Genomic DNA, 53,922 nt, shown 5'->3' with positions numbered 1-53,922 from the left:
CATGCCAGAGCGCCACGTTTTCCATCGCCGGGATCACAGCCGCACGTACCATGCGGGCCAGACCGGTCAGGTTTTCGGTCAGGACTGGGTTTTTCTTGTGCGGCATGGCCGACGAGCCTTTTTGACCCATCGAGAAGAATTCGGCCCCTTCCAGCACCTCGGTCCGCTGCATGTGGCGGATTTCGATGGCGATGTTTTCAATGCTGCTGGCGATAACGCCGAGAGTCGCAAAGAAGGCCGCGTGGCGGTCGCGCGGGATGACTTGTGTGCTGATCGGCTCGGGGACTAGACCTAGCTGATCGCAGACATGTTCTTCGACGCGGGGGTCGATGTTGGCGAACGTGCCTACCGCGCCGCTGATCGCACCGGTGGCGATTTCTGCACGGGCGTCGCGCATGCGGGACAGGTTGCGGTCCATCTCGGCGTAGAAACGGGCAAAGGTCAGGCCCATAGTGGTCGGTTCGGCATGGATGCCGTGGCTGCGGCCGATGCGGATTGTGTCCTTGTGTTCAATCGCGCGGCGCTTAAGGGCGGCCAGCAGACCTTCGAGGTCAGCGATCAGCAGGTCAGCGGCACGGGTCATCTGCACATTGAGGCAGGTATCCAGCACGTCCGAGCTGGTCATGCCTTGGTGAACAAACCGCGCCTCTTCGCTGCCGACATGTTCGGCGAGGTGTGTGAGGAAGGCGATAACGTCGTGCTTGGTAACAGCTTCGATCTCATCAATACGGGCCACGTCGAATTCCACGTCCTTGGCTTTCCACACAGCCTCGGCGTTTTCGCGCGGGATCACACCCAGATCGGCCATGGCGTCACAGGCATGGGCCTCGATCTCGTACCAGATGCGGAACTTGGTCTCGGGCGACCAGATGGCAACCATATCGGGGCGGGAGTAACGTGGAATCATTGGCGGCGAGACCTTTTTGTGTTTGGGATAGAGCGTTGGCGCGGGGTTTAAACCCAGCCGCACAAGGGAACAAGGCACGAGTGCAGGTATGAGACGGTTTGCCCTGATTTTGGCCCTTTGCCCCGGTATTTTGGCCGCGGATGAGTTCCGGACACTGACCGGAGACGAAATTCTGGCGGCTTTGACGGGCCAAAAGCTCGATTACGGGGGCGGCGTCTGGCAGACATTCGAGGATACGATGCTGACGCAGTATTACTCAGGTCGACCAAGTTCGGGTCGCTGGGCGGTGCGAGGGGATCAATATTGCTCGGTTTGGCCGCCTTCGGATCTGTGGGCCTGCTACGACGTTCAGCAAAAGGACGATGTGATCTGGTTCGTGGATGACAGCGGCGGCACCACAGACGGGACCTATGCCGAATGACTCTGCCGCGCAGCCTGTCCGAGTTCGAAGGTAGCTGGAGCTTGAGCCGAACCATTAACGACGCGCGGGCAGGGCAGGTCGTGCAGGCCGACGGTCAAGCGGTTCTGCGCCCGACAGAAGATGGGTTGATCTATGACGAAGAGGTTACACTGCGCGTCCCCGGACAGACCGAGATGAAAGGCACGCGGCGTTATCTATGGCAGGATGCAGGCGAAGAGATTGCGGTTCATTTCGAAGATGGGCGGTATTTCCATGCATTGAAGCTGGGGCATTTGCGGTTTAAGGATCATCATGATTGTCCGCCAGACAGCTATGATGCGGTTTATGATTTCTCAGGTTGGCCGAATTGGATCGTTCATTGGACTGTGTCCGGTCCGCGGAAAGCCTATGAAATGAAAACCGAATACCGCCCTCGATAGCGCAATCATCTTGAAGTCTCGATGTGAAATGGGCCATCCTGAGCCCAAATTTCCATCCGAACGTGGAGAATTGACAATGACTACAAATGTTCTGGCCGAAGCAATCGGTCCGCGCGAGGGTACCGCGCTGCGTGTAAAGCAAGTGGCGCTGGTTGCGCTGGGCATCGTGGCTCTGGCGATTGCTGCAAAGATCAAAGTGCCGATGTGGCCGGTGCCGATCACCATGGGCACCTTTGCCGTGCTGACCATCGGCACCGCCTATGGCGCGCGTCTGGGCCTGATCACAATGCTGGGCTATCTGCTGATCGGCGCGCTGGGCTTCGACGTATTCGCGGGCTCATCGGCTGAGAAATTTGGACTGACATACATGTTGGGCGGCACTGGCGGTTATCTGGTCGGCTACCTGCTGGCCACCGTTTTGTTGGGCGCACTGGCCGCACGCGGTTGGGACCGTTCAGTTGGAAAACTGGCGCTGGCGTTGGTGTTGGCCAATGTGCTGATCTACGTACCGGGCCTGCTGTGGCTGGGGCAACTCTATGGTTGGGACAAGCCGATTCTGGAATGGGGTCTGACGCCATTCCTGGTGGGAGATGTGATCAAACTGGTACTGGCAGCACTGCTGATCCCTGCTTTGTGGAAACTGGTTGGCGACGCTCGCAGCTGATTTCTGAATAACCGTATGAATGACACCGCGCTCTGAGCAATCCGGGCGCGGATTTTTTGTGGCTTATTTCATGAGATACTGGACAAAACATCTTGCTAGGGTCCAAGCTGCGTTCAACGAAAACATCAGGTTATTTAGAAATGAGAATTTTTTCTGGTTCGACTCTGGCCACCTGCGCCGCCCTTTGGATTGGGGTCGTGACACCGGTTTCTGCGGAAACTCCGATTACATACACCGACGCTGGGCGTGCGCTGTTCAGCTTTGCCGTGCCCGACTTTTGGGGGGTGCGCACCGGTGGCCCGCGTGAGATTGAGGATACCGAATTGGGTGACATACGCGGGGTTGCCCGCGTCATGGGGATCAAGCCCGTGACCGATGACAACGTCTGGATGGGGTTTGTCTCACCCGCAGGCGTGGCTTCGATCGACGATGGGCTGCGGTATCTTGATGATATCGACAAGTTCCTGGTTAAAGATCCGACTGTTACCAGCACCTCGGACACCCGTATCGGAGGACTACCAGCCCGTGTAATCCGCGGTACAGGCACCCGGGACGGGCGTGGCATCAACTTTACCGCAACCATCATCGACCTGCCAAAAGGTCGAGTTGCCGTAGTCGTTGCGATCCTGCGCGATGGTGCCGATCCGACCTATGTTGACGATCTGAACGCCGTTTTCGCGTCGTTCCGGTCCCTGCAGTAAGGAGGGGCGCAGATGACCAGCAACCGTATCAAACGTGCGATCTTTGCACTTGGGCTTGGGGCTGCCAGCTTTACTCTGTCTGCTTGTGACGGGGTCACAGTCGGAGTCGGCTATGGTTATGACCCGTTCTATGACTCGATGCTGTGGAATGACTATTATCACGACGTCGATGTCGACATTGATGTGGATCGCCCGCCGCGCCCGAGACCACCTGAAGGCAAACCACCAGCGCGGCCCAAACCGCCTGTTGGAAAACCTCCGGCACGGCCACGCCCACCGACGGCACGGCCGCCAGCGGCCAGACCACCCATTCACCGCCCGGCGCCGCGACCTCGCCGATAAGTTCAGAGGCTCAGGTCAGCAATTCTGTGGTGATCTGAGCTGATCCTTCCAGCGTTCTGTGAACAGGGCATTTGTCTGCAATTTCCAGCAGACGAGTGCGCTGTTCCTGATCCAGCGGTCCTTCCAGACGGATTTTGCGGCGGAACACGTCGATTTTGCCGTCTCCGGCCAGACCAGCATCTTGCCCGTGCACCTTGTTGTGGCAGACATCGACAGAGATACCTGTCAGCGGCCACCGTTTGCGCCGCGCGTACATGCGGATTGTCATCGACGTACAGGCACCCAGACCCGATGACACAAACCCATAGGGCGACATGCCCCGATCGGTGCCGCCATAGGATTCAGGTTCATCCGCGACGGCGTGATGCCGGGGGCCGGATTGAATGTCCTGCAGAAAGCCCGAAGAGTCGACCTCGGTCACCCGCACCACGCCTTCGGGGGCACCGGGTGGTGGTGCTGGCGGGCAAAGGGTGACGTATCGCCTGACCCACGCCGCGATTACATCCGCCGCGTATTCAGCATCGGCGGCGCGCGTGATCAGGTGATCGGCACCATCCAGGGTGACAAAGCTTTTGGGGTGTTTGGCAGCCATAAAGATGGTGCTGGCATTGTCGATGCTGACGGTTTCATCGCGCGGTGCGTGCAGGATCAGCAGGGCTGCTTTCAGATCGGCAATGGCCGGGGCCAGAGCGGTTTCCGAGATGTCATCGACAAATGCCTTACCGATGCGGAACGGGCGACCGCCTAGCATGACCTCGGCCGAACCTTCCTGTTCGATCTCTGGCAGGGCGGCCTCGAAATGGTGCGAGACATGTCCGGGATCGGCAGGCGCGCCCAGAGTGACCACCGCCTTGACGCTTGGAATACCGGCGCGGGCCCGCAGAACGGCAGCCCCACCCAAGGAATGACCGATCAACAGAGCAGGGGCCATGTTGCGCCCGGCTAGGTAATGCGCGGCAGCAATCAGGTCTTCGACATTCGAGGTAAAGGTGGTGTTCGCAAACTCTCCGCCAGAATGACCCAGCCCGGTGAAGTCAAAACGCAAAACGGCAATGCCCATGGCCGCCAGACGGGCGGCGATGCGGCGAGCGGCGGGAATGTCCTTGGAACAGGTAAAACAATGCGCAAACAATGCGGTCGCAAGCACCGGCCCATCTGGCAGGTCCAGGCGCGCAGCCAATTGGTTGCCGTCGTGACCGGCAAAAGTAATGCGTTCGGTGGGCATGACAATTCCTTACCTATCGGGATGGCCCAATACTGTGTGCTTCAGTCTGGTCACTCAACCCCATTGTAAGAAGCGTCACGGGAAGGTGAGGAGAAAACAGACATTTGGATCGGATCGCGGGGAAATCTTACTGTTCAATATATGTGATGTATAGGCCATCAAATATTCGTTTCAATAATTTCTCGCTAGCGCCCATCTTGCAGCTGTCACTTACTGTCAACCAAGGAGGCTCAAATGGCACATACTGCATCCGCCCCGCGTGGCGTTGTTGTTCGCCCCGTTCTTTTGATCATCATTGCCCTGACCGGAATTTTGGGGTTCTCACTGGGGCAAAACTGGCCGCCAGCGGCATCTACTACAACCGAGGCCGCCATCCCGTCCGAGGATTGGCACGGGAATGTCCGGCGCTCAACCTGGTCGGACTGAACCTTTAGGCCAGCCCCATAAGCTGAGGATCGAACGGGTATGTGGTGAGGTTTTCATACCCGTCCTCGGTGATCAGCACCTGATCTTCCAGTTTGACCGAAAAATCACCGCCGACCTCGCCAACAGCGGCTTCGACACACAGCACCATGCCGGGTTCAAGCGGGTAATTGAATGAGCCCGGCACTGCCTTGTCCGGGTGGGCGACCAGAGGCCACTCGTCACACAGGCCCACGCCATGCATCAGGCAACCGTATTTCTGGGCCTGAAACTTGTCGTCAAGCTTATGCGCCTTGGCGGTTAATTCAGGGATCATCACACCGGGTTTCAGCATCTCCATGTTGGTCATGATGTGCTCATGCGCGTGTTGCATGGTGTAAATCATGTCTGGGCGGGGTTTTTCATCCCCGATCCACCAAGTGCGCGAGATGTCGATGCAGATGCCATACGAGCCGATCAGATCGGTATCAAAGGCGATGATCTCATTCTTTTGGGTGATCCGGGGGCCGCATTCCTGAAACCAGGGGTTGGTGCGCTGCCCCGAGGCCAGCAAGCGGGTTTCGATCCATTCGCCGCCGCGCCGGATGTTTTCGGCATGTAGGATGGCCCAGATATCATCTTCCGAGGTTTTGCCGTCCCCCACATTGGCACGGGCGAACTTCTCCATCGCGGCCACGGCGGTTTCGCAGGCGTGGTTGGCGCAGCGCATGGCAAGGATTTCGTCCGGGCCTTTTACGGCACGGGTCTTTTCGGTGACCTCTTCGCCCTCCATGATCTCAAACCCTTGCGCTTCAAGCGCGCGCAATCCGTGCAGCATGATTTTGTCGACGGCCAGACGCTTGTTGCCACCGCCATGTTCGTCGATCAGCGTCCGTACTTCGTTCGAGAATACGTCAGCCTGAACGTCTACCTTGTCGCCCCGATCGAAATAAAACAGATCCGCGCCCGAGCGTTGTTCGCGCACCAGCGGGTTGAATTTCGACAAGAAGGGTGAATTCTTATAGTCCCAGATCACCATATAGCCATCGGCGCATACCAGCACGGCGCGAAACGGGTTATGGGTGTTCCACAGCTGCATATTGGTGCTGTCAGTGGCATAGCGGATGTTGAGTGGATCAAACATCAGCAGTCCGCCATAGCCACGATCCACGATGGCCTTGGTCAGGCGTTTCCAGCGGTATTCGCGCATCCGCGCCAGATCGGGCAGGGCAAGTCCGGCAGCTTCCCATTCGGCAAAGGCCAGCTGCGTTGGCCCGATCTCGATCCGGTCATTTTCGTTTGGGGTGCCATCGCCAAGGGTCGCACCCTTTGACGGGTCAATTTTGCGGGTGTCGCGATAGTGCTGGTTCATGGTGGGTCTCCCTGCCTTGTGTTGAGCGTGGAAGATCATTTCCGTCACGTCTTGATAGTTTGCGACGGCGCAACGGTCGCTTTTTGACCGACAGGCCAATGTACTGGTGCTAGGTCCATGTCATGACGATCCTTCAGACTTCGATCCCTTATGATCCGCTTGTTCCACGACCCTTGCCCGGAATCCAGCCGGGTCGGATGGATGACTGGCTGCATTGTGATGATGCTTTCGCCGCCCAGATGCAGCGGCGCGTGGCTCTGTTGGCAGAGAAAAGGGACGAGGTTTTGGCGCTTGACCCCAATGCCGAACCAGCCGCGCAAGAGCTGTTGAACCTTGTTTTGCGGTATGCTTATCCGGGATGTTCGGAACGTGTCACCCGCCCCGGTGGGCATGTTGTCGAAATCGACCGAACCCGCCCCTTGGAAACGCTGTGCCATCTTGTTCAGGAGGACTTTTGCATCCTTCAAAAGCAAGGGGATGAACACGTTCTGACCGGGGCCATTCTATGTTTTCCGGCCAGTTGGCGATTGTCTGAAAAATTCATGCGCCCCTTGATCGACATTCACGTGCCCGTTGCCAGCTATGATGAAAGTATCGCGCGGAGGGTTCAGCGCCTGTTCGACGGAATACGGCCTGAACATCCGCTGTGGCGGTTCAATGCCCTGTGGTATGAGGACGCTGAACTGCACCAACCCCGTAGTGCGAACGCGCCGCGCGAAAAAAAAGCTCCGGGGATCGCACCCTATATGCGCAGTGAACGACAGACACTTTTGCGTCTCCCTGAAACGCAGGCGGTGGTCTTTTCGATCCATACCTATGTGCTTGAGGCGCAGCACCTGCGTAAAATGGAAAACCCCGCCTAAGTGGCGGGGCCTCCAAGGAGGGTCTTCGGTGTAGTGCTACATGCCAATCGCGTTTGCGACACCGGCAATGGCTCCGCTTGTGCTGAGAGCGGAGATTGCAACGGAGTAGGCAAGTACCTGAGTATTTAGGCGAAAATCTTCGCCTCTAATCAGGTTCACAGCGGCCAGAGAGACCGCGATCGGAACTGACACGCTGGCCACGGCCCCGGTCAATCCCCAACTGGACAGTCGAAGGATATCACTGGGCTTGTCGTGGACGAGGGGGGGCGTGTCGTCGTCCCGATCCATAGGCTGCTCGATAGGTTCTGTCCGGAAAGCGATGCTGAGCAACTGCTCATCCGACAGCTGGATCGGCCGGGCTGCTGGTTTCAGCGCCTGTTTTTGGGGCTCATCCAGGTCTTCTGCTTCAGGAATGGCCAGCCCCGCGAACGGGCCTGTCACTGCCTCAAAGATCTGTTTTCTATTGCGTGATTTGGAGGGGGTTAGTGTATCGAACGCGCTCATGAACTGTTCGATTGTCAATACGGTGTTGGGCGACAGCCACTCGACACGCTGTGTCGAACAGATATCGACCATCCGGTACAGGATAACCACCAGCATAAGCTCGGATATTTCGCTGTCATCCAAAAGCGCCGATACCGGAGAGATGGTGATCGTCAAGCGATTCTTCGGAAGGGTAACAATCGGCCGATGGGCTGTCTTCAATCCGGCTGCCCGGTCCAGCCGCTCAAACCGGTCTTCTGTGCCAATCACATGAGTGTCCAGGGTCAGGCGCACGAGATACTGGCTGGAAACGACACTGGCTTCGGTGTCGCTGATCATGTTCTTGCGTTCGATCAGGTGGCCATAGTCTTCCAATGTCGTTGCAACAATGGTTCCAAAGCGCTCAATCGCGCCGTCGGTCTCACCGTCGAATTGAAGACCACCATGATAGCTGTGCTTCGGAGTCACTGCGCTGTCCCTTGTCGCGTCCTGTCTTAGCAAACAGGTTAACAACGGATATGGGGCAGATTTTGGCGAAAAATGGAAAAAAATCAAAAAACGGCTTGATTGATTACTCTATGGAAACCTAGACATTTTGGGGGCCACTTAATGTCTGTGGCAATAATGTGGCCGGATTGCGGTGTTCGGGCGCAAATTTGTGGCAGTTCTCAACCGTCGATTCGCGCCGCCATAATCGCGATAGATTGCTGATAGACCGAGGCGGCGTTCCACTGTTGAATCACTGCGAAATTGGGTTGACCCGGTTGATAGCCGCGCCCTGTTTTCCACCCTTTCTTGCGGAGAAAATTGGCGGTTGAGGCCAGCGCGTCGGTCATATTATAGAAATCAACCTGTCCATCGCCTGTCGCATCGACCCCATAGGTCAGTGCATTGCCCGGCAGGAATTGAGTATGCCCCAATTCGCCGTGTTTGGCCCCTTGCGTCCTTGTCGTAATGCTGCCTTGATCAACCAATTTCAGCGCACCGATGGCGTGGGGAATAAAAAAGTCAGAACGGCGACAATCATAGGCCAATGTTGTGATCGCGGACACGACCTGACTGTCTCCCATAAAATTTCCAAAGCCTGTTTCCATTCCGTGAATGGCGATCAGTACGCCGCTTGGGACACCGTATTGACGTTCCAGCGCGGCATAAAATTGCGGGTTGCGGGCTTTGCGTTTACGACCTTGCGAAACGATTGCGTCAGCGCCACGCACACGCATGAATTTGTCCAGCGAATATTTAAAACTTTTTTGGTTACGATCCGCCGCGATGGTGCGGGTGGCATATTGGCTTTGCGCCAGCGCCTGCAGTCCTTTCTTTTTTACGCCCGCGCGTTTGGCCTGTTTTGCAAAATCCTTCTTCCAAACCTCAAACCCGCTGCTGGTATTACCGCAGGGGGCAGGGGCCGCAATCGTGGGCACCGTTAGAGCAAGGGCCAGTAAGATCGCAAAGCGCTGCATGAAAAATGTCCTTCAATCAGGTCAACTCAATCTGTCTTAAACGGCCTTACAAACCACGCTGCAGATCCTCGGCGGTCAGGACGGGCTGAATTTCGATATTTGCGTCCAGCGCAGCAAACAGGGGCTCGTTGATTTTTGGCATACGGGCCTGGTCGGTTTCCTCAAAAATGACAATGCCCATGCGCTTTCCGTGTTCGAGCCCGAAATAGGCGGCCTCGGCATTAACCTCTTTTACCAGCGCCTCAATGGCCTTTCCCAGCGTACCGTCCCGTTCCGCCTGATTGCCTTTTTCAACTGGTATTGTGAATTTCAACATCAGGCGCATTGCTTCCTCCTAAAATTCTCTGGTCAATATCATAGGCAAAGGCTCGGACGTTCGAGTGTGTCAGTCAAGACGCGTTGTTCAGAACGGCAAAAGGGCGCCCGGTGGGGCGCCCTTCGTGTTTCAAAAGCTCAACCGCCGCTTAGCAGCTGTAGTACATGCCGTACTCAACCGGGTGCGGCGTGTGCTCGTATGTTTCGACTTCTTCCATCTTCAGTGCGATGTAGCCGTCGATCTGGTCTTTGGTGAATACGTCGCCCTGCAGCAGGAAGTCGTGATCGGATGCCAGAGCTTCCAGAGCCTCGCGTAGCGAACCGCAGACGGTCGGGATATCGGCCAGTTCTTCGGCGGGCAGATCGTACAGGTTCTTGTCCATGGCTTCGCCTGGATCGATCTTGTTCTTGATGCCGTCCAGACCGGCCATCAGCAGAGCGGCAAACGCCAGATAGGGGTTTGCAGCCGGATCGGGGAAACGAGCCTCGACACGCTTGGCTTTCGGGCTTTCAGTCCACGGGATACGGACACAACCCGAACGGTTACGGGCCGAGTAAGCGCGCAGAACGGGGGCTTCAAAACCGGGGATCAGACGCTTGTAGCTGTTGGTCGCCGGGTTGGTAAAGGCGTTCAGCGTTTTGGCGTGCTTCAGGATGCCGCCGATGAAGTACAGCGCTTCGTCAGACAGATCAGCATATTTGTCGCCAGCGAACAGCGGCTTGCCGTCTTTCCAGATCGACATGTTCACGTGCATACCGGTGCCGTTGTCACCTGCAATCGGCTTAGGCATGAAAGTGGCCGATTTACCGTAGGCGTGCGCAACGTTGTGGATGATGTACTTGTACTTCTGCAGCTCGTCGGCCTGTTTGGTCAGGCTGTCGAAGATCAGACCCAGTTCGTGCTGGCATGAGGCAACCTCGTGGTGGTGCTTGTCGACCTTCATGCCCAGACGCTTCATGGTCGACAGCATTTCCGAACGCAGGTCTTGCGCTTCGTCGATCGGGTTGACCGGGAAGTATCCGCCTTTGACACCCGGACGATGGCCCATGTTGCCCATCTCGTATTCGGTGTCGGTGTTCCACGACGCGTCGGTTGCATCAACTTCGTAGGATACCTTGTTGATGCTGTTCGAAAAACGGACGTCGTCGAACAGGAAGAATTCGGCTTCGGGGCCCATATAGGCAACATCACCGATACCCGATGCCTTCAGATAAGCTTCGGCTTTCTGCGCGGTGCCGCGCGGGTCACGCTCATAGGCTTCACCGGTGTCGGGCTCAACGACCGAGCAGTGCACACAGATGGTCTTTTCGGCATAGAACGGATCGACATAGGCGCTTTCGGTGTCGACCATCAGCTTCATGTCCGATGCTTCAATCGACTTCCAGCCCGCAATGGACGAACCGTCGAACATAAAGCCTTCTTCCAGGAAATCCTCGTCAACCTGATCGGCCATCAGGGTCACGTGCTGCAGCTTGCCGCGCGGGTCGGTAAAGCGAACATCGACGTATTCGGCGCCTTCGTCCTTGATCAGCTGAAGAACTGCGTCCTTGCTCATACTCTTATTCCTCTATTGAGTGTATTCGATTACAGGGCTTCCGAACCGGTCTCGCCGGTACGGATGCGAATGGCTTGTTCAACGGGCGAGACAAAGATTTTGCCGTCGCCGATCTTGTCGGTTTTCGCGGCGGACACGATGGCCTCGATGGCGGCGTCGACTTGATCGTCATCCAGAACGACCTCGATTTTCACCTTGGGCAGAAAGTCGACCACGTATTCAGCACCGCGATAGAGCTCGGTGTGGCCTTTCTGGCGACCGAACCCTTTGACTTCGATCACGCTGAGGCCCTGGACACCCACGTCCTGCAGCGCCTCTTTCACTTCGTCCAGTTTGAACGGTTTGATGATCGCTTCGATCTTCTTCATCCCGGGCTCCTATAACTCTTGTCAGACAGGCACTGATCACGTCTAAGATCGGTCGGCAATCTGATTGCGAAAATGGCTGAGCCCTTGTGGTGAGAAATTAGGCGGCGGGTGAAATTTTGATCGATTTGCACAAAAAGTAATCAGAATTGAATCGCCGGGGGAATTTGAGATGACGGAATTGCTGATTGCCGCGCAGATGCGGGCCATCGAAAAGGCCGCGATTGAGGCTGGTCAGGTGACAGGGCTGGAGTTGATGGAGCGGGCCGGGCGGGCCGTTGTCGAGGCGATTTTCGAAGAGTGGCCTGAATTGGCCAAGATCTCTGGCCGAGCCGTGGTTTTGTGCGGGCCGGGGAACAACGGCGGCGATGGTTTTGTCGTTGCCCGCTTGCTGAAAGAGTGGGGCTGGGACGTCGAAGTATTTCTTTACGGCGACCCGGACAAGCTGCCACCGCATGCCAAGACGAATTTCGAAACGTGGATTGCTTCTGACGTCGTCCATGAATGGGATGATAACGGCATCGAAGATGTTCTGGATGATCAGGAGCACGACCTTGTTGTAGATGCTCTTTTTGGAACAGGGATGAAAAGGTCGATGCCAGATGACACGGAGCGAACCTGGCATGGATTTGTTCCGACTGTTACGGACACTTCTCTGAAGGACCGGCGTCCTAAATACGTTGCTGTGGATTGTCCCAGTGGCCTTTGCTGCGACTCAGGTGTTAATTTCGGGGCATTTCCAGCGGATTTGACTGTTTCATTTCATTCTCCCAAGCTTGGGCACTATTTGTTGGGAGATGATCACTTTGGTGGAGGGCCAGGGCTTTCTAGCAAAGTTATCGTCGCTGACATTGGTCTAAAGCTAAGTAACGCCTCGGACGTCGTCCAATTGGTGTCCGACCCCGTACACAGTGGGTTTCATGGAAAATGGAACGATCGACACAAATACTCACATGGTCACGCCCTGATCCTTTCGGGTGGGGCGGGTAAAACCGGTGCTGCTCGGTTGGCGGCGCGTGGCGCCTTGCGGATTGGGGCGGGGCTCGTGACGTTGGGGGTGCCTCCGGCGGCTCAGATGGAAGTCGCAGCGCAGGTCACGGCCATTATGTTGCAGAGGATCAAGGGGGCAGAAGGTCTGACCAACGTGCTGCAAGATGAACGATTGAATGCCCTGTGCCTAGGACCAGGATTTGGACTGGAGCGTGCGCGGGAATTGGTGCCGGTTGCGCTGGCTGCTAATCGTGCAACGGTGTTGGATGCCGATGCCTTAACGGCCTTTGCGGATGATCCCTCAGCCTTGTTCGCTCAATTGCACGAAAACTGTGTTTTGACACCGCATGGGGGGGAATTTGCGCGGTTGTTTCCGGGTATTGCCGAAAAGTTATCGGCACCCGCAACTCAAGGACCGGCCTACTCCAAGGTTGATGCAACACGCGAGGCCGCCAAGCGGGCGGGGTGCGTGATCCTTTTCAAAGGGCCAGATACAGTGATTGCCGCGCCGAATGGGCGATGTTCGGTGAATGCGGCTGTGTATGAACGTGCAGCCCCCTGGTTGGCGACGGCCGGATCGGGGGATGTTTTGGCTGGCTTTGTCACCGGGTTACTGGCGCGTGGATTTGCCCCAATGCAGGCTGCAGAAACAGCGGCCTGGTTGCACGTGGAATGTGCACATATTTTTGGCCCGGGTCTGATCGCCGAAGATTTGCCCGAGCAGCTGCCCAAGGCTTTCAAACAACTTGATATATGATTTTTTAGGCAAGAATTAGCCGATCCACGTGACCTTCGGCGGCAATTGGCCGACCGGTCTGCGCTAGTGTCAAAGCGAGTGTTTGCCAGACGCATGGCCGAGCGTCAGAATTCCCTTGGAGTGAACCTCTGGCTGCGGCCTTTCTGCAGATAATACTTTGATTGAAATAGGAATTATTTCTGTCTTTCAAGCTCTGAGTAGCAAATATGCAATACTTTGAAAGTATCGGGGAGCGCTACTGGAGCCTTTGCGTCATGCGCGCGATTGATGAGCATCGAAAGCCGGAATTTTCAAGGTGAATGAAATGACCCAGAAACTAAAACTGTCCTCAATGGCTGCGGCGCTGGTTGCGACAACGGCAATTCCTGCAGCGGCCGAGTTGAAATATGAAAACAACAGTGGTGGGTACGTGCTGTTATACGGTCAGCTCGATCCAGTGATTGTGTCGGTCGATGATGGTGAGGAAACAGAAACGCGATTGCTGGACAATGATCTGTCCAACAGCCGCGTCGGTCTGCGGTTGATGCAGCCATATGGCAGCAACGAATTCATGTTTCGTTTTGAAACCGGGCTGGGCTTGCCAAGCACAGGATCGGCTAACCAGAACGGAACCAACAACGACGGCTGGTCCCGGGAAGATATCCGGCACGTCGATTTCTCGCTGAAGGGGGGGTACGGCAGGTTCTCGGCAGGGCAAGGCAGCATGGCCTCGGACGGGGCCGCTGAAGTCGATCTGTCATATGTCGGGACGGCTTTGTATTCTTTCACGAACGATGAAAACGGCGCGTTCTTTTATCGCGGAACAGATGGCGTGCTGAGCGGTATCACCGTAGGTGACTCTGCCAGCAACTTTGATGGCGCGCGCCGTGGACGCATTCGCTATGACACCCCCGATTTCAACGGGTTCTCGGCAGCGATTGCCTACGGTCAGAACATTCTGTCCAGCAGCGATGACGATGATTATTATGATATAGCCGTTTCTTACGGTAACACCTTCGCCAATGACGTAGAGTTTGCCGCCACTGTGGCCTACGCGGTGCGTGATTTCGACAACGGCTCGGGCGAGAGGAAAGACACGATTGCGTCCGCTTCGGTATTGCTGCCCAGCGGGTTTAGCTTTACCGCCGCTTTGGGAACGCGGGATGATACTGCCACGGGGGCGAGTGATCCGGATTATTGGTACACCAAGCTGGCTTATGAAGCGGACTGGGTGTCCTGGGGTAAAACTGGCGTCGGGATCGACTATTTCGATGGTTCGGATTTCGAAAACGCCGGGTCCAGCACCAAATCCTGGGGCGTTGCCGTTGTGCAGCGGATCGACAGCATCAACACCGATGCGTACCTGAAATATCGCAACCATGATTTCGATGACACGGTCGATTTTGACAAGAACGAAGCGTGGGTTCTGGGCGCGCTCTGGAAGTTCTGATCCCGGTATTCTGAGGAACAAGTGCCCCGGCCCAGTCCGGGGCATTTTTTTTGTTCAAATCGGCGGCAAAACAAGGCTGATCCGGGCATTGCCCCTTGCACGCGGGCGGCTGGGCAAATAGAAGGCGTCAAATTTGCCTGGCGCGCCCTTTTTGCGCGCCCCGAATCCTATGGGGACTACCATAATGCAGGTTACCGAGACGCTGAACGAAGGTCTGAAACGCGGCTACAACATCACCGTCACCGCGGCCGAGCTGAACGACAAGGTCAACGAAAAGCTGACCGAAGCGCGGCCCGAAGTCGAGATGAAGGGTTTCCGCAAAGGCAAAGTGCCGATGGCGCTGCTGAAAAAGCAGTTTGGTCAGCGCCTGATGGGTGAAGCGATGCAGGAAAGCATCGACGGTGCCATGAACAAGCACTTTGAAGACAGCGGTGAGCGCCCGGCGCTGCAGCCCGAAGTCAAGATGACCAACGAAGACTGGAAAGAAGGCGACGACGTTCACGTCGAGATGTCCTATGAGGCATTGCCGGCCATCCCTGAAGTTGATCTGAAATCGGTTGAACTGGAAAAGCTGGTTGTCAAAGCCGACGATGAAGCCGTCGAAGAAGCACTGAAAAGCCTGGCCGAAACCGCGCAGGATTTCAAAGCGCGTCGCAAGGGTTCCAAAGCCAAGGACGGCGATCAGGTCGTGATCGACTTCGTTGGTAAAGTTGACGGTGAAGCGTTTGAAGGTGGCTCGGCCGAAGAGTACCCGCTGGTTCTGGGATCCAACAGCTTTATCCCCGGCTTCGAAGAGCAGCTGGTCGGCGTGAAGGCCGAGGAAGAAAAAGACGTCAACGTCACCTTCCCCGAAGAATACGGCGCCGAGAATCTGGCCGGTAAAGACGCTATTTTCACCTGCACAGTGAAAGAAGTGAAAGAGCCGGTTGCGGCCGAGATCGATGATGATCTGGCTGCCAAGTTTGGTGCCGAAGATTTGGCTGGTCTGAAGTCTCAGATCTCCGAGCGTCTGGAAGCGGAATATTCCGGTGCGTCGCGCGCAGTGATGAAGCGCGGTCTGCTGGATGCGCTGGACAAGATCGTGTCGTTCGATCTGCCGCCGTCGCTGGTAGAAGCCGAAGCCAAGCAGATCGCTCACCAGCTGTGGCACGAGGAAAACCCGGAAGTGGAAGGCCACGACCACGCTGAGATCGAGCCTACTGACGAACACAACAAACTGGCCGAGCGCCGCGTGCGTCTGGGCCTGCTGCTGGCCGAGTTAGGCCAGAAGGCAGAAGTTGAAGTGACCGATGCCGAGATGACTCAGGCGATCATGAACCAGGCGCGTCAGTACCCGGGTCAGGAACGCCAGTTCTTTGAATTTGTGCAGCAGAACGCCCAGATGCAGCAGCAACTGCGCGCACCGATCTTTGAAGACAAAGTCATCGACTATATTTTTGAACTGGCTCAGGTTGCCGACAAAGAAGTTAGCAAAGACGACCTGCAGAGAGCCGTTGAGGCACTGGAAGAGGAGTAATCCTTTTCCAGCCCATCCCCACATGGGCACAAAAAAAGCGGAGCCGTCTGACTATCAGACGGCTCCGGTGGGTGGCTTTTGAACTTATGAGGTGAGGGGGTCAGGCCTCATGAGCAAAAGCACGGGGGGTACTCAGCAGAGCGATCTTCTGCTCTGGCGTAAAACGATCTGACAGTGCCTCGATCAGTTTTAGCACGTCTTTGACTTCGTCTTTCGTTCTTGCCGAATGCATCTGTTCGACGAAGTATTTCTCAAGCTCGGACAGTGGTTGGTGATCCACATTTGCGGGCTTTTCGGCCTTGTTGTGGGCGAAGAGCTTCAGCGCCTGTTCTTCGGTTAAAAAGACATCATGTTCGATGTCGGCATAGTCGCGAATGCCCGAAATTCGTTCATCCGAGCAGTCCATCAAAGCTGCCATCGCGACCACTTTGCCCATCGGTTTGGCAGCGCCGAGATAATCATAAGGGGCGTTGCCTGACCGTTGCAGAACACGGTTCATGACCGGATCAATCACCGCGATTGAATCCAGCACGCCAGCGGTCTTGGCGTATTCGAAAGAGCCGATCATAACTTCGCTGGTCACATAGGAAACCGAGTTTTTACCACGTCCCCGGCCAAGCCGTTTGGTGTCGACACAGAACCGGGTCGCTTCCCAGACCTGTGAACTGCGCAGGGGCGGTTCTCCGTCCAGAATCGAGTTGAAGACGTCCGAAAGCATGTGTGGACCTGTGGTCTGCAACAGGCGCATGCATCCAACGACTTCCCCCTCGTCGTCGATGCTGACCACATGTGCCGGATTCAGGTCGTCGAACATATCACGTTCGCGGCCGTCTACTATGTTGACCTCCCAGCCCAAACGATCTCCGAACACACGTGCTCGCAGTTTGAACATTTCGTCCAGGACATCACTAAACATATGCTGGTTGATACCATCGATTACGATGATCATTTCCATCCCCCTACAGTCTGGTTACCGTGAACACAGAGTTAACCAACTCGAGAGCGGAGACTATTGGGGGTTTCCCGTATATTTGCGATTTTTTGCTTATCCTGGGGCGATTAAGCCCAGACCAATCGCCCGGCCAATGGCCTGAGGCGTGGTTAATGCTCCCAGTTTTTCTCGGCCTGACCGCATGTGAACTTCGACGGTTCGGTGGGAAATCGACAAAATATCGCCGATATCCTGCTGCGATTTACCGATCGCAACCCATTGCAGGATTTCTTTTTCACGGGTCGAAAGGGCAGGCAGGTACAGTGCCTTGGCAAGGACGCCGGACTGCATGACTGTGTCATGGGCATGCACGGCGGCCATCTGCAGATCGCCCATCACTTCTTTTTTCAACGATTCCCACTCAGAATCCGTGCAATCGCGGGTTACGCTCAAGATTCCGCATTCGCCATAAGGGCCACGAACAGGAACGGTTAGACCACGCGGCGTGATGCCAAAATCATGGGCATCGCGGAACACGGCGTTGAACTTTTCGTCGTGGTTAAAACGGCCCCAATCGACCGGCGCGATGCTGAGAACTGATTGGTAAATAGTTGGGTCGAAATGGTGGTATCCATGGCTGCCATAATGGATTTTCCATTCGTCGGGGTAGTTCGCGTATCCCTGGACGTCGCCCTTCACAGGATTCAAAGTGGCGTAAGACGCATAGTCAAAGCCAAGTTCCTCGCAGACCGAGTTGATAATGTCTGCGGTCGACTTTTCCTGTTGGTCGAGCGCGGCCAAGTCTATGAGTTTCACCTGTCCAACCTTTACGTAACGCTTCTCACCCCCAAAAAGCGCTTAATCTGTCCGTATTCAAGCCTACGTTGCGTCAACCCGGGTATTAAGCGCAAGGGAATTGTTCATATCGCACAAGCTTAATGCGTACTTCAAGCAACAGATTCCCGTAATTTTGCTCAATATCGGCGGGATTTCACCGATTGTGTCACAACATGGCGGCGGTGAGCCGTAGATATTGCACAGGTTGAGTCAATTTCTATTCCTGGACAAGCCCGGTTTCGACCAACATGCCCCGTGCCTTGGCTTCTGGGTAGTAGCCTTTGGCGTATAGGAATATTGCCCGTTTCTGATCACCATCCGACAGCAGCCATGCACCACGTAAATACTTTCCGGCAAATTCCAGATTGGTATCGGCGTCCAGCAACCCCTGTGCATTTCCTGTGTACCCCATGGAGCGAGCAGTCGCGGGCAGGATTTGCAACAAACCATAATAGGGTCGATTGACAGCCCATGGACGGTGGGTGCTTTCCCGGATCGCCAGTTTATGCACTAGCTCGCGAGGGAGTTCATAGTGATCCGCCCATTTATTGATCGAAGCCCGCAATTCAGGTGTCTCGTTAGGAAAAAGGGGCGGATCGAATGCATCTTGCGTTGGCGTTTCTGGCCCGCCGCAGGCTGCGAAGGGGATTGTTAGCAACATGGCCAGAACGCTGCGGCGCAAGAAAGATGTCATCTGTGTACTCCGAATTTCAAGGCGCGATGATAGGAAGCGACGACCCTTCTGCAAGTATACGTTTGAGATGTGGCCGAAATTTGCCCGTTTCGCGTGTGCAATAAAAAAAGGCCGCACGAAACTGTGCGGCCTTTTCAAATTTCGTAGTGCCGGATCAGGCTTTGGCTTCGTCTTCTTCAGCCGGTGCTTCTTCAGCAACCAGATCATCGTCGTCAGATGCAGCGGAACCGATATCGTCGAACAGTTCGGCGATTTCGAACTCAGCAGCTGCTTCTTCTTCAGCAGCCAGTTCCTGGATCGATTTGCCCGACGCCTGCAGTTCGGCTTCTTCTTCCGAACGGGCGACGTTCATCTTGATTTGAACTTCGACCTCGGGATGCAGTTTGACTGCCAGCGAGTGCAGACCCAGTTCCTTGATCGGCGCGATCAGGGCAATCTGTTTCTTGTCGACGGTGAAGCCCGCTTCGGTCGCGGCGTCTGCGGCGTCACGCGGGGTGACCGAACCGTACAGAGCACCGGCATCCGATGCCGAGCGAATCACGATGAACTGCTGACCGTCCAGCTTTTCAGCCAGTGCTTCAGCTTCTTTCTTGGTTTCCAGGTTGCGTGCCTCAAGCTGCGCTTTCTGGGCTTCGAACGACGCGATGTTGGCGTTCGATGCGCTCAGAGCTTTGCCCTGGGGCAGCAGGAAGTTGCGGGCGTAGCCAGACTTGACGTCAACGACGTCGCCCATCTGACCCAGTTTCGCAACGCGTTCCAGTAGGATAACTTGCATATCAGTCTCTCCTTACTTCACGGCGTAGGGCAGCAGGGCGAGGAAGCGGGCGCGCTTGATAGCACGGGCCAGTTCACGCTGCTTTTTAGCCGAAACGGCGGTGATGCGCGAAGGAACGATCTTGCCACGCTCAGAGATATAGCGCTGCAGCAGACGGGTGTCTTTATAGTCGATCTTCGGCGCGTTGTCGCCCGAGAACGGGCAGACCTTGCGGCGGCGGAAAAATGGTTTTGCGGCCATGGTTTAGTGTCCTTTCTTCAGGCTTTGATCAACGGCGCTCGCGGCGGCCTTCGCGCTCATCGCGCTTCTGCATCTGGACCGAGGGGCCCTCGGCATGCTCGTCGACCTTGATGGTCAGAACGCGCATGACGTCATCATGCAGGCGCATCAGGCGCTCCATTTCCTGAACGGCGCCAGCGGGGGCGTCGGTCTTCAGGAAGGAATAGTGACCTTTGCGGTTCTTGTTGATCTTGTAGGCCATCGTCTTGACACCCCAGTACTCGCTGTCGACGACGTTGCCGCCGTTGTCCGCAAGGACGGTGCCGAAATGTTCGACAAGGCTTTCTGCCTGCGTGTTGGACAAGTCCTGACGCGCAATCATTACATGCTCATACAGTGGCATGTTCACTCCTGTTTATATCAAGGCGCATTTCATAGGCGGGGCCATTCGATCCTTCGCGACCCTGCCACGAGAGGCTGCGCGATTCATGTGATTTGCGAAGGATGGCCCCATATACACGTCTGAGCAGTAGGAGCAAGCCCCGCTTCAAACGCCTTGGCTCTGTCGTGCTATTAACATCCAATTAACATTGCACTGCCCAATTCCTGACGCTTTTCGGCTCAAAGTTGTTTTTCATACCGGGGACTATCCGGCCTGACCGGACCCAGAACGGAAACCTGAAAACAGGGTGAGAGAGATGACCGCGATGAACACGAATGCATTCGAAAAGTCCGCAACCTCGGCGAACTACGAAAAATCTGTACCAGTTCTGATCACCTTCGCACCAAACTGGAAGGTTCGTATGGTATTGGCCCGCCTCATGGGTGCCTTTCTAGTCGTGATGGCCTTTTCCATGTGGCTGGTGCCTGGCTCTGCAATGGCGACCGAAGTTTGGCCGATCAAGCTGGCGGCGTCGCTGATGTTTCTGCTGGTCGGTGTTAGCCTGCTGACAGTTCAGTTGCTGGATGCCCGTCCGGATGCTTATTTTGATCCGATCCGCCGCGAGGTCCGGGTTCTGCAAAAGAATGAAAACGGCCGCCCTCAGACCGTACTGCGCCGCAGCTATGACACGCTGGGTGGTGCTCGTTTTGCCGAGGATCAGGTCGAACTGTATGATGTTGACGGCAGCCTACTGATGAAACTGCCGCTGCAATCGGCGGATGTCAGCCGAGCGCTCAAGGGGCAACTCAGCGGAAGTGTAACTATCTTCGCTTAAATCTCGTTCTGTTCATCTAGGAACAGAAACTGTTGGAGAATATTACTTGTGTGCTGCCCAAGGGCAGCACATTTTCGTTATTCAGCAACCCATCCGGATTGCATCCTTAAATTTGCGGAGACTACCATGAAATCCACCCTTCTTGCTGCTGCACTTGCTTTGACGGCAACTTCGGCGTTTGCCAGCGCCGAGAAATACGTTTTGGACCCCAGCCACAGCCAGGTCGTTTTCAGCTATAACCATCTGGGTTATTCCACCACGACCGGCATGTTCTCGGGCTTTGAAGGCGAGATCATGTTTGATCAGGAAGACCCCGCGGCATCCAGTGTTTCTGTTTCGATGCCCGTGATTGAAATGATCACCGGTTGGAAACCACGCGAAGATCATTTCATGACCGAGGATTTCTTTGGTGCTGCCGAAGGTGATCTGGTTACCTTTACCTCTACTGGTATCGAAGTCACCGGCGAGGACACTGCCAATATCACCGGCGACCTGACCATGAACGGCGTGACTCAGTCAGTCGTTCTGGATGCCAAGCTCAACCAGGTTTCTGAACACCCGATGGCGAAAAAGCCGTGGGCGGGTTTTGATGCAACCTCCACGCTGGTGCGCAGCGATTTCGATCTGGGACAGTTCGCACCTTTTGTCGGTGATGAAGTCGAAATCCGCATCTCGATCGAAGCACTGAAGGCTGAATAAGTCGGTTCCGATCTTTTGAATTGAAACCGCCGGGGCACGTCACCCCGGCGGTTTTTCTTATTCGGCTCGTTGCGCGATCAAGTCCACTGAAACAGCAACGGCAAAGGCCAGAGAGTCCTCGCCAGACATTGATTTGCCTACGTCAAAGTCCAGGCGGTTTAGTTCCATAGCCCCGTTCATCGTGGCGGTGTTGTCCTGAAGATCAAGCGTGAAGGGCAGCACGACATCTACTGATTTGTCCCGAATGGTCAGCGGGCCGCGCGCCTCGTAGCCGGTATCGGTCTTGTAGAGGTCAGCCTTGAACTGGGCGGTGGGGAACTGGTTGCTGTCAAAGAAATCAGAGCCCATGGCCTGATCCGTTACCGTTCCGAGGCTTAGCGACGATATCGCGATTGTGACGTCCACCGTTCCGGCCAGGCCCGGCTCGGACGGGTCCTCAAAGGCAATCGCGGCAGTCCAGTCTGCGAACGTGCCGGTCACGGGGCTACCAAGTTGAGTGATGGTAATGGACAGGGTACCTTCCTGCACCTGCCAGTCTGATTGTACCTCAGCCAGTTCTGCCGTGTCTGATGCAGCGACGGAGTGATCCGAGAACACACCTGTGGACCAGCCGCCAAGCAAAACTGCACCCCAGATTGCCACCGCGGCAAAAGCAGGCAGGGCCGAGTGATGTTGGGCAGGTGGCTGCGGCGCGTCCGAACGGCCTGGCAGCATGCGGCGCAGGGTGCTGTCCTTGTCGACCACGTGGTGCTTAAGGGCGCCGGCGATATGCAGGATCAGTGATCCGGCCAGAACCAGGATGAACAGCCAGTGCAGCCCAGCCGTGACCTCGGCGACATAGGGAGACTTGGGTACGAAAGGCAGATTTTGTCCAAGGGGCCACAGGATCGGAGCGAACCCTTCTGCGGCTGCATGGTGCAACCAGCCGGTCAGAGGGACCAGCACCAGCGAGCCATATAGCAACCAGTGCACGACCTCGGCGGCAAAGGCCTCGGGTTTGTGATCTGCGTTCAGCAGGCCCGGTTTTGTCTGCGTCAGTGCCCAAAGGATGCGGGCCAGAGCAACAAAAAAGACGGTGACCCCGACCGTCTTATGGAGAGAGAACAACCGGACCGCCTGCACAAGATCGTCTTCGGTGGTGGGGATCGACGGATCATAGATCGCTTGGGCCAGATTATTGGCAAACCATCCCAGCGGCAGGGCAGTGAAGATAAGCAGGGCGGTTAACCAATGAAAGGTCTTGGTCACACTGCCATAGCTGGAGAAGGTATTTGTCGAGGGCATCGGTTGCTCCGTGCTGGGGTGATTGCGTTCAACCTAAAGCCATAAGATCAGGACGCAATAGCGAGGCCTGCACAGTCAAAGTGCCGGATTGCAGAGGTCAGGCAATGCTTGTGCCGCGCCCTCGCACGGTTTACACCCCGCCGCAACCTAACGTCATCCAAGAGGTCGCAATGACACGCGCATTCGTTTTTCCGGGGCAGGGTGCCCAAACCATCGGGATGGGCAAGGCTCTGGCCGAAGTCTATCCGGCTGCTCAGGCTGTGTTCGACGAGGTCGACGAGGCGCTGGGTGAAAAGCTGAGCAGTCTGATCTGGGAAGGTGATATTGCGGACCTCACACTGACGCAGAACGCGCAGCCAGCGCTGATGGCAACGTCTATGGCTGTGATGCGTGCGCTGGATGCCGAAGGTGTTTCAGTAACCGACGCGGCATTTGTCGCCGGTCATTCGCTGGGTGAATATTCCGCGTTGGCCGCCGCCGGGGCTTTGTCAGTAGCCGATACAGCCCGCCTACTGCGCACCCGTGGTAAGGCCATGCAAAGTGCCGTGCCAGTCGGCGAAGGTGCAATGGCTGCCATTCTGGGCCTGGATCTGGACGCCGTCCGCACTGTGGCCGAAGAAGCCGCACAGGGAGAGGTTTGTCAGGCCGCGAATGACAATGACCCAACGCAAGTAGTCGTGTCGGGTTCCAAAGCCGCCGTCGAGCGCGCGGCCGAGATTGCTAAGGAAAAAGGTGCCAAGCGCGCGGTGATGCTGCCCGTCAGCGCCCCGTTCCATTGTGCGCTGATGCAGCCTGCCGCCGATGTGATGGCTGAGGCACTGGCAGTGGTCGAGATCAAGGCACCGGCTGTACCACTGGTAGCCAATGTGCGGGCCGAGGCGGTCTCGGATCCTAGCCTGATCCGTCAGTTGCTGGTCGAGCAGATCACGGGCTCGGTCCGGTGGCGCGAAAGCGTGCAGTACATGGCGGCTCAAGGCGTGACCGAGACATGGGAGATCGGCGCAGGCAAGGCACTGTCGGGCATGGTCCGCAAGATCGACCGCGCCATCGCGGGCAAGGCCGTGAGCACACCGGAAGATGTGCAAAATGTCATGCAGGCCGAATCGTAAGCTAAATATCGTCGCAACGGACGCACCAAGAGGGAAACCGAATGTTTGATTTGACAGGTAAGAACGCGCTGATCACCGGCGCTTCGGGTGGTATCGGGGGCGATATCGCACGCGCCTTGCACAGCGCGGGCGCCACTGTCGGGTTGTCCGGCACGCGGGTCGAGCCGCTGCAGGCACTGGCGGATGAATTGGGTGAACGCGCGCATGTACTACCGTGTAACCTGAGCGATCCGGAATCTGTAGCGGCGTTGCCAAAACAGGCGGCTGATGCGATGGGGTCGGTTGACATTCTGGTGAACAACGCGGGCATCACGCGGGATAACCTGTTCATGCGGATGTCCGACGAAGAATGGCAAAGCGTTATTGATGTGAACCTGACTGCCACGGCAAAGCTGTGCAAAGGCGTATTGCGCGGCATGATGAAGGCGCGTTGGGGTCGGATCATCAACATCTCGTCCGTGGTCGGCGCGACCGGCAATCCGGGTCAGGTCAATTATGCAGCGTCCAAGGCCGGTATGGTCGGTATGACCAAGTCGCTGGCCTATGAGGTCGCAAGCCGCGGAATCACGGCAAATGCAGTGGCCCCGGGATTCATCACAACTGCGATGACGGACAAGCTGACCGATGATCAGAAGTCCGGAATTCTGGGCCAGGTTCCGGCTGGTCGCATGGGTGAGCCGTCGGAAATTGCTGCGGCAGTTCTGTATCTTGCCAGCCCCGAAGCGGGATATATCACAGGAACAACCTTGCATGTGAATGGTGGTATGGCCATGTTGTGAGCGCACACTGGCGCAGGCGCGAAAGCGTTTGCGTCGGGCGTTGTCTGTGCTATAGGCGGCGCATGTATGCAGGGGTCGGCCGATGGGTCGGCCTTCTACTTTCCCGGTAATCGGGAATCCAAACCGCCCGGACCGGGCAAATCAAGGCCAGCCTGAGCGGGCAAGGGCAGAACCGGGCACTACGCCCTGAAATGGAATGAGGAATAGACATGAGCGACGTCGCAGATCGCGTTAAAAAGATCGTTGTTGAGCACCTGGGTGTTGAAGAAGACAAAGTAGCAGAAAACGCTTCCTTCATCGACGATCTGGGCGCAGACAGCCTGGACACTGTTGAGCTGGTCATGGCCTTCGAAGAAGAGTTCGGCATCGAAATCCCGGATGACGCAGCCGAAACCATCCAGACCTTTGGCGACGCCGTCAAATTCATCTCTGAAGCGTCCTAAGCGTTTCAAATCCTTAAAAACGGCGCTTCCGGGCAACGGAGGCGCCGTTTTTTATGCCCGACGCAAATTCATCCTTGCTTGACGCTTTTTCGCTAAGCACTGTTAGGACTGAGGCAAATTTCTGAGCGGGCAGGGCATGATACGATCCACCCCGACGATCAACACGGCACGCTTGATGCTCTGCGCCATGCGTCCCGAAGATTTCAACCGGTTCGCCGAGATTTGGCGGAACCCGTGCATTGTACGCCATATCGGTGGCAAACCACGTTCGCGCGGTGAGGCGTGGGATTCATTTCTGCGCAATGCCGGGCACTGGCAGATGGCCGGGTTCGGGCAATGGGCGGTGTTACACCAATCGAATCGTCAGATGATTGGTCAGGCAGGATTTTTCTATGGCAACCGCGCGATGGGTGAGGATTTCGACAGTTACCCCGAGGCTGGGTGGATTCTTGTCCCCGAAGCGCAGGGTCAGGGATTGGGCATAGAAGCAGCCCAGGCGGCGCATGATTGGTTTGACCGAATTATGCCTGGGCCCTTGGTTGCAATGGTAAATTCGGCGAATGATGTCTCGCAGAAGCTGGCTAAAAAGCTGGGCTATATGACGATGCGCGAAAGTGAATACAACGGTTCAGAGGTTGTGTTGCTGCGCCGGAATGGGCCACCGAAACGTCTGTAATCCTGACTGCGGCGATGCCGCAAAAAGTCCTCAGTTTGCCGAAACTGATAAAATCCAACGCAAGTCTCATGTATATTCTACACAGGATTGCCATGTGATTGAGCGGAGGAATGGGCTCATGAGGATTTACCCCACTATGGAACTGCAGAACGGCCGGTGTGTGACGCTGGACAAAGGCCGTCTGGACAATGCCATGATTTGGCATGTGGACCCAGTTGAAACAGCACGCAGCTGGTCGGCAGCCGGTGCAGAATGGATGCAACTGACGGATTTCGATGCGATCGAAGGCCGCGACACCAACGCCGAACTGGTTGAGGAAATCATCCGCTCGGCCGAGATGCCGGTGCAACTGGCTGGTGGTATGCGCGCACGCGAACATGTCGAACATTGGATCGACAAGGGCGCGGGGCGGGTCGTTATCGGAACGCTCGCCGCACGGGATCCCATCTTGGTTAAGGAACTGGCCAAGTTTTACCCGGACCAAATTGTTCTGGCGGTCGACGTCTGGCAGGGTTTTGTCATGACCGAGGGGTGGCGCAGTCAAAGCGCCTTTACCCCCGAAGCCTTTATCGAAGCCTTCGCGGATACCCCGTTCGCGGGTATCGTAGTGACGGATATCGACAGCGATATGGAAGATGTCGAGGCGCAGCTGGGCCTGATCTCGGGTCTTGCGGAAAAATCGCGTACGCCGGTCATCGCCAGCGGTGTTGTGCGAACGGCGGACGATATCTCTCGCTTGGCTTATATCCATAATATTTCAGGTGCGATTGTTGGGCGCGCGCTGTTCCGCAAGTCACTGAGCCTGGGAGAGGCGCTGGATGTGGCCAAAACCGCCCATGAACCCGTAGCGCAATTCCAGTAACGGAAAAACTACGCGAAAACCGCCTTTTGTCTGTTCAGGCAGGGGGCGGTTTTTCAATTTAAAGTCTTTCAGGCGGTGGCAGACGGAATTTCTTTCGGTTTTGGCAGGATGAGGCCGGAAGGGATTGTGCCGTAGCCCTTGCCCCCGGACCCCGGGCCGGGGTATGAGCGGTTCTCAAACAGGAAGCAGGCAAGAGGCATTTCATGCGCAGAGTCGTTGTAACCGGTCTGGGATTGGTCACGCCGTTGGCCAGTGGGGTCGAGGAAAGCTGGTCACGGTTGCTGGACGGAGAATCCGGCGCGGGCCCGATCACGCAGTTTGATGCTGTGGCAAGCGGGGTCACCACGACCTATGCGTGCGAAGTGCCGCGTGGTGATGGCACCAACGGGACGTTCAACCCCGACGATTGGATGCCGCCAAAAGAGCAGCGCAAGATCGAAGACTTTATCCTGTACTCCATTGCGGCCGCTGAAATGGCCTGCAAGGATGCCGATTGGTTGCCCGAGGACGAAGAGGATCGCTTGCGCACCGGCGTTCTGATCGGTTCGGGTATCGGTGGTCTGGGTTCCATCGCGAACACAGCCAACCTGATCCGTGACAAGGGCCCGCGCCGCGTGTCGCCATTCTTTATCCCCGGTGCTCTGATCAACCTTGCCTCGGGCCAGGTGTCGATCCGTCATGGTTTCAAAGGTCCTAACCACTCGGTGGTGACCGCCTGTTCGACCGGTGCACATGCCATTGGTGATGCCAGCCGTATCATCCGTGCTGGTGACGCGGATGTCATGGTTGCAGGTGGCGGCGAGGGCTGCATCTGCGAGATCGGCATTGCGGGCTTTAACGCGTGCAAGGCACTGTCGACCAAATATGCAGACGATCCGAAGAAAGCCAGCCGCCCGTATGACATCGACCGCGATGGTTTCGTCATGGGCGAAGGCGCAGGCATCGTCGTGCTGGAAGAGTACGAACACGCCAAAGCGCGCGGTGCGAAAATTTATGCCGAGGTTCTGGGTTATGGCATGTCCGGTGACGCCTATCACATCACTGCACCGTCCGAGGATGGCGACGGGGCAGAGCGTTCCATGAAGGCCGCCCTGCGCAGTGCAGGGCTAGAGCCAAAGGACCTAGATTATATCAACGCGCATGGGACTTCGACCATGGCGGATACGATCGAACTGGGCGCGGTGGAACGTCTGTTGGGCGAACATGCTGACAAGGCGACCATGTCCTCTACTAAATCGGCCACCGGTCACCTACTGGGCGCGGCTGGCGCGATTGAGGCGATCTTCTCGATCCTTGCGATCCGCGATCAGGTCGCTCCACCTACGATCAATCTGGACAACCCGGCCGTTGAGACCCCGATTGATTTGGCACCAAATGCCAAACGCGAACGTGAGATCAACGTGGCGCTGTCGAACTCGTTCGGGTTTGGCGGCACCAATGCCAGCGTGATCTTCGGAAAGGCCAGCTAAATGTGGCGGGCTTTGGCATCGAACGCGCTGACCATACTGGTGGTCGGCCTGTTTTTGATCGGCGGTCTGATCCTTTGGGGGCAATCGCAGTACAAGTCCGAAGGCCCGCTGGAAACCGCCATGTGCCTGCAGGTGAAAAGCGGCTCGAACATGACCCGCGTCAGCCAGCAGTTGGAAGATGAAGGTGCCATCAGCAGCGCCATGATTTTCCGGATGGGCGCGGACTACACCGACAAGGCGCAGCAGCTGAAAGCGGGCAGTTTTCTGGTTCGCGAAGGCGCGTCGATGGCGCAGATCATCGATGATATCACCAGCAGCGGCGCCAGCACCTGCGGGTCCGAAATTGAATATCGGGTTGGTGTTACACGGGTGCAGACTCGAGTTCGTGAGTTGAACCCAGCCACTTTGGAATTTGTTGAGATTGCCAGTTTCGAGGCTGGTGAAGAAGAAACTCCTGCAGAATATGCTGAAAAGCGTCAGGACGCCGATACGCGGTATCGCGTCTCAGTCGCCGAGGGCGTGACCTCGTGGCAGGTGGTCGAGGCGCTTAAGGGTATTGACGCCCTGACCGGTGAGGTGTCCGAAGTTCCAGCCGAGGGCATGTTGGCCCCCGACAGCTATGAGCTGGCCCCGGGTGATGATCGGGCTACCGTGTTGCAGGACATGCAGGCGAAGCAACAGTTGCGGATCAACGCGGTTTGGGAAAGCCGGCAGGACGATTTGCCGATCAGCAGCCCCGAGGAGATGCTGATCCTTGCGTCGATTATCGAGAAAGAAACCGGTGTTCCACATGAGCGTGGGCAGGTGGCCAGTGTCTTTGTGAACCGGCTTGAGAAAGGCATGAAACTGCAGACAGACCCGACCGTGATCTATGGCGTCACCAAGGGGCAAGGCGTGCTGGGCCGCGGTCTGCGTCGTAGTGAGCTTCGTCGAGCAACCCCTTGGAACACCTATGTGATCGACGGTCTGCCACCGACACCCATTGCAAATCCTGGCCTCGCAAGCCTTGAGGCTGCCGTGGCCCCGGAGGAAACGAATTTCGTGTTCTTTGTGGCGGATGGCACAGGTGGGCATGCCTTTGCGGAAACTCTGGATGAGCACAACCGCAACGTCGCCAAATGGCGAGAGATTGAAGCCGAGAGAAACAGCTCGAGCAACTAAGAAAAGGGCCGCGTCAAAAACGCGGCCCTTTCTTTTTAAGCGGCGGGGCGTCTGCGTGGGCGGCGGCGTTTCGACGCTGCAGGTTTCGACGTCGAGTTTGCCCCTTGTGGTTTACGCCCCCGGAACCCACCACGATTGCGCGTTTTCTTGGGTTCGGCAAATTCGGGCATGGTGCCGCTGGCGACCGGAATTTCAATCTTCATCAGCTTTTGAATCTGACGCAGTTGATCCAACTCATCCGGCGCGCAGAAGGCAATGGCTTCGCCTTCACGACCAGCACGGGCTGTGCGGCCAATGCGGTGGACATAGTTGTCTGGCACCTCAGGCAGGTCGTAGTTGATCACATAGGCAACGCCGGGAATGTCGATGCCACGCGCGGCCACGTCAGTGGCGACAAGAACGTTGATCTCTCCGGCGCGAAATGCCTTGATTGCGCGGTCGCGCTGGCCCTGGCTTTTGTTTCCGTGGATCGAGGCCGCGTTGAACCCGTCGGCCACCAGGCCCTTCATCAGCTTTTCTGCACCGTGTTTGGTGCGGGCGAAAACCAGCGTCAGTGCCTCCATGTCAGCCGACAGAATTTCGCGCAGCTTTTGGGGCTTTTCGGCCCGGCTGAGGAAATGCACCGACTGTGTGATCTTGTCTGCCGCCTTGCCCGGAGGCGAGACCTGCACTCGCTGCGGGTTTGTCAGATAAGACTGGCTGAGCTCCTCCATCTGTTTCGGCATTGTGGCCGAGAACAACATGGTTTGGCGCGGTGTGCCGAGCGCGGGCGCGATTTTGCGCAGGGCGTGGATAAAGCCCATGTCCAGCATCTGGTCGGCCTCATCCAGTACCAGATGGCGCACCGAGCTGAGATCAACGGCCCTGCGTTCCATCAGATCGATCAGGCGGCCCGGCGTGGCGACCAGAATGTCACTGCCGCGCGACAGGAATGAGATTTGCTTGCCGATGGATTGGCCGCCAACCACGGTGCCCACGCGCAGTTTCGTCTTTTGTGTCAGGTTGCGCAGGCTTTCTGCGATCTGGTTCACCAATTCGCGGGTGGGGGCCAGTATCAAAGCCTTGACCGTTTTCGGTGCAGGTTTGCCTGGCTGTGCTAGCAGGTGGTCAATCAGCGGCAGGCCAAAGGCCAGCGTCTTGCCGGTGCCGGTCTGCGCCAGCCCCAGGATATCGTGACCTTGCAAGGCCAGCGGGATCGCCTGGTTCTGAATTGGGGTGGGTTGAGTGAAATTAGCGCGTTGCAACGCGTCATTTAGCGTAGGCGCTAGGCCCAGCATGTCAAAGTCGAACAAATAACTATCCTTTTCAGCCCCGGGTATTAGCCCAAGAGCAAGTCGTGACGGGCCGCATTTGCGACCGGCAGGGGTTGTACGAGACCTCGGGATATGCAGGCGGTTCCTGCACCATCTGGTCGTCGCATCAAGAACCCTGCGTGAAGGGGAACTGTTGGATGAATCGGGCGCTGTGGGGCTGTTTAATGGCCAGAATGCTCACGCGGCAGCGCTGTGTTTGGGTGCACATGGCGCTTGATCAGGGGAATGTCAAGCTTACAGGACGGTATGACGGGTTATCTGCCTTCTGTGTTGCACAACGAGCAGAATTGCGCCTTTGGCCCGTTTACAAGGGTAAGCCAACGGCCTGGTTGACCGTGAGACCTGTACTGACGGCCCTGTAGATCGGGAACGGCATCCGTACCGAGGTTTCAATTTCACGCTTGATCCAGTCGACATCCTCTAACTCATGCAGCGACGATGACAAAGCCCGATCCGTGATCGTCATCAGGTTTGATTTGAGCATTGAAAAGCGATGAGGGGTGCCGGTCAGCGCCAGTATTGGAACAGTCCATGTTTTGCGAAGCAGTTTGAATTTTGAATCATCTGGAACGGCAGCGACGATGGCTTTTGCTATCGCGGCAGCGTCGACCCCGGCAGGGGTTAACCGGAATTCGGGGCGTAATGGGTGTCCATGGCCCGGATTTCTTTCGATCAGTTTAAGTTGAATGAGATGGTCGAGACTTGCTGAAAACGCGGTTCTGCCCGCGCTGGTGGCCGCGAGCAAGGGCGCCTGACGGCCAGGAATGCCAGAATGTAGCAGGGCCAGAATGTTCAGTGACCAGGCACGGGAGGTCAACTTGACAAGAGTATTTATGTCCATAAAGTATAGTTACTATAAATTCAGTTATAGGGAAAGTTCAATGCCGGTTGTTTCATTGAAGAACACGATCACATTTGCGATTTCGGTGCGAGATCGGCATGTCAGTGCCGACTGGTACAATGCCATGCTTGGGTTTGAACTGGCCTGTCATATAGATGATGCCGGTTGGAGCGAGATGAATACAAATGTACTTGGTGTGACATTGGGGTTGGGTGAACAGACCCAGCCTACACCTGGCAATTGCGTTCCGGTCTTTGAGGTCGCTGACATTTCTAACGCGCGTGCAGCGTTAGAGGCTGCGGATGTGAAGTTCGATGGTCCTACTGAAACCATCGAAGGAATGGTCAGCACGGCCACTTTCTATGATCTAGATGGGAATGCACTGATGCTGGCGCAGGATTTAACGGGCAGCAGCTAGAACTTACCTACGTCGTGAACCAAAAGTTAATCTCCACCGTACGGTGCCCGTTGCGTGTGTGTTGCGTAACATATTGACTTTGCGAACTTATTTTCGTATAAGTTATGTCATGCTAGAAGAGGTGGGCAGCGGCCCCGGGGAAACTCGGTGGCCGTTTTTCGTTTCTCTCGTGCGGAGAAAACTCTCGCATGAGGTCACAGGCAAACATGACTTTGATTACCCCGGAAGAGCGGATGTCCCAGACGGCGGAACTTTTGCAGTCGCTTGAGATATCCATTCGCGGTTTGCGCCAGGCAGCGGAAGAACTGCGCAGGCAAATCGGAACCGGGGAGGATGCAGACCTGGCTGGCACAGCCAAACAACTTGGGCAGTTAGAGGGGCTGATCCGAAGTTGTCAGAAAGTGGAGACAAGCTTTGTCGAACAACATCACAGACAAGCCGGAATTGCCCAAGGAGGGTACGCACTCGACCTTGAGCGCGCTCGATTTGAAATCGGGTGCAGGTTGGCTCGCCTCCGCAGATGCTGCGGTTCGGGAGAGATTTCTGAATGAGTTCGGGGAGGGGGGGCTGTGCGCCCTCCCTTTCCTTTTTGAGTTTTGGGCGCTGCCGCATCAGTTGCCGCCAGAAGGTGATTGGCGGTCCTGGGTGATCATGGGGGGACGTGGGGCTGGCAAGACACGCGCCGGGTCCGAATGGGTGCGTTCGATGGTCGAAGGGGCGAAACCATTGGATAAGGGCGAAGCCAGCCGTGTTGCGCTGGTGGGAGAGACCTTTGATCAGGTGCGCGATGTGATGATCTTTGGTGATAGTGGGATTTTGCAATGTTCACCGCCAGATAGACGACCGCAGTGGAAAGCATCGGAACACAAGCTGATCTGGCCCAACGGGGCCGAGGCGCAGGCGTTTTCTGCGCATGATCCCGACGGGTTGCGGGGGCCACAGTTCGATGCAGCCTGGGTCGATGAGCTGGCCAAGTGGAAGAAGGCGGGCGAGACCTGGGACATGCTGCAATTTGCGCTGCGATTGGGTGAACGGCCTCGGGTCTGTGTGACGACCACCCCGCGCAATGTGAAGGTTTTGAAAGAGTTGCTGGCCTCTCCGTCCACCGTGCAAACCCATGCGCCGACCGAGGCGAACCGGGCCAATCTGGCGGCGTCGTTTCTGGACGAGGTGCGGGCACGTTATGCCGGTACACGGCTGGGGCGGCAGGAACTGGACGGTGTGTTGCTGTCAGATGCCGAAGGCGCGCTGTGGACCGGGTCGATGTTGGATGCGGCGCGATCTGCGCAGGTGCCCGAGGTGGATCGTATTATCGTAGCGCTGGACCCGGCGGTGACGTCCGGCTCAGGCGCGGATGCCTGCGGGATCGTGGTTGTTGGCGCGCAGATGCAGGGGTCGCCCGAAGAGTGGCGCGCCTATGTGCTGGCCGACAGGACGGTACAGGGCGTAGGCCCGTCGGGCTGGGCGCAGGCGGCGATTGACGCGATGGATGAATTCGGGGCCGAACGGCTGGTGGCCGAGGTCAATCAGGGTGGGCAACTGGTGGAAGAGGTCGTGCGGCAGGTGGACCCTCTGGTCCCGTTCCGGGCTGTGCGAGCGTCGCGTGGCAAGGTCGCGCGGGCCGAGCCTGTGGCAGCACTGTACGAGCAGGGGCGGGTGAGCCACGTGGCCGGGCTGGACGCGCTAGAGGAGCAGATGTGCCAGATGACCGCGCGCGGATTCGAGGGGCAGGGCTCGCCCGACCGGGTCGACGCGCTGGTCTGGGCGCTGCATGAATTGATCGTAGGACCTGCAGGGGTGTATCGGCGGCCTAGGGTGAGAACTCTTTGAGGCGGGGCCAGTCCTCAGCCGGAGGAAGACCATCCAACATACGGGTATAGCTTGCGGCGCAAACTAAATGGGATTCAGTTCTTCCGGCCAACGCCGGGGATGCTCTGAAATCATTAGCATGACATCCGCACCGGGTAGAGCCTGACGCGCATCCCGGATCATGCGCAGGTTCAAGCGGTCGACCTCCACTGCTGAAATCGGGCGATCAGGGTCATAGTAAACGGATACGAGGTAGGTTCGTCCTAACTTTGTAACCGACATATCCAGCAAGGTCCCGCCGTCTTCTGCGATTGCAGCGCGCAAAGACCGTCGGGCAGCTGCAAGTTTCGCTGGGCTTGCACTGATACCAGCCAATTCGCCCAATCCCCCACGGAATTCCCGGACGTACGATCCGATGGCCAGTAAACACAGCAGCATCACAATTATCGAGTCTCCAACCGGAGCAATGGATGCCAGGGGCCCGTCCTTGTACAGGTAAATTGCACCTAACCCTACGCCAGCAGCCGCGGTGACAATCCCGTCAAACATTGCGGCCTTGGCCTCAAGGCGCAGGATAGAACTGCATCGCCCGGTACGACGCCATGTGAAGTGGTGAAAACCCCAAAGAATTGCACATGTGACCCCGATAAGGGCAAAGTAAATCATCATCGGGCCAAAATACAGCGGCTCGGGCGTCAAGCCGTTGTAATAGCTGTAGATGTTCTTGAGCGCGTTTGCGACAGCGAACAAGATCAGGCCAAGCAGGGAAAGTGACCGGAAGGTCGCGAAGATGGCCTCGTCAGCGGCGTAACCAAAGGGCCGGAGGTTGTCAGGCCCCGCATCAATTCGAAGACTGATCCGTCGCCCGAGCAAGGCAGAGCCAAATCCGATCAGGGAAAACAGACCATCCATCATGATCGCATTGGAATTCGAAAGAATTCCGGCCAGTAACCCCGCCGCAGCCATAAACAAATTGCCCCACATGGCGACTAAAAGAGATCGGCTTTCCAAGTGCTTTCTGTCTTCGGGATTCTGAGGTGTCATACCGCTTAGCTCTGGAGTGATATCGAACAAGCCCACCAATAGCCATTCGCCAGAAAATGGCCACCCCTTAGTCGGAAGCAACAGAACCAGTGTGCAGTCGTTGCGAAAGCACTTTTTTGATTCATCTTGAGTGTTGCCCATGCCTCGTACGCTGCATTCCCAAGGCTTAAACTTCTTTCCGTCATAACTCCTTTCAACAAGCCGGGCAGAACGGCGGCAGAAAGGAGCACAGATGGTATTCGATTTCTTGCGTCGTGGAGCGGCAGAGGAAGCGCCCGAAGCAAAGGCAAGTGCAGCCGGCCCCGTAGTGGCCTGGCAAACCGGTGGGCGCGTGGCGTGGAGCCCACGGGATGCGGTATCGCTGACGCGGACGGGATTTTCGGGGAACCCGGTGGGGTTCCGCTCGGTCAAGCTGATTGCCGAGGCGGCGGCGGCGTTGCCTTTGGTGCTGCAGGACCGCGAACAGCGGTTTGAGACGCACCCGATGCTGACCCTCATGCGGCGTCCGAACGCAGCGCAGGGGCGGGCTGAGTTGATGGAAGCTGTGTTTGGCCAGCTGCTGCTGTCCGGCAACGCTTATATCGAGGCAGTGCAGGCCGAAGATGGACTGCCGGTTGAACTGCACGTCCTGCGCTCAGACCGGATGAGCGTGGTGCCGGGCGCGGATGGGTGGCCCAAGGCCTATGACTACAGCGTCAGTGGCAAGACGCACCGGTTTTCGGCGGAAGTCATCTGCCACATCAAGTCCTTTCACCCACAGGACGACCACTATGGGTTCTCGCCGATGCAGGCGGCGGCCATGGCGATCGACGTGCATAACAGTGCGTCGCGCTGGTCGAAATCGCTGTTGGACAATGCGGCGCGGCCATCGGGGGCGCTGGTGTGGAAGGGCGGCGATGGCCACGGGGTGATGGCCGAGGATCAATTCCGCCGTCTGAGTGACGAGATTGAGCAGAACTATCGCGGGGCGCGCAATGCGGGACGTCCGATGGTTCTGGAAGGGGGGCTGGACTGGAAACCGATGGGTTTCTCACCGTCCGACATGGAGTTTCAGAAGACCAAGGAAGCCGCCGCCCGCGAGATCGCGCTGGCCTTTGGGGTCCCGCCAATGTTGCTGGGGATTCAGGGCGACGCGACCTATTCGAACTATCAGGAGGCCAATCGGGCGTTTTATCGCCTGACCGTTCTGCCCCTGGTGACGCGGGTGGCGGCGGCGGTGTCAGAGTGGCTCTCGGGCTTTACCGGTGAAGATCTGCTGCTGAAACCAGATTTGGATCAGGTGCCCGCCCTGGCCACCGAACGTGATGCGCAATGGACCCGCGTCAGCCGAGCCGAATTCCTGACGGATGCCGAGAAACGATCTCTGCTGGGGCTGCCGGCGTTGGCGGAGGAAGCGGATGGCTGAAGGGTATCCGCCATTCGACTGCGCGCCGGGCCTGCGTTTGGCCGCGCATGAAAGGGTGGCTGAGATTCAGCACGCGCATCTGTGCAAACGGTTGGATCAGATCGAAGAGATGATGGAACGGCTAGAGCGCCGGTTGTGGCTGACAGTCTATGGGGTGGCCGCGGTGATCCTAGCGCAAGCGTTTCAGTCGTTTTTATCGGTAACACCATGATTTCAGATACTTATGAGGAGTAGTTCATGGATTTGGAGCGCAAGTTTGCAAGGTTCGGCGATGGGCTTTCCGTGTCCAAAGATGCGGTGATCGAGGGATACGCAAGCCTGTTCGGTCAGGTTGATCAGGGCCGTGACGTCGTGCAGAAAGGTGCCTATAGCGCATCGCTGGATGGGCTGGTGAGGGTCGGTCAGCGGGTCAAAATGCTGTGGCAACACGATCCGGCGCAACCTATCGGCGTCTGGGACGAGGTGCACGAGGATGACAGGGGCCTGTGGGTTAAGGGTCGCCTGCTTGAAAGCACGCAAAAGGGTCGCGAGGCGGCGGAACTGATCCGGGCCGGTGCCATGGATGGTCTATCGATTGGTTATCGCACAAAGCGAGCTGTGAAGAATGACAAGGGCCATCGGGTCCTGACGGAACTGGAGCTGTGGGAGGTGTCTCTTGTGACTTTCCCGATGCTGTCCAGTGCGCGGGTGGCGGCAAAGGGGGCGACCCTGGATGCCGAAATGACCCTGCGCAGTATCGCCGAGGTGTTCAATGACGCCCGGCAGGAGCTGGCGCGACCCTAGCGCGCCTCAAACCCACCCAAGAATGGAAGTGCTGATGAGCAAGACCGAAACCCCGGCCTTGACCGGAGAGGGTGCGCCCCTGGTTCAGGAGGTGAAGCAGGCAATGGCTGGCTTCGTGAATGAATTTAAGGGCCTGAAGGCTGAAGTGAAAACCAAACTGCAACAGACAGAAGAGCGACTGACCATGCTGGATCGTAAATCAACCATCGCGGCGCGCCCGCATCTTGCCGCCTCGATCGAAGAGGGCGCACCACACCAAAAAGCGTTCGACGCATATGTGCGTTCGGGCGATGATGACGGTCTGCGCGGACTGGATATTGAGTCCAAGTCGCTGTCGAGCGCTGTCAATAGCGACGGCGGCTACCTTCTTGATCCTCAAACGGCCGAGATTATCAAATCGGTGCTGAAATCCACGGCTTCGATCCGTTCGATTGCCTCGGTGGTGAATGTCGAAGCGAATTCATTTGATGTTCTGGTTGACCACACCGATGTGGGTGCGGGTTGGGCGGATGAGGCTTCGGCCGCGACCGAAACCGCAACGCCGTCGATTGACCGTATCTCAATCGCTCTGCACGAGCTGAGCGCGCTGCCTAAAGCGTCGCAACGCCTGCTGGATGACAGCGCGTTTGACGTCGAAGGCTGGCTGGCCGGTCGTATCGCTGACAAGTTTGCCCGCGCCGAGGCGTCGGCCTTTATCAGTGGCGACGGTGTCGACAAACCCAAAGGTATTCTGGATCACTCCAAGATCGATAATGACGTCTGGGATTGGGGCAATATCGGCTATGTGCCGACCGGCATTGATGGCGGTGTCGATGCGGATTCCATTGTGGATGTGGTTTATGCGCTGGGCGCGCAGTACCGGGTCAACGGTACTTTCGTGATGAATTCCAAAACTGCTGGCCTGATCCGCAAGCTGAAGGACAGTGATGGCCGCTTCTTGTGGTCGGACGGTCTGGCTGCCGGTGAGCCCGCGCGTCTGATGGGCTATCCGGTGCTGATCGCCGAGGATATGCCGGATGCGGCCTCCGACAGCTTCTCGATAGCGTTCGGTGATTTCCAGGCAGGTTACACCATTGCCGAGCGTCCCGATCTGCGGGTTCTGCGTGACCCGTTCAGTGCCAAGCCGCACGTTCTGTTCTACGCCACCAAACGCGTCGGCGGCGACGTGAGCGACTTTGCTGCGATCAAGCTGATGAAATTCGGCACCGTCTAAGCGATGGCGAATCCGGGGGGCTGGGGAACCGGCCCTTCGGACGGCGGGTACGGGCCGGGGTGAGATCCCCTGCGTTGTCTAGCTGCTCCCCTCCGTCCGAGCAACGTGGGGCGGCGCGTGCCTGCCAATTTCCTGAAGTGACGACCCCCGGAGGGGGCCGAGATTGCGGAGTGAATGGATGATGTTGATCGAAGAAACCGCCATCGCGGATGCGGCGCTGCCGGTGGATCAGTTCAAGGCGCATCTGCGGCTGGGAACCGGCTTTGCCGAGGGCAGCGTGCAGAACGAGGTGCTGAACGGGTTCCTGCGGGCGGCGATCGCAGCGATCGAGGCACGCACCGGTAAGGTGCTGATTGAACGTGAGTTTTCCTGGAGCCTGAGCGAATGGCGTGATGCCGCCGGCGAAGTGCTACCGGCGGCTCCGGTTACGGCTGTGGACGCCGTGACTGTTACCAACGCAGCGGGTGTGCAAAGCACAATCGCATCGGGTGATTACCGCCTGGAACAGGACAGTCAACGCCCAAGGCTGCGCCCTACGGGGCCGACTTTGCCGAATGTTACGACGGCTGGTTCGGTGAAGATCACTTTTACTGCAGGCATGTCGGCAGATTGGGGCGGGCTGCCTGCTGACCTGGGTCAGGCTGTACTGTTGCTGGCTGCTCACTACTACGAGTACCGGGATGAAACGGCTTTGGGCGCTGGTTGTATGCCCTTCGGCGTAACCAGTTTGATCCAGCGCTATCGCGCTGTGCGCTTTGGTGCAGGGGTGACGCAATGAAGATGCCGCTGTTGAACCGAAAGTTAGTGCTTGAAGCACCGGTCCGCACGGCCGATGGCGCGGGTGGATTTATTGAAACCTGGCAGGTGTTGGGCACGGTCTGGGCCGACGTCACTGCGCGCAGCGGGACCGAACGTCAGGTGGCCGGGGTGCCTGTGTCGCGCGTGGGTTATCGCATCGTCGTGCGAGGCGCGCCAGAAGGATCACTGATGCGCCCTTCGCCGGATCAGCGCTTTGTCGAAGGGGCGCGCCGCTTTGTTATTCGCGCGGTCGCCGAACGTGACCCGCGCGGTCAGTACCTGACCTGTTTCGCAGATGAAGAGGTAGCGGCATGAGCTATGGCGTATCAGCGGCCTTACAAGCGGCGGTCTATCAGCAGCTTTCAGGCGATGCGCAGGTCAGCACGCTGTCAGGGGGCGCGATCTATGACGCGGTGCCCGCAGGGGCGGTACCCCCGACCTATGTGTCATTGGGCCCGGAAGAGGTGCGGGACGCTTCGGACCGATCGGGCGCGGGTGCAATGCACCGGTTCACGGTGTCGGTGATGTCCGAGGCCTCTGGGTTCGGCGCTGCCAAGACGTTGGCCGGGGCTGTGTGCGATGCGCTTGAGGGTGCCGCGTTGGCCCTGGATCGTGGGCAACTGGTGGGGCTTTGGTTCGAACGCGCCTCGGCCCGCCGCACGGGAACTGGCGGAGCTGTCCGCCAGATCGACCTGAGATTCCGCGCACGTGTGGAAGACGACTAAGCAATCAACGGAGAGAGCATATGGCTGCCCAGAACGGAAAAGACCTGTTGGTCAAAGTGGATATGAACGGCTCGGGCCTGTTCGAGACCATCGCGGGGCTGCGGGCCACGCGGGTCAGTTTCAACGCGGAGAGTGTGGATGTCACCAGCCTGGAAAGTCAGGGTGGCTGGCGAGAGCTGTTGTCAGGGGCAGGGGTGAAGTCCGCTGCGATCTCGGGTTCGGGCGTATTCAAGGACGCGGGCACTGACGAGCGCGCGCGACAGCTGTTCTTTGACGGTGAGACACCAAATTTTCAGGTGATTATCCCCGATTTCGGCATCGTCGAAGGCGCGTTTCAGGTCACCGGCATCGAATATGCAGGCTCGCACAATGGTGAGGCGACATATGAGATGAGCCTGGCCAGCGCCGGTGCCTTGGCCTTCACGGCGCTGTAATTCGATGGCCAATCCGTGGACGGGCGAGGTGGCATTGACCATCGATGGAGAGCGGCGGGTGCTCAAGCTGACGCTGGGTGCTTTGGCGGAATTGGAACAGGAGCTGTGCACCGGTTCTTTGGTGGAGTTGGTGCAGCGGTTCGAAAGCGGGGCCTATTCGAGCGGTGATGTGCTGGCGTTGATTGTGGCCGGGCTGCGGGGTGGTGGGGCCGATATGGCCCGCACTGACCTGCTGCGCGCCGAGATTGAGGGCGGTCCGATGGCGGGTGCCAAGGCAGCGGCTGAACTGCTGGCGCGAGCCTTCATGGTGCCGGGTGGCGCATGAGCGGGTTTGACTGGCCCGTCCTGATGCGGGCCGGTTTCGTCGGCCTGCGTCTGACACCGGATCAGTTCTGGCGTCTGACCCCGGCCGAGCTGCGGTTGATGCTGGGGCAGGGGGCAGGGATGCCAGCGATGAACCGGGCGGGACTGGACGCCTTGCTGGCGGCCTATCCGGACAAGGAACAAGGAGAGCGTGATGACGGATCGTGACGGGTTGGATGACCTGCAGGAACGGGGCGAGGCGCTGGGCGACTCGTTGGGGGATGCAGCGTCGATGGCGGCTGCTTTCGACAGTCAGATGAAGCGGATCAGCGCGGCCTTTGAAGAGACCGGCAAGGACGTTGCCACCTTGGAGCGCGGCATGTCCGGCGGTTTGCGAAAGGCGTTTGATGGTGTGGTGCTGGACGGCATGAACCTGTCAGATGCGCTGGATGTGCTGAAGAACTCGATGATCCGAACGGCTTATTCGGCAGCGATAAAACCTGTGACGGATCATTTTGGCGGCATGTTGGCCAATACGGTCGGTGGTCTGGTGCAGGGGATTTTGCCCTTTGCCGATGGCGGCAGCTTCTCGCAAGGACGGGTAATGCCCTTTGCCAATGGCGGTGTGGTCAGTGGCCCCACGACCTTTCCGATGCGCGGTGGCACTGGACTGATGGGCGAGGCCGGCCCCGAGGCGATCATGCCTCTGGCGCGCGGGCCGGACGGCAAGCTGGGGGTGCGTACATCCGGCAGTGGGCGCGCGGTGAATGTGGTGATGAATATCACAACGCCGGACGTGCAGGGGTTCAGGCGCAGTCAGGGTCAGATTGCCGCCCAGATGAGCCGCGCCTTGGGGCGCGGCAATCGCAACAGGTAACACGAGGGAGCAGCTGATGAATTTCCACGAGGTAAGATTTCCCGCCAGCCTGAGCTTTGGCTCGGTCGGCGGCCCCGAGCGGCGCACTGATATCGTGACGTTGGCCAACGGGTTCGAAGAGCGCAACACGCCTTGGGCGCATTCGCGGCGCCGCTATGACGCCGGATTGGGTATGCGGTCGCTGGACGATATCGAGACGCTGGTTTCATTTTTCGAAGCCCGTCAGGGGCAGATGTTTGGTTTCCGATGGAAAGACTGGTCGGATTACAAATCCGGAACTGTGACGGCAAACGTGGCGCAAGCCGATCAGGTCATTGCGCGTGGTGACGGTAAAAAGACGGAGTTTCAGCTGGTCAAAACCTACAGCTCGGGTGGGTTCAGCTATGTTCGTCCGATCGTCAAACCCGTTTTAGGCACGGTCAAGATCGGGCTAGAGCAGGACCAGATGCGCGAAGGCGTCGACTTTGAAGTCGATTTGAATAGTGGTCTCATCACCTTTTCAGCGCCGCCGCCGGAAGAGGTGGAAATCACCGCCGGGTTTGAATTCGACGTGCCGGTTCGTTTTGACACCGACAAGATACAGACCAGTGTGGCCAGCTTCCAGGCAGGCGATGTACCCAATGTTCCGGTGGTCGAGGTGCGTGTCTGATGAGTGGCAATAAACAAGGGCTGTACGCCCATTTACAATCCGGGCTGACCACGACCTGCCGATGCTGGGCGATCCGGCGTGAGGACGGGCAGGAATACGGCTTTACCGATCATGATTTGGAACTGAACTTTGAAGGAATGACTTTCAAAGCAAGCACAGGATTGACGGCCACGGCGATCGAACAGGCTACTGGCCTGTCCATCGACAACTCTGAGGCTATGGGCGCTTTGTCAGATGCCGCTGTCTCGGAAGAAGACATCGAAGCTGGCCGGTTCGATAACGCGGAAGTCCGGGCCTGGCTGGTCAATTGGGCCCGGCCGGATCAACGCATGCTGCAATTCAAAGGCTCAATTGGGGAAATGCGCCGAGCGGGTGGAGCATTTCATGCCGAATTGCGCGGACTGACCGATCTGCTGAACCGCCCGATGGGAAGGATTTATCAGAAACCCTGTACCGCGGTTCTGGGAGATGGTGCTTGTAAATTCAATCTCAGCGCGCAGGGGTATCAGGCCGAAGCGAAAGTAGTTGCGGTGATCGCTGGCACTGTTTTGCAGTTGAAGGGCGCGCAGCCTCCGCATGCAGAATGGTTTAAGCGCGGCAGGTTGGATGTCGTGTCCGGGCGAGCGTCCGGGCTATGGGCGGCGATCAAAAGGGACGAACGGATTACGGGGGGGCGTAACATTACGCTTTGGTCCGGTATCAGCGGTGGCTTGGCTGTCGGAGATCAAGTCAAGCTTACCGCCGGATGTGATAAAAGCATGAGTACCTGTCGCAGAAAATTCAACAACATCATAAACTTTCAGGGATTTCCAGATCTTCCGGGCGAAGATTGGGTGATGGCCGTACCCAAGCAGGGAAATCCCAACACTGGGGGAAGTAGACGATGAACACCCGCAGGCAGGATATTGTGAATGAAACACGGAGCTGGCTGGGAACGCCGTATGTGCATCAGGCTTCGGTCAAAGGGGCAGGTGCAGATTGCCTGGGCCTTTTGCGCGGTGTGTGGCGTGCGCTTCTGGGACACGAGCCCGAAGCAGTTCCGATCTATAGCATGGACTGGTCCGAGCCACAGGGCGAGGAACGCATGTGGGACGCCGCGCGTCGCCATCTGATTGAAAAAAGCCCGGACACCGCAGAGGCAGGCGATGTCCTGTTGTTCCGCATGCGTGACGGGTGTGTCGCGAAACATGTGGGCGTCGTCAGCGAAACCGGGCCGGTGCCACGGTTCATTCATGCCTATTCCGGCCACGGCGTTGTCGAAAATACGCTGAGTGACCCCTGGCGACGCCGGGTGGTCGCCTGTTTTGAATTTCCGCTGGAGGACATCTGAATGGCTACAATAATTCTGTCTGCGGCAGGGGCTGCAGTTGGTGGCGCAATTGGCGGTACCGTTGCGGGGTTGTCGACAGCGGTAATCGGTCGCGCCGTTGGCGCAACGCTGGGGCGGGTCATTGACCAGCGGTTGATGAGCCAGTCGGTCATGGGCGGCGGCAGCGAAGTGGTCGAAACTGGACGGTTGGATCGATTCCGCCTGACAGAAACCGGAGAAGGTGCGCCGGTCACCACGGTTTACGGGCGTATGCGGGTAGGTGGACAAGTCATATGGGCATCCGATTTTCTGGAAACGAAAAGCACAAGCACGACCACCCAAGGCGGCGGGGGCGGTGGAAAAGGTTCTCCTAAATCGCCCGAGGTCACAACGACCACACATAGCTATAGCTATTCGATTTCGATGGCCATCGCGGTAGGGGCCGGACGGATTTCCGACGTCCCGCGCATTTGGGCGGACGGAGAGGAACTGGAGCGTGCCGGGCTGAACATGCGCATTTATCGAGGGGATAACCAGCAGCTACCGGATCCCTTGATCGAAGCGATCGAAGAATCCGGCAATGTCCCGGCCTATCGCGGCACGGCCTATGTGGTGATTGAAGGGCTGCAGCTTGCGGCGTTCGGAAACAGGGTGCCGCAGTTTTCATTCGAAGTCGTGCGGCAAGAGCAGCCAGGTCTGCCAGATACTCCGGATGCCCTGTTCAAATCCATCCGAGGCGTTGCCCTGATGCCTGGTACCGGTGAATATGCGCTAGCCAGCGAGCAGATCAATTATACCAAGGGGCGGGGACAGAGTTGGGCGGCGAATGTGAACTCTGCGTCGGGGGTGGCGGATCTGGTGACCTCGACCCGGGCGCTGCAACGCGAATTACCAACCTGCGATGCTGCATCGTTGATCGTGTCGTGGTTTGGGGATGATCTGCGGTGCGGTCAATGTCAGATTCAACCGAAGGTTTTGCACAAGGATATCGAAGGCGAATCCATGCCTTGGCAGGTGACAGGTGTAGATCGCCAGGCTGCCCAGATTGTTAAGCATGAAGACGATCGGCCTTTATACGGTGCAACGCCTGCGGATCAATCTGTGATTCAGGCGATCCAGCATTTGAAAAGCATTGGCAAGCGGGTGATGTTTTACCCGTTTATTTTGATGGATCAGTTGCAGGGCAACGGTTTGCCCGATCCGTGGTCGGATGCGGGTAACCAGCCGCACCTTCCCTGGCGGGGGCGGATCACGCTCAGCACCGCACCCGGTCGGGATGGATCGCCGGACAAGACTGCAACGGCCGACGCGCAGGTGGCTGCGTTCTTTGGAACCGCAAGTGCCGGTGACTTTGTTGTCGGTGGTGGGGACGTGACCTATAGCGGCCCCCAGGAATGGGGCCTGCGCCGGTTCATTCTGCATTACGCGGCGCTGTGCAAAGCTGCCGGAGGGGTGGAGTCGTTCTGCATCAGCTCTGAAATGCGTGGGCTGACGCAAATCCGCGGTCTAGCCGGGTTTCCTGCCGTGTCACAAATGCAGGCGCTGGCCGCCGAAGTGCGCGAGATATTGGGGTCCGACACGAAAATCGGGTATGCGGCGGATTGGAGTGAGTACTTCGGTTATCAACCCAAAGACGGGACGGGAGATCGGTATTTCCACCTTGATCCTCTGTGGGCTGACGAAAACATCGATTTCGTCGGTATCGACAATTACATGCCTCTGTCTGATTGGCGGGATGGTGGAGATCATCTGGACCGGAAAGCCGGCGCTGATGCGATTTATGATCTCGACTACCTTCGCGGCAATATCGAAGGTGGTGAGGGTTATGATTGGTACTATGCATCACCGGAAGAGGCCGAAGCGCAGATACGGACGCCGATCACTGACGAGGACCATGGCGAAGCGTGGGTCTGGCGGTACAAGGACTTGCGTAACTGGTGGGTGAACAGGCACCACGAACGCATTGGTGGCGTCCGGCAGGCGGATCCGACGGACTGGGTGCCTGGCTCAAAACCGATCTGGTTTACGGAACTGGGGTGCGCAGCCATCGACAAGGGGACCAACCAGCCCAACAAGTTTCTTGATCCCAAATCCTCGGAATCCAGCCTGCCGCGCTACTCTTCCGGTCGGCGCGACGACTTCATGCAGCTTCAGTACCTGAAGGCGATGCATGGGTATTGGTCTGATCCGGCGATCAATCCGCTTTCAGACCAATATGCTGGTCGGATGGTGGATATGGCGAACGCCTATGTCTGGGCTTGGGACGCACGTCCTTTCCCAACTTTTCCAAACCTGCGCAGCCAGTGGAGTGATGGGGCGAACTATCCTCGGGGGCACTGGCTGAATGGGCGGTCCGGGACACGGTCTCTGGCCTCTGTGGTCACTGAAATCTGCCATGGTGCAGGGGTAACGGATATCGACGTATCGCGTCTTTATGGCGTTGTCCGGGGGTATGTTGTTGAAGATGTATCCAGTGCGCGCGCTGCATTACAGCCTTTGATGTTACGTTACGGGTTCGACGCAATTGAACGGGATGGTGTGTTGCTGTTTCAAATGCGTGACGGCAGCAAAGCTATTGAGTTGAATACCGATATTCTCGCGGACAGTTCTGATGTCGAAGGCCGCCTAGAATACCGTAGGGAGGCCGAGGCCGAAATGACCGGCCGCGTTCGGTTGCGGTTTGTGCAATCTGATGCCGACCATGATGTCGCATCCGAAGAGGCTATCCTGCCGGATACCCGCACACACTCGGTTTCGGTAAATGAAATGCCTCTGTCGCTGACACGCGCCGAAGGCCGCCAGACCGCCGAACGCTGGTTAAGTGAGGCGCGGGTCTCGCGCGAGACTGCGCGCTTTGCCTTGCCGCCGTCGATGTTGCATCTGGGTGCAGGTGATGTGGTCAGCCTGCCCAAAGAAGGGCAGAGCGCGCGCTATCGCATCGACCGACTTGAGCAAGCAGACTTGCAATTGGCCGAAGCGGTTCGGATCGAGCCAAGTGTCTATGCGCCCTCTGACCTGCCCGACGACGAAGTGTCGATCAAACCTTTTGTGGCACCGGTTCCCGTTTTGCCCGTGTTCATGGATCTGCCGCTGCTGACTGGATCTGAAGCACCACATGCCCCTTACCTTGCTACGTCGGCCAATCCATGGCCCGGCAGTGTAGCCGTCTACTCGGCCGCCAGCGACGAAGATTATGCGCTGCAAGAGGTGATCTCGGGGCAGGCAGTTATTGGCTTTACCGAAACTCCGTTGTGGCGGGCCAGTGCGGGTGTCTGGGATGAAGGCTCGCCGCTGCGGGTCAATCTGGTGGATGGCCTGCTGGAATCGCGCCCTCGGGATGCGCTGTTGAACGGGGCCAATCTGGCGGCGATCGGGGACGGGACGCCAGGCAATTGGGAGTTGTTTCAATTCGCCGACGCTACTCTGCAAGACACGGGCATCTATACATTGTCCGGCCGGTTACGCGGCCAGTTAGGAACGGATGCGCTCATGCCTGATGTCTGGCCGGATGGTTCGATGTTCGTCCTGCTGGATCAGCGCGTCTATCAGACCAGTCTGTTGCGCTCTGAACGGCGGGTGACCAAACACTACCGCATCGGTCCCGCGACACGCGGATACGATGACCCGTCTTATGTTCATCTAACCGAGGCGTTCGACGGCAACGGATTGCGCCCATATGCACCCGTGCACCTAAAAGCAAAGAGAACACCCGCGGGCGATGAACTTTCGTGGGTACGCCGGACCCGGCAGGATGGCGACGATTGGGCAGGGATTGAGGTGCCGTTGGCCGAGGAAAGTGAAACCTATCTTTTGCAGATACTGGCAGACGGGAGCCCGAAACAGGAGCAGATCGTAAGCGAACCGCGCTGGACCTACACTCCTGCTATGAAAGCTGCAGACGGTGTCAGTGGCCTGTATGAGGTCCGCGTAGCGCAGGTGTCGGCCAACTATGGGCCAGGATTATCTGCCTTTAAAACAGTCGGGTAAGTTACGGTATGCGTCCTGTCCTGCACGGAGACGTCAGTGCGGCAGCGCGGGCCTTGCTGGCCGCGCTGCCGCAGAATCGCGACCGCTTGTGTATTCGCATGATCCACGAAGCCGAACTGGCCGACAAACATGTTGGCCAAACGGGTAAGCTTCACCCGGTATTCGGTAATGGCTCGTTAATGGCCACAGCACGTAATAGGCAATTGGCGGATGAGCCCGGTTTTGATGATGTGCAATATTGTCGCTGTTTCGAGATTGTTCTGCGTCATTTAATCCGGTTTCAGATCAGCCGGACGCGCAACTGACGCATTTCGTGGCGGCGAGGTCCAGATTTAATCGACCTATAGGAATCTCATCGCTGCAATCCTCGCAATACCCGAATTCGCCGTCGCGAATACGGTCCAGCGCGGCCTGCAACCGCCGCGCCTCGATATCCCGGTTGGCCTGCTGTGCTTTGGCCATTGCCTGATTCTGCAGCGCGTCCATTCTGCTTAGACGTCCGATAGCCTGCTGATCCAGTTCTACAATAGCCTGAGCCGGCCTTTCGGCGTTTGAATGATCCGCAATTTCAGCCAATCGTGCCTGAATTTTCGTTTCAAACTCTGCCAAATCAGTTTCATTCATTTTCGTTACTCTGCAGATCACGGGTTTGCGTTTGGCGTTTTTACAACTAAATGGCATTCTAGGCGCAGCAAAGGATCAAAAGCCATGTTGGAAAAGCGCAGTCAGGTAACGCCTGTCGACCCAGTTTGGAACCGCATCACGACCGAAGCCCATGCGGCGGTCGAAAGCGAACCATTGATGGGGGGGCTGGTTCACGCCTGCATCCTGCACCACCGAAGCCTTGAGCGGGCTCTATCTTATCGCGTGTCGGCCAAGCTGTGTTCGAATGAAATGTCGATGATGGTGCTGCGCGAAATCGTGGACGAAGCCTATGCCGATGACGCCTTGCTGCTTGAAGCGGCGCGCGCCGACCTGATGGCTGTGTATGAGCGTGACCCGGCGTGCCACCGTCTGTTGCAGCCGATCCTTTATTTCAAAGGCTATCAGGCGATGCAGGCTTATCGCGTGGCGCATTGGCTTTGGAATAAGGGACGTCACGATTTGGCGTATTTTTTCCAGATGCGTTCGTCCGAGATTTTCGGGATCGACATTCATCCGGCGGCGAAAATCGGCAAAGGTATCATGATCGACCACGCCCATTCGATCGTCATCGGGGAAACCGCAATTGTCGGCGACAACGTCTCGATGCTGCACTCAGTGACGCTGGGTGGCACCGGAAAAGAAGAAGAGCAGCGCCATCCGACCATCGGTAACGGCGTGCTGATCGGGGCCGGTGCCAAGGTGCTGGGGAATATCGTGGTCGGTCATTGCAGCCGCATCGCGGCAGGGTCTGTGGTGCTGCAAGAGGTTCCCGCCTGCAAAACCGTTGCAGGTATCCCCGCGAAGATCGTCGGAGAGGCCGGATGCGATCAGCCCTCGATTTCGATGGATCATATGCTGGGCAAAGACCAGTAAAACGACCTTAGTTCGAGCGGTTCTTTCTGTTTAACCGCTCGAGCCGCTTTTCCTCGCGGCGTTTTTTGCGCGCTTCGATGCGTTTGGCGCGGTCTGCCTTGCGCTTGGCCTCTTCGACAGGATCAGGGTTGTAGGTCGAATTCTCGCCCGGGTAGCCGTTGGGCTTAGCAATAGCGGCGGCGGATAAAGTTGTCGCCAATAAGGACACCACCAAAAAGCACTTTGCCAATTTCACGAGGGTCATAGGGCACCTTTGCATCAGAACTATCCGTGCAATCAAGGTGGTCTGCTGAGTGTGATTGAGCAACTATTTCAATGATCACGCCTGCTCACATCATGGCGGTGATCTGAGAGGCCACGCCGGTGAATAGCCCGGCGTGGCCTGAGTTCATAAGCTCTTAGGCCAGCATAACCATAGGGTTTTCAAGGTTTTCGACGATCGCCTGCAGCAACTCTGCGCCCAACGCGCCGTCAATAACCCTGTGGTCCACCGACATGGTGACTGACATGACCGTGGCAACGGTCAGTTCGCCATCGTCACCGACAACCGGCTTCTTGACCCCCGAACCTACGGCCAGAATGCCAGCATGGGGCGGGTTCACGATGGCGTCGAAATTGTCGATGCCAAACATACCCAGGTTCGAAATGGCAAAGGTGCCGCCCTGATATTCATGCGGTGCCAGTTTGCGTTCACGTGCTCGACCTGCAAGGTCTTTCATCTCGGTCGACAAGGCCGACAGGGATTTGGTGTCAGCATCCTGCAGAACCGGAGTGAACAAGCCACCTTCGATGGCGACCGCAACGGCCACATCCGAAGGTTTCAGTTGCAGAACACGATCTTCAGCCCAGACGGCGTTGCATTGCGGCACTTGCTGCAGTGCGTTGGCGACAGCCTTGATGATGAAGTCGTTCACGCTGAGCTTTACACTACGGCCTTCCAGCTGCTTGTTCAGCTGTGCGCGGAACTTGAGCAGCGCGTCCAGTTTGATATCGCGGCGCAGGTAGAAATGCGGGATGGTCTGCTTGGCCTCGGACAGACGCGCAGCGATGGTCTTGCGCATACCGTCCAGTTTGACCTCTTCGTACTCCCGACCTTCGTACATGCGCGCCACCGCATCTGCCGAGGGGCCAGCTGGAGCCGCAGCGGGTGCTGCCGCCGCCGCTGCCGCAGGAGCCGGAGCGGTTGCCGCAGCCGGTGCAGCCGTGGCGCTTTCGACATCCGCCTTGACGATACGGCCATGTGGGCCGGACCCTGCGATCTGCGCCAGATCCAGACCCTTTTGGGCCGCAATTCGGCGGGCCAATGGAGACGCAAAGATACGACCACCATCCGCCTTGGCCGGAGCAGCCGGGGCAGGGGCGGGCGCCTCGGACGCCGCTGGCGCGGCGGCCTCGTTGCCCGCGGCGGCTGCGGGGGCAGCCGCGGGGGCTGTGGTAGGCGTGGCCGCGATATCATCGGCGCTTTCGCCATCTTCCAGCAGAACTGCGATGGCAGTGTTGACCTTGACCCCCTCGGTGCCTTCCGGGATCAGGATCTTGCCAACGGTGCCTTCGTCGACGGCTTCGAACTCCATCGTGGCCTTGTCGGTTTCGATCTCGGCCAGCAGGTCACCGGAGGAGACGGTATCGCCTTCCTTGACCAGCCATTTGGCAAGCGTGCCTTCCTCCATAGTCGGTGAAAGGGCGGGCATCAGAATTTCTGTAGGCATCTGTGTCGCTCCTTACCGATAGGTCACTTGTTTAACGGCGGCGATCACTTCATCCGTGGTCACCAGCGCCAGCTTTTCCAGGTTCGCGGCGTAGGGCATCGGAACATCCTTGCCGGTGCAGTTGATGACTGGTGCGTCGAGATAGTCGAACGCTTCCTGCATCACCACGGAGGAGATGTAGCTGCCGACCGAACCTTGTGGCCAACCTTCTTCGACCGTCACCAGACGGTTGGTTTTCATCACAGAATTGATGATCGCACCGGTATCCATCGGGCGGATGGTGCGCAGGTCGATCACTTCGGCGCTGATGCCTTCCTCGGCCAGTTTGTCAGCGGCTTCCAATGCGAATTGCATGCCAATGCCAAAGCTGACGATGGTCACATCCGAGCCTTCGCGCCAGATACGCGCCTTGCCCAGCGGGATGGTCAGGTCATCAACCTGCGGTACGTCGAAAGAGCGACCGTAGAGGATTTCGTTTTCCAGGAAGACCACCGGGTTAGGGTCACGGATCGCCGATTTCAGCAGGCCTTTGGCATCTGCCGCCGAGTAGGGCATCACGACTTTCAGGCCTGGGACCTGCATGTACCATGCGGCGTAGTCCTGAGAGTGCTGCGCGGCCACGCGGGCAGCGGCACCGTTGGGACCACGGAACACGATGGGGCAGCCCATCTGACCACCGGACATGTAAAGTGTCTTGGCGGCCGAGTTGATGATCTGATCCATCGCCTGCATAGCGAAGTTGAAGGTCATGAATTCAACAATCGGTTTCAGCCCGCCAAAGGCAGAACCAACCGCGATACCGGCAAAGCCATGCTCGGTAATCGGTGTGTCGATCACACGCTTGGAGCCGAATTCGTCCAACAGGCCTTGGGAGATCTTGTACGCGCCCTGATATTCGGCGACTTCTTCACCCATCAGATAAACATCTTCGTCGCCGCGCATTTCTTCGGCCATAGCGTCGCGCAGAGCTTCGCGGACTGTTTCAGATTTCATCTCGGCGTCGGCCGGCCAATCAGGTGACAAGTCAACGACCGGAGCTGCCGGGGCTGCGGCAGGAGCGGGGGCCTCAACCGCCGCTGGGGCGGCCTCAGCCACCGCTGCGGCTGCAGGTGCAGCCGCGGGCAGGGCCGAGGCGTCTTCGCCCTCTTCGACCAGCACCGCGATGGGGGTGTTGACCTTGACCCCTTCGGTGCCTTCACCGATTAGGATTTTGCCGACGATGCCTTCATCGACAGCTTCGAATTCCATCGTCGCTTTGTCGGTTTCAATTTCGGCCATGATGTCACCGGAAGAAACGGTATCGCCTTCCTTGACCAGCCACTTGGCCAATGTGCCCTCTTCCATTGTAGGCGAGAGTGCGGGCATGAGAATTTCGGTTGCCATGTCTTATTCGTCCTCTCAGGCGTAAATATCGGTCCAGAGCTCATCCAGCGAAGGCTCGGGGCTTTCTTTCGAGAATTCGGCGGCCTGGTTGACGATCTCTTTGATCTCTTTATCGATCGCTTTCAGATCATCCTCGGTCGCGTGTTTTCCGGTCAGCAGCAGATCGCGCACATGTTCAATCGGGTCGCTTTGTTCGCGGACCTTCTGAACTTCTTCACGGGTACGGTATTTGGCCGGATCGGACATCGAGTGGCCGCGATAGCGGTAGGTCTTGATTTCCAGAATGTAGGGGCCTTTGCCTGCACGGCAGTGGGCCACAGCCTTTTCACTGGCCGCCTTCACCGCAAGCACATCCATACCATCTACGATTTCACCGGGGATGCCGAAGGCCTCACCACGGTGATAAATATCTTTGGTCGAGGTCGACCGTTCCTGTGAGGTGCCCATGGCGTATTGGTTGTTTTCGATAACGAAAATAACTGGCAGGCTCCAGATAGCGGCCATGTTGAAGGTCTCATAGACCTGACCCTGGTTCGCCGCACCATCACCGAAATAGGTGAAGGTAACACCGCCGTTTTCCTTGTACTTGTCTGCAAAGGCCAGACCTGCACCTAGCGGCACCTGCGCGCCGACGATGCCGTGACCGCCGTAGAAGTGTTTCTCTTTCGAGAACATGTGCATCGAGCCGCCTTTGCCTTTGGACAACCCACCTTCACGCCCGGTCAATTCGGCCATCACGCCACCCGGCTCCATTCCACAGGCCAACATGTGACCGTGGTCGCGATACGAGGTGATACGCTTGTCACCATCTCTGGCTGCGGCCTCAAGGCCCACAACAACGGCTTCCTGCCCGATATAAAGGTGGCAGAACCCACCGATCAGACCCATGCCATAAAGCTGGCCCGCCTTTTCTTCGAATCGGCGGATCAAAAGCATTTCGCGGTAGTAAGTTTTTAGCTCTTCCGCAGAAACATTTGGTTTCTTTGTGGTTTTTCGCGCAGCCATTGTGGCGATCTCCCCCTTTCGGACAGATAGTTTAGCGTTAAACTATCTCTTAAAGCATTTCCTGCTTTCTGGCGAGGGTAAATATGACGCATTGCGGTTTCGCGCGATTTCAGGCCGCGGCGAACTGTTAGAAGATGCAGATTTTTGATGAAGTGTATCTGCTGGGTCAGCGGATGACGATTTCGTCCGAACGGATCATTCCCAGAACCGAACGGGCCTGCTGATCCAGCAGATCAAGATCCAGATAGGTGTCCGATAAACGACGGGTCAGGTTTTCCATTTCGGCGATCTCGGCCTCGAGCTTGGCCAGATCCTGCGACAGGGCGTCCCGTTCCGCTGCAATCTCGACCCGCCGGAACAGGCCATAGTCGCCCTGCACGGCAGCGAAGGTGAAATACACACCTAGCATAAATGCCACCATGAAGAAAACGACTGCGCCCAAACCGGGCCGATGGGAACGGGACACTCTGTTTACCGCCGTATGAAATTTGCCTCAATAACGTGCCCTTTGCGAGCATCTGTTCGTACTATGTCACAGGTGATTCGGGTTGTGAATCCCTTGGCTCGCACTTTTTTACGAATTGCTGGATTTCGTTCCTCAGCGCCATGCCTCAAGCGATTGATTGCGTGTCAGGGTTTGCTGTTCCATACAGGCCCAATAGAACATCGGTGCCGCACTGCCATCGCTTGCCAACTCTGGGTCGCAGGTGGCATTGCGCGCTTTCAGCCAGGCGCGTTGTTCCGTCAACAGGGTTTGACCGTCTCCGCGTGCATCGGCCAGTGGCTTGATCTCAGCCCAAATCCGGTTCAGCTCGTGATCCGCAATTTCCCACTTTTCCTTGGCGCAGAAATTGGCGTCGAGTTGCGTTTTCCCGCCACAGCTGGATTGTGCTGCGGCATAGGCAGGGATCAATGTTACGATCAGACAGGCAAGGACCCTCATGGCAAGATCTCCAACTCTATAACGAGAGTTTACCATGAGGCCCGAAATGCGACCAATTTGACGTTACGCCTGACCTTCCAGAGCGGCGACGCCGGGCAGGGTCTTACCTTC

64 protein-coding genes (2 of these 64 only partly in view) are annotated in these 53,922 nt (G+C 57.4%); 38 read left to right on the top strand and 26 right to left on the bottom strand.

Annotation, left to right across the window (positions count from 1 at the left end; all coding sequences use genetic code 11):
* Positions 1-907, bottom strand: partial view of an adenylosuccinate lyase gene (gene purB / locus RUE5091_RS04225; RefSeq protein WP_058280633.1) — the 5' portion only. 398 nt of this gene lie to the left of the window's left edge; the window shows 907 of its 1,305 coding nt (coding positions 1-907); the start codon lies at positions 905-907; its stop codon lies beyond the left edge, outside the window.
* Positions 908-995: 88 nt separating this feature from the next.
* Here purB and RUE5091_RS04220 point away from each other — a divergent pair, with 88 nt between their 5' ends.
* The 5 genes from RUE5091_RS04220 (at position 996) to RUE5091_RS22515 (ending at position 3,454) form a co-directional block, all read left to right on the top strand.
* The gene (locus RUE5091_RS04220; RefSeq protein WP_112297141.1) at positions 996-1,328 is read left to right on the top strand and encodes a hypothetical protein; all 333 of its coding nucleotides are present in this window, start codon (positions 996-998) and stop codon (positions 1,326-1,328) included.
* Entirely contained in the window at positions 1,325-1,747 is a 423-nt protein-coding gene (locus tag RUE5091_RS04215) for a DUF6314 family protein (protein ID WP_058280631.1), read from the top strand. Before RUE5091_RS04220 ends, RUE5091_RS04215 begins: the two co-directional genes overlap by 4 nt.
* Positions 1,748-1,823: 76 nt before the next feature.
* On the top strand, positions 1,824-2,411 hold the full coding sequence (locus RUE5091_RS04210) for a biotin transporter BioY (RefSeq protein WP_058280630.1): 588 nt from the start codon (positions 1,824-1,826) through the stop codon (positions 2,409-2,411).
* 140 nt (positions 2,412-2,551) lie between these two features.
* Positions 2,552-3,112: a hypothetical protein gene (locus RUE5091_RS04205; protein WP_058280629.1), complete on the top strand. Its 561-nt coding sequence runs from the start codon at positions 2,552-2,554 to the stop codon at positions 3,110-3,112.
* A 12-nt stretch (positions 3,113-3,124) separates the two neighbouring features.
* Positions 3,125-3,454 carry a hypothetical protein gene (locus tag RUE5091_RS22515; protein WP_082643540.1) on the top strand — a complete coding sequence of 110 codons (330 nt, stop codon included), beginning with the start codon at positions 3,125-3,127 and terminating at the stop codon, positions 3,452-3,454.
* A 10-nt stretch (positions 3,455-3,464) separates the two neighbouring features.
* Here RUE5091_RS22515 and RUE5091_RS04200 read toward each other — a convergent pair whose 3' ends face one another.
* Positions 3,465-4,679: a bifunctional alpha/beta hydrolase/OsmC family protein gene (locus RUE5091_RS04200; RefSeq protein WP_058280628.1), complete on the bottom strand. Its 1,215-nt coding sequence runs from the start codon at positions 4,677-4,679 to the stop codon at positions 3,465-3,467.
* A gap of 234 nt (positions 4,680-4,913) precedes the next feature.
* On the opposite strand from RUE5091_RS04200, the gene RUE5091_RS04195 reads away from it, so the two are divergent.
* Positions 4,914-5,105: a hypothetical protein gene (locus RUE5091_RS04195; protein ID WP_058280627.1), complete on the top strand. Its 192-nt coding sequence runs from the start codon at positions 4,914-4,916 to the stop codon at positions 5,103-5,105.
* Positions 5,106-5,109: 4 nt separating this feature from the next.
* Here the strand turns inward: RUE5091_RS04195 and dddP are convergent, their stop codons facing one another.
* Positions 5,110-6,453: a dimethylsulfonioproprionate lyase DddP gene (gene dddP, locus RUE5091_RS04190; protein WP_058280626.1), complete on the bottom strand. Its 1,344-nt coding sequence runs from the start codon at positions 6,451-6,453 to the stop codon at positions 5,110-5,112.
* Between the two features lie 122 nt (positions 6,454-6,575).
* Here dddP and RUE5091_RS04185 point away from each other — a divergent pair, with 122 nt between their 5' ends.
* Positions 6,576-7,316 carry a heme-dependent oxidative N-demethylase family protein gene (locus RUE5091_RS04185; protein WP_058280625.1) on the top strand — a complete coding sequence of 247 codons (741 nt, stop codon included), beginning with the start codon at positions 6,576-6,578 and terminating at the stop codon, positions 7,314-7,316.
* A 36-nt stretch (positions 7,317-7,352) separates the two neighbouring features.
* Here the strand turns inward: RUE5091_RS04185 and RUE5091_RS04180 are convergent, their stop codons facing one another.
* The 5 genes from RUE5091_RS04180 to RUE5091_RS04160 all read right to left on the bottom strand — a co-directional run bounded on the left by RUE5091_RS04180 (position 7,353) and on the right by RUE5091_RS04160 (position 11,501).
* A complete protein-coding gene (locus RUE5091_RS04180; RefSeq protein WP_243470709.1) occupies positions 7,353-8,267 on the bottom strand; it encodes a hypothetical protein in 915 nt (304 codons plus the stop codon).
* A gap of 200 nt (positions 8,268-8,467) precedes the next feature.
* A complete protein-coding gene (locus RUE5091_RS04175) occupies positions 8,468-9,262 on the bottom strand; it encodes a lytic murein transglycosylase (protein ID WP_058280624.1) in 795 nt (264 codons plus the stop codon).
* Between the two features lie 46 nt (positions 9,263-9,308).
* A complete protein-coding gene (locus RUE5091_RS04170) occupies positions 9,309-9,587 on the bottom strand; it encodes a hypothetical protein (RefSeq protein WP_058280623.1) in 279 nt (92 codons plus the stop codon).
* Between the two features lie 139 nt (positions 9,588-9,726).
* The gene (glnA, locus tag RUE5091_RS04165) at positions 9,727-11,133 is read right to left on the bottom strand and encodes a type I glutamate--ammonia ligase (RefSeq protein ID WP_058280622.1); all 1,407 of its coding nucleotides are present in this window, start codon (positions 11,131-11,133) and stop codon (positions 9,727-9,729) included.
* A gap of 29 nt (positions 11,134-11,162) precedes the next feature.
* On the bottom strand, positions 11,163-11,501 hold the full coding sequence (locus RUE5091_RS04160; RefSeq protein ID WP_058280621.1) for a P-II family nitrogen regulator: 339 nt from the start codon (positions 11,499-11,501) through the stop codon (positions 11,163-11,165).
* A 169-nt stretch (positions 11,502-11,670) separates the two neighbouring features.
* Between RUE5091_RS04160 and RUE5091_RS04155 the strand changes: the two genes are divergently transcribed.
* From RUE5091_RS04155 to tig, 3 genes are all read left to right on the top strand, one after another.
* The gene (locus tag RUE5091_RS04155) at positions 11,671-13,245 is read left to right on the top strand and encodes a bifunctional ADP-dependent NAD(P)H-hydrate dehydratase/NAD(P)H-hydrate epimerase (RefSeq protein ID WP_058280620.1); all 1,575 of its coding nucleotides are present in this window, start codon (positions 11,671-11,673) and stop codon (positions 13,243-13,245) included.
* Between the two features lie 304 nt (positions 13,246-13,549).
* Entirely contained in the window at positions 13,550-14,674 is a 1,125-nt protein-coding gene (locus RUE5091_RS04150; protein WP_058280619.1) for a porin, read from the top strand.
* Positions 14,675-14,858: 184 nt separating this feature from the next.
* Positions 14,859-16,190: a trigger factor gene (tig, locus tag RUE5091_RS04145; protein WP_058280618.1), complete on the top strand. Its 1,332-nt coding sequence runs from the start codon at positions 14,859-14,861 to the stop codon at positions 16,188-16,190.
* Between the two features lie 100 nt (positions 16,191-16,290).
* Here the strand turns inward: tig and RUE5091_RS04140 are convergent, their stop codons facing one another.
* The 6 genes from RUE5091_RS04140 to rpsF form a co-directional block, all read right to left on the bottom strand.
* A complete protein-coding gene (locus tag RUE5091_RS04140) occupies positions 16,291-17,139 on the bottom strand; it encodes an acyl-homoserine-lactone synthase (protein WP_058280756.1) in 849 nt (282 codons plus the stop codon).
* Positions 17,140-17,235: 96 nt separating this feature from the next.
* On the bottom strand, positions 17,236-17,937 hold the full coding sequence (locus tag RUE5091_RS04135) for a helix-turn-helix transcriptional regulator (RefSeq protein WP_058280617.1): 702 nt from the start codon (positions 17,935-17,937) through the stop codon (positions 17,236-17,238).
* A gap of 238 nt (positions 17,938-18,175) precedes the next feature.
* A complete protein-coding gene (locus tag RUE5091_RS04130) occupies positions 18,176-18,652 on the bottom strand; it encodes a lytic transglycosylase domain-containing protein (protein WP_112297140.1) in 477 nt (158 codons plus the stop codon).
* 154 nt (positions 18,653-18,806) lie between these two features.
* Positions 18,807-19,427: a 50S ribosomal protein L9 gene (rplI, locus tag RUE5091_RS04125; protein ID WP_058280616.1), complete on the bottom strand. Its 621-nt coding sequence runs from the start codon at positions 19,425-19,427 to the stop codon at positions 18,807-18,809.
* Between the two features lie 12 nt (positions 19,428-19,439).
* Complete coding sequence (gene rpsR, locus RUE5091_RS04120) at positions 19,440-19,667, bottom strand: 30S ribosomal protein S18 (RefSeq protein ID WP_005982441.1); 228 nt, start codon at positions 19,665-19,667, stop codon at positions 19,440-19,442.
* A 28-nt stretch (positions 19,668-19,695) separates the two neighbouring features.
* Positions 19,696-20,049 (bottom strand): 30S ribosomal protein S6, encoded by a 354-nt coding sequence (gene rpsF, locus RUE5091_RS04115; protein ID WP_058280615.1) that lies wholly within the window; start codon positions 20,047-20,049, stop codon positions 19,696-19,698.
* Between the two features lie 295 nt (positions 20,050-20,344).
* Between rpsF and RUE5091_RS04110 the strand changes: the two genes are divergently transcribed.
* Together RUE5091_RS04110 and RUE5091_RS04105 are read left to right on the top strand one after the other, a co-directional pair.
* A complete protein-coding gene (locus RUE5091_RS04110; protein WP_058280614.1) occupies positions 20,345-20,863 on the top strand; it encodes a hypothetical protein in 519 nt (172 codons plus the stop codon).
* Positions 20,864-20,989: 126 nt separating this feature from the next.
* Complete coding sequence (locus tag RUE5091_RS04105) at positions 20,990-21,562, top strand: YceI family protein (RefSeq protein ID WP_058280613.1); 573 nt, start codon at positions 20,990-20,992, stop codon at positions 21,560-21,562.
* A 57-nt stretch (positions 21,563-21,619) separates the two neighbouring features.
* On the opposite strand, the gene RUE5091_RS04100 is transcribed toward RUE5091_RS04105, so the two are convergent.
* Positions 21,620-22,846: a cytochrome b/b6 domain-containing protein gene (locus tag RUE5091_RS04100; protein WP_058280612.1), complete on the bottom strand. Its 1,227-nt coding sequence runs from the start codon at positions 22,844-22,846 to the stop codon at positions 21,620-21,622.
* A gap of 170 nt (positions 22,847-23,016) precedes the next feature.
* Between RUE5091_RS04100 and fabD the strand changes: the two genes are divergently transcribed.
* From fabD to mltG, 7 genes are all read left to right on the top strand, one after another.
* Complete coding sequence (gene fabD / locus RUE5091_RS04095; protein WP_058280754.1) at positions 23,017-23,955, top strand: ACP S-malonyltransferase; 939 nt, start codon at positions 23,017-23,019, stop codon at positions 23,953-23,955.
* Positions 23,956-23,996: 41 nt separating this feature from the next.
* Complete coding sequence (gene fabG / locus RUE5091_RS04090; protein WP_058280611.1) at positions 23,997-24,734, top strand: 3-oxoacyl-[acyl-carrier-protein] reductase; 738 nt, start codon at positions 23,997-23,999, stop codon at positions 24,732-24,734.
* A 209-nt stretch (positions 24,735-24,943) separates the two neighbouring features.
* Positions 24,944-25,177, top strand: a complete 234-nt coding sequence (locus RUE5091_RS04085; RefSeq protein WP_008756330.1) for an acyl carrier protein — start codon at positions 24,944-24,946, stop codon at positions 25,175-25,177.
* Positions 25,178-25,313: 136 nt separating this feature from the next.
* The gene (locus RUE5091_RS04080) at positions 25,314-25,853 is read left to right on the top strand and encodes a GNAT family N-acetyltransferase (protein ID WP_058280610.1); all 540 of its coding nucleotides are present in this window, start codon (positions 25,314-25,316) and stop codon (positions 25,851-25,853) included.
* A gap of 118 nt (positions 25,854-25,971) precedes the next feature.
* Positions 25,972-26,715, top strand: coding sequence for a 1-(5-phosphoribosyl)-5-[(5-phosphoribosylamino)methylideneamino]imidazole-4-carboxamide isomerase (locus tag RUE5091_RS04075; RefSeq protein WP_058280609.1), 744 nt, complete (start codon positions 25,972-25,974; stop codon positions 26,713-26,715).
* A gap of 203 nt (positions 26,716-26,918) precedes the next feature.
* Positions 26,919-28,184: a beta-ketoacyl-ACP synthase II gene (gene fabF / locus RUE5091_RS04070; RefSeq protein WP_058280608.1), complete on the top strand. Its 1,266-nt coding sequence runs from the start codon at positions 26,919-26,921 to the stop codon at positions 28,182-28,184.
* On the top strand, positions 28,185-29,345 hold the full coding sequence (mltG, locus tag RUE5091_RS04065; protein WP_058280607.1) for an endolytic transglycosylase MltG: 1,161 nt from the start codon (positions 28,185-28,187) through the stop codon (positions 29,343-29,345).
* A gap of 35 nt (positions 29,346-29,380) precedes the next feature.
* Here mltG and RUE5091_RS04060 read toward each other — a convergent pair whose 3' ends face one another.
* On the bottom strand, positions 29,381-30,637 hold the full coding sequence (locus tag RUE5091_RS04060) for a DEAD/DEAH box helicase (RefSeq protein WP_058280606.1): 1,257 nt from the start codon (positions 30,635-30,637) through the stop codon (positions 29,381-29,383).
* A gap of 325 nt (positions 30,638-30,962) precedes the next feature.
* Positions 30,963-31,403: a winged helix-turn-helix transcriptional regulator gene (locus RUE5091_RS04055; protein ID WP_306346601.1), complete on the bottom strand. Its 441-nt coding sequence runs from the start codon at positions 31,401-31,403 to the stop codon at positions 30,963-30,965.
* A gap of 136 nt (positions 31,404-31,539) precedes the next feature.
* Here RUE5091_RS04055 and RUE5091_RS04050 point away from each other — a divergent pair, with 136 nt between their 5' ends.
* Both RUE5091_RS04050 and RUE5091_RS04040 read left to right on the top strand, forming a co-directional pair.
* The gene (locus RUE5091_RS04050) at positions 31,540-31,917 is read left to right on the top strand and encodes a VOC family protein (RefSeq protein ID WP_058280604.1); all 378 of its coding nucleotides are present in this window, start codon (positions 31,540-31,542) and stop codon (positions 31,915-31,917) included.
* A gap of 486 nt (positions 31,918-32,403) precedes the next feature.
* Entirely contained in the window at positions 32,404-33,747 is a 1,344-nt protein-coding gene (locus RUE5091_RS04040; RefSeq protein ID WP_243470713.1) for a DNA-packaging protein, read from the top strand.
* A 63-nt stretch (positions 33,748-33,810) separates the two neighbouring features.
* On the opposite strand, the gene RUE5091_RS04035 is transcribed toward RUE5091_RS04040, so the two are convergent.
* Positions 33,811-34,770, bottom strand: coding sequence for a cation efflux transmembrane domain-containing protein (locus tag RUE5091_RS04035; RefSeq protein ID WP_165590749.1), 960 nt, complete (start codon positions 34,768-34,770; stop codon positions 33,811-33,813).
* A 232-nt stretch (positions 34,771-35,002) separates the two neighbouring features.
* Between RUE5091_RS04035 and RUE5091_RS04030 the strand changes: the two genes are divergently transcribed.
* The 16 genes from RUE5091_RS04030 to RUE5091_RS03955 all read left to right on the top strand — a co-directional run bounded on the left by RUE5091_RS04030 (position 35,003) and on the right by RUE5091_RS03955 (position 47,558).
* Positions 35,003-36,175: a phage portal protein gene (locus tag RUE5091_RS04030; RefSeq protein WP_058280602.1), complete on the top strand. Its 1,173-nt coding sequence runs from the start codon at positions 35,003-35,005 to the stop codon at positions 36,173-36,175.
* On the top strand, positions 36,168-36,386 hold the full coding sequence (locus RUE5091_RS04025; protein ID WP_058280601.1) for a GTA head formation protein, RCAP_rcc01685 family: 219 nt from the start codon (positions 36,168-36,170) through the stop codon (positions 36,384-36,386). Before RUE5091_RS04030 ends, RUE5091_RS04025 begins: the two co-directional genes overlap by 8 nt.
* 26 nt (positions 36,387-36,412) lie before the next feature.
* Positions 36,413-36,958, top strand: coding sequence for an HK97 family phage prohead protease (locus tag RUE5091_RS04020; protein ID WP_058280600.1), 546 nt, complete (start codon positions 36,413-36,415; stop codon positions 36,956-36,958).
* Positions 36,959-36,992: 34 nt separating this feature from the next.
* Positions 36,993-38,171 (top strand): phage major capsid protein, encoded by a 1,179-nt coding sequence (locus RUE5091_RS04015; RefSeq protein WP_058280751.1) that lies wholly within the window; start codon positions 36,993-36,995, stop codon positions 38,169-38,171.
* A gap of 178 nt (positions 38,172-38,349) precedes the next feature.
* Positions 38,350-38,949, top strand: a complete 600-nt coding sequence (locus RUE5091_RS04010) for a head-tail connector protein (RefSeq protein WP_058280599.1) — start codon at positions 38,350-38,352, stop codon at positions 38,947-38,949.
* Positions 38,946-39,284, top strand: a complete 339-nt coding sequence (locus RUE5091_RS04005) for a phage head closure protein (protein WP_058280598.1) — start codon at positions 38,946-38,948, stop codon at positions 39,282-39,284. Before RUE5091_RS04010 ends, RUE5091_RS04005 begins: the two co-directional genes overlap by 4 nt.
* Positions 39,281-39,694 (top strand): DUF3168 domain-containing protein, encoded by a 414-nt coding sequence (locus tag RUE5091_RS04000; RefSeq protein WP_058280597.1) that lies wholly within the window; start codon positions 39,281-39,283, stop codon positions 39,692-39,694. The genes RUE5091_RS04005 and RUE5091_RS04000 overlap by 4 nt, the downstream gene beginning before the upstream one ends.
* Before the next feature lie 20 nt (positions 39,695-39,714).
* The gene (locus tag RUE5091_RS03995) at positions 39,715-40,128 is read left to right on the top strand and encodes a phage major tail protein, TP901-1 family (RefSeq protein WP_058280596.1); all 414 of its coding nucleotides are present in this window, start codon (positions 39,715-39,717) and stop codon (positions 40,126-40,128) included.
* 4 nt (positions 40,129-40,132) lie between these two features.
* Positions 40,133-40,453 carry a gene transfer agent family protein gene (locus tag RUE5091_RS03990; protein ID WP_058280595.1) on the top strand — a complete coding sequence of 107 codons (321 nt, stop codon included), beginning with the start codon at positions 40,133-40,135 and terminating at the stop codon, positions 40,451-40,453.
* Positions 40,450-40,659, top strand: a complete 210-nt coding sequence (locus tag RUE5091_RS03985; protein ID WP_058280594.1) for a rcc01693 family protein — start codon at positions 40,450-40,452, stop codon at positions 40,657-40,659. The genes RUE5091_RS03990 and RUE5091_RS03985 overlap by 4 nt, the downstream gene beginning before the upstream one ends.
* Positions 40,646-41,308: an RcGTA-type gene transfer agent tail tape measure protein gene (locus RUE5091_RS03980; RefSeq protein ID WP_058280593.1), complete on the top strand. Its 663-nt coding sequence runs from the start codon at positions 40,646-40,648 to the stop codon at positions 41,306-41,308. Before RUE5091_RS03985 ends, RUE5091_RS03980 begins: the two co-directional genes overlap by 14 nt.
* A gap of 16 nt (positions 41,309-41,324) precedes the next feature.
* Positions 41,325-41,957, top strand: a complete 633-nt coding sequence (locus RUE5091_RS03975) for a DUF2460 domain-containing protein (protein WP_058280592.1) — start codon at positions 41,325-41,327, stop codon at positions 41,955-41,957.
* Positions 41,957-42,844: a phage/gene transfer agent baseplate hub protein gene (locus RUE5091_RS03970; RefSeq protein WP_058280591.1), complete on the top strand. Its 888-nt coding sequence runs from the start codon at positions 41,957-41,959 to the stop codon at positions 42,842-42,844. The genes RUE5091_RS03975 and RUE5091_RS03970 overlap by 1 nt, the downstream gene beginning before the upstream one ends.
* Entirely contained in the window at positions 42,841-43,287 is a 447-nt protein-coding gene (locus RUE5091_RS03965; protein WP_058280590.1) for an NlpC/P60 family protein, read from the top strand. Before RUE5091_RS03970 ends, RUE5091_RS03965 begins: the two co-directional genes overlap by 4 nt.
* Entirely contained in the window at positions 43,288-47,253 is a 3,966-nt protein-coding gene (locus RUE5091_RS03960; protein ID WP_058280589.1) for a baseplate multidomain protein megatron, read from the top strand.
* Between the two features lie 8 nt (positions 47,254-47,261).
* The gene (locus RUE5091_RS03955) at positions 47,262-47,558 is read left to right on the top strand and encodes a DUF7742 family protein (RefSeq protein WP_058280588.1); all 297 of its coding nucleotides are present in this window, start codon (positions 47,262-47,264) and stop codon (positions 47,556-47,558) included.
* Here the strand turns inward: RUE5091_RS03955 and RUE5091_RS03950 are convergent.
* Positions 47,539-47,877 (bottom strand): TraR/DksA family transcriptional regulator, encoded by a 339-nt coding sequence (locus RUE5091_RS03950; RefSeq protein ID WP_058280587.1) that lies wholly within the window; start codon positions 47,875-47,877, stop codon positions 47,539-47,541. The genes RUE5091_RS03955 and RUE5091_RS03950 overlap by 20 nt on opposite strands.
* A gap of 84 nt (positions 47,878-47,961) precedes the next feature.
* On the opposite strand from RUE5091_RS03950, the gene cysE reads away from it, so the two are divergent.
* The gene (gene cysE / locus RUE5091_RS03945) at positions 47,962-48,771 is read left to right on the top strand and encodes a serine O-acetyltransferase (protein ID WP_058280586.1); all 810 of its coding nucleotides are present in this window, start codon (positions 47,962-47,964) and stop codon (positions 48,769-48,771) included.
* Positions 48,772-48,778: 7 nt separating this feature from the next.
* Here the strand turns inward: cysE and RUE5091_RS03940 are convergent, their stop codons facing one another.
* The 7 genes from RUE5091_RS03940 to RUE5091_RS03910 all read right to left on the bottom strand — a co-directional run.
* Positions 48,779-49,015 (bottom strand): hypothetical protein, encoded by a 237-nt coding sequence (locus tag RUE5091_RS03940; RefSeq protein WP_058280585.1) that lies wholly within the window; start codon positions 49,013-49,015, stop codon positions 48,779-48,781.
* Positions 49,016-49,169: 154 nt separating this feature from the next.
* Positions 49,170-50,480 carry a pyruvate dehydrogenase complex dihydrolipoamide acetyltransferase gene (locus tag RUE5091_RS03935; protein WP_058280584.1) on the bottom strand — a complete coding sequence of 437 codons (1,311 nt, stop codon included), beginning with the start codon at positions 50,478-50,480 and terminating at the stop codon, positions 49,170-49,172.
* A gap of 12 nt (positions 50,481-50,492) precedes the next feature.
* Complete coding sequence (locus RUE5091_RS03930; protein WP_058280583.1) at positions 50,493-51,863, bottom strand: pyruvate dehydrogenase complex E1 component subunit beta; 1,371 nt, start codon at positions 51,861-51,863, stop codon at positions 50,493-50,495.
* 15 nt (positions 51,864-51,878) lie between these two features.
* Entirely contained in the window at positions 51,879-52,868 is a 990-nt protein-coding gene (gene pdhA, locus RUE5091_RS03925; protein ID WP_058280582.1) for a pyruvate dehydrogenase (acetyl-transferring) E1 component subunit alpha, read from the bottom strand.
* A gap of 166 nt (positions 52,869-53,034) precedes the next feature.
* Positions 53,035-53,334, bottom strand: a complete 300-nt coding sequence (locus RUE5091_RS03920) for an FtsB family cell division protein (RefSeq protein ID WP_058280581.1) — start codon at positions 53,332-53,334, stop codon at positions 53,035-53,037.
* A 132-nt stretch (positions 53,335-53,466) separates the two neighbouring features.
* Positions 53,467-53,811, bottom strand: coding sequence for a lysozyme inhibitor LprI family protein (locus RUE5091_RS03915; protein ID WP_058280580.1), 345 nt, complete (start codon positions 53,809-53,811; stop codon positions 53,467-53,469).
* A 63-nt stretch (positions 53,812-53,874) separates the two neighbouring features.
* Positions 53,875-53,922, bottom strand: the end of a protein-coding gene (locus tag RUE5091_RS03910; RefSeq protein WP_058280579.1) for a phosphoglycerate kinase. The gene runs 1,149 nt beyond the window's last position; 48 of the gene's 1,197 nt are visible here — the last part of the coding sequence; the start codon falls outside the window, past its right edge — the gene reads right to left on this strand; the stop codon is at positions 53,875-53,877.

Origin of the sequence: Ruegeria denitrificans (genome assembly GCF_001458295.1) — a bacterium.
Taxonomy (GTDB): Bacteria; Pseudomonadota; Alphaproteobacteria; order Rhodobacterales; family Rhodobacteraceae; genus Ruegeria; species Ruegeria denitrificans.
Note: the sequence above shows the minus strand (reverse complement) of the source record. Positions and strands in the feature narration are given on the sequence as shown.

Excerpts from the sequence above, each read along its gene's own strand:
- RUE5091_RS04075 (WP_058280609.1), top strand. The coding sequence starts at position 25,972 with ATGAGGATTTACCCCACTATGGAACTGCAGAACGGCCGGTGTGTGACG.
- glnA (WP_058280622.1), bottom strand. The coding sequence starts at position 11,133 with ATGAGCAAGGACGCAGTTCTTCAGCTGATCAAGGACGAAGGCGCCGAA.
- fabD (WP_058280754.1), top strand. The coding sequence starts at position 23,017 with ATGACACGCGCATTCGTTTTTCCGGGGCAGGGTGCCCAAACCATCGGG.
- RUE5091_RS03970 (WP_058280591.1), top strand. The coding sequence starts at position 41,957 with ATGAGTGGCAATAAACAAGGGCTGTACGCCCATTTACAATCCGGGCTG.
- RUE5091_RS04170 (WP_058280623.1), bottom strand. The coding sequence starts at position 9,587 with ATGCGCCTGATGTTGAAATTCACAATACCAGTTGAAAAAGGCAATCAG.
- RUE5091_RS04105 (WP_058280613.1), top strand. The coding sequence starts at position 20,990 with ATGAAATCCACCCTTCTTGCTGCTGCACTTGCTTTGACGGCAACTTCG.
- RUE5091_RS04130 (WP_112297140.1), bottom strand. The coding sequence starts at position 18,652 with ATGACATCTTTCTTGCGCCGCAGCGTTCTGGCCATGTTGCTAACAATC.
- RUE5091_RS03930 (WP_058280583.1), bottom strand. The coding sequence starts at position 51,863 with ATGGCAACCGAAATTCTCATGCCCGCACTCTCGCCTACAATGGAAGAG.
- rpsF (WP_058280615.1), bottom strand. The coding sequence starts at position 20,049 with ATGCCACTGTATGAGCATGTAATGATTGCGCGTCAGGACTTGTCCAAC.
- RUE5091_RS03915 (WP_058280580.1), bottom strand. The coding sequence starts at position 53,811 with ATGAGGGTCCTTGCCTGTCTGATCGTAACATTGATCCCTGCCTATGCC.
- rpsR (WP_005982441.1), bottom strand. The coding sequence starts at position 19,667 with ATGGCCGCAAAACCATTTTTCCGCCGCCGCAAGGTCTGCCCGTTCTCG.
- RUE5091_RS04085 (WP_008756330.1), top strand. The coding sequence starts at position 24,944 with ATGAGCGACGTCGCAGATCGCGTTAAAAAGATCGTTGTTGAGCACCTG.
- RUE5091_RS03985 (WP_058280594.1), top strand. The coding sequence starts at position 40,450 with ATGAGCGGGTTTGACTGGCCCGTCCTGATGCGGGCCGGTTTCGTCGGC.
- RUE5091_RS22515 (WP_082643540.1), top strand. The coding sequence starts at position 3,125 with ATGACCAGCAACCGTATCAAACGTGCGATCTTTGCACTTGGGCTTGGG.
- RUE5091_RS04000 (WP_058280597.1), top strand. The coding sequence starts at position 39,281 with ATGAGCTATGGCGTATCAGCGGCCTTACAAGCGGCGGTCTATCAGCAG.
- dddP (WP_058280626.1), bottom strand. The coding sequence starts at position 6,453 with ATGAACCAGCACTATCGCGACACCCGCAAAATTGACCCGTCAAAGGGT.
- RUE5091_RS04015 (WP_058280751.1), top strand. The coding sequence starts at position 36,993 with ATGAGCAAGACCGAAACCCCGGCCTTGACCGGAGAGGGTGCGCCCCTG.
- RUE5091_RS03935 (WP_058280584.1), bottom strand. The coding sequence starts at position 50,480 with ATGCCTACAGAAATTCTGATGCCCGCCCTTTCACCGACTATGGAGGAA.
- RUE5091_RS03955 (WP_058280588.1), top strand. The coding sequence starts at position 47,262 with ATGCGTCCTGTCCTGCACGGAGACGTCAGTGCGGCAGCGCGGGCCTTG.
- RUE5091_RS04140 (WP_058280756.1), bottom strand. The coding sequence starts at position 17,139 with ATGATCATCGTAATCGATGGTATCAACCAGCATATGTTTAGTGATGTC.
- cysE (WP_058280586.1), top strand. The coding sequence starts at position 47,962 with ATGTTGGAAAAGCGCAGTCAGGTAACGCCTGTCGACCCAGTTTGGAAC.
- RUE5091_RS03960 (WP_058280589.1), top strand. The coding sequence starts at position 43,288 with ATGGCTACAATAATTCTGTCTGCGGCAGGGGCTGCAGTTGGTGGCGCA.
- RUE5091_RS04220 (WP_112297141.1), top strand. The coding sequence starts at position 996 with ATGAGACGGTTTGCCCTGATTTTGGCCCTTTGCCCCGGTATTTTGGCC.
- RUE5091_RS04100 (WP_058280612.1), bottom strand. The coding sequence starts at position 22,846 with ATGCCCTCGACAAATACCTTCTCCAGCTATGGCAGTGTGACCAAGACC.
- RUE5091_RS04080 (WP_058280610.1), top strand. The coding sequence starts at position 25,314 with ATGATACGATCCACCCCGACGATCAACACGGCACGCTTGATGCTCTGC.
- tig (WP_058280618.1), top strand. The coding sequence starts at position 14,859 with ATGCAGGTTACCGAGACGCTGAACGAAGGTCTGAAACGCGGCTACAAC.
- fabG (WP_058280611.1), top strand. The coding sequence starts at position 23,997 with ATGTTTGATTTGACAGGTAAGAACGCGCTGATCACCGGCGCTTCGGGT.
- RUE5091_RS04200 (WP_058280628.1), bottom strand. The coding sequence starts at position 4,679 with ATGCCCACCGAACGCATTACTTTTGCCGGTCACGACGGCAACCAATTG.
- fabF (WP_058280608.1), top strand. The coding sequence starts at position 26,919 with ATGCGCAGAGTCGTTGTAACCGGTCTGGGATTGGTCACGCCGTTGGCC.
- RUE5091_RS04110 (WP_058280614.1), top strand. The coding sequence starts at position 20,345 with ATGACCGCGATGAACACGAATGCATTCGAAAAGTCCGCAACCTCGGCG.
- pdhA (WP_058280582.1), bottom strand. The coding sequence starts at position 52,868 with ATGGCTGCGCGAAAAACCACAAAGAAACCAAATGTTTCTGCGGAAGAG.
- RUE5091_RS04150 (WP_058280619.1), top strand. The coding sequence starts at position 13,550 with ATGACCCAGAAACTAAAACTGTCCTCAATGGCTGCGGCGCTGGTTGCG.
- RUE5091_RS04010 (WP_058280599.1), top strand. The coding sequence starts at position 38,350 with ATGATGTTGATCGAAGAAACCGCCATCGCGGATGCGGCGCTGCCGGTG.
- RUE5091_RS04210 (WP_058280630.1), top strand. The coding sequence starts at position 1,824 with ATGACTACAAATGTTCTGGCCGAAGCAATCGGTCCGCGCGAGGGTACC.
- RUE5091_RS03940 (WP_058280585.1), bottom strand. The coding sequence starts at position 49,015 with ATGACCCTCGTGAAATTGGCAAAGTGCTTTTTGGTGGTGTCCTTATTG.
- RUE5091_RS03950 (WP_058280587.1), bottom strand. The coding sequence starts at position 47,877 with ATGAATGAAACTGATTTGGCAGAGTTTGAAACGAAAATTCAGGCACGA.
- mltG (WP_058280607.1), top strand. The coding sequence starts at position 28,185 with ATGTGGCGGGCTTTGGCATCGAACGCGCTGACCATACTGGTGGTCGGC.
- RUE5091_RS04175 (WP_058280624.1), bottom strand. The coding sequence starts at position 9,262 with ATGCAGCGCTTTGCGATCTTACTGGCCCTTGCTCTAACGGTGCCCACG.
- RUE5091_RS04025 (WP_058280601.1), top strand. The coding sequence starts at position 36,168 with ATGGCTGAAGGGTATCCGCCATTCGACTGCGCGCCGGGCCTGCGTTTG.
- RUE5091_RS03975 (WP_058280592.1), top strand. The coding sequence starts at position 41,325 with ATGAATTTCCACGAGGTAAGATTTCCCGCCAGCCTGAGCTTTGGCTCG.
- RUE5091_RS04005 (WP_058280598.1), top strand. The coding sequence starts at position 38,946 with ATGAAGATGCCGCTGTTGAACCGAAAGTTAGTGCTTGAAGCACCGGTC.
- RUE5091_RS04215 (WP_058280631.1), top strand. The coding sequence starts at position 1,325 with ATGACTCTGCCGCGCAGCCTGTCCGAGTTCGAAGGTAGCTGGAGCTTG.
- RUE5091_RS04030 (WP_058280602.1), top strand. The coding sequence starts at position 35,003 with ATGGTATTCGATTTCTTGCGTCGTGGAGCGGCAGAGGAAGCGCCCGAA.
- RUE5091_RS04160 (WP_058280621.1), bottom strand. The coding sequence starts at position 11,501 with ATGAAGAAGATCGAAGCGATCATCAAACCGTTCAAACTGGACGAAGTG.
- RUE5091_RS04050 (WP_058280604.1), top strand. The coding sequence starts at position 31,540 with ATGCCGGTTGTTTCATTGAAGAACACGATCACATTTGCGATTTCGGTG.
- RUE5091_RS03990 (WP_058280595.1), top strand. The coding sequence starts at position 40,133 with ATGGCCAATCCGTGGACGGGCGAGGTGGCATTGACCATCGATGGAGAG.
- rplI (WP_058280616.1), bottom strand. The coding sequence starts at position 19,427 with ATGCAAGTTATCCTACTGGAACGCGTTGCGAAACTGGGTCAGATGGGC.
- RUE5091_RS04035 (WP_165590749.1), bottom strand. The coding sequence starts at position 34,770 with ATGACACCTCAGAATCCCGAAGACAGAAAGCACTTGGAAAGCCGATCT.
- RUE5091_RS03980 (WP_058280593.1), top strand. The coding sequence starts at position 40,646 with ATGACGGATCGTGACGGGTTGGATGACCTGCAGGAACGGGGCGAGGCG.
- RUE5091_RS03995 (WP_058280596.1), top strand. The coding sequence starts at position 39,715 with ATGGCTGCCCAGAACGGAAAAGACCTGTTGGTCAAAGTGGATATGAAC.
- RUE5091_RS04205 (WP_058280629.1), top strand. The coding sequence starts at position 2,552 with ATGAGAATTTTTTCTGGTTCGACTCTGGCCACCTGCGCCGCCCTTTGG.
- RUE5091_RS04020 (WP_058280600.1), top strand. The coding sequence starts at position 36,413 with ATGGATTTGGAGCGCAAGTTTGCAAGGTTCGGCGATGGGCTTTCCGTG.
- RUE5091_RS04155 (WP_058280620.1), top strand. The coding sequence starts at position 11,671 with ATGACGGAATTGCTGATTGCCGCGCAGATGCGGGCCATCGAAAAGGCC.
- RUE5091_RS04195 (WP_058280627.1), top strand. The coding sequence starts at position 4,914 with ATGGCACATACTGCATCCGCCCCGCGTGGCGTTGTTGTTCGCCCCGTT.
- RUE5091_RS03965 (WP_058280590.1), top strand. The coding sequence starts at position 42,841 with ATGAACACCCGCAGGCAGGATATTGTGAATGAAACACGGAGCTGGCTG.
- RUE5091_RS04185 (WP_058280625.1), top strand. The coding sequence starts at position 6,576 with ATGACGATCCTTCAGACTTCGATCCCTTATGATCCGCTTGTTCCACGA.